This window comes from Hahella ganghwensis DSM 17046 (genome assembly GCF_000376785.1).
Classification (GTDB): Bacteria; Pseudomonadota; Gammaproteobacteria; order Pseudomonadales; family Oleiphilaceae; genus Hahella; species Hahella ganghwensis.
In genome coordinates this window covers 1-57,671 of record NZ_AQXX01000124.1, presented here as the reverse complement: position 1 = coordinate 57,671, position 57,671 = coordinate 1, and the positions used below count along the sequence as shown (strand labels likewise).

Annotated in this window: 58 protein-coding genes (1 of these 58 running past the window's edge); 31 read left to right on the top strand and 27 right to left on the bottom strand. The window is 50.8% G+C overall.

All coding sequences use genetic code 11. The features are described 5' to 3' along the window. On the bottom strand, positions 1-1,312 hold the 5' portion of the coding sequence (locus tag F566_RS0117795) for an FMN-binding glutamate synthase family protein (protein WP_026180107.1). It extends 299 nt beyond the left edge of the window; only the first 1,312 of its 1,611 coding nucleotides appear in the window; the start codon lies at positions 1,310-1,312; the stop codon falls past the left edge of the window. Between the two features lie 247 nt (positions 1,313-1,559). Between F566_RS0117795 and F566_RS37380 the strand changes: the two genes are divergently transcribed. Genes F566_RS37380 through F566_RS0117780 form a run of 4 tightly spaced genes read left to right on the top strand, consistent with a single transcriptional unit; the run spans position 1,560 to position 3,520 of the window. Further along, a complete protein-coding gene (locus F566_RS37380) occupies positions 1,560-1,823 on the top strand; it encodes an AraC family ligand binding domain-containing protein (RefSeq protein WP_020408374.1) in 264 nt (87 codons plus the stop codon). Positions 1,824-1,829: 6 nt separating this feature from the next. Beyond that, the gene (locus tag F566_RS34930; protein ID WP_020408373.1) at positions 1,830-2,423 is read left to right on the top strand and encodes a helix-turn-helix domain-containing protein; all 594 of its coding nucleotides are present in this window, start codon (positions 1,830-1,832) and stop codon (positions 2,421-2,423) included. 33 nt (positions 2,424-2,456) lie between these two features. Next, the gene (locus F566_RS0117785) at positions 2,457-3,197 is read left to right on the top strand and encodes an AzlC family ABC transporter permease (RefSeq protein ID WP_020408372.1); all 741 of its coding nucleotides are present in this window, start codon (positions 2,457-2,459) and stop codon (positions 3,195-3,197) included. Next, positions 3,194-3,520 carry an AzlD domain-containing protein gene (locus F566_RS0117780; protein WP_020408371.1) on the top strand — a complete coding sequence of 109 codons (327 nt, stop codon included), beginning with the start codon at positions 3,194-3,196 and terminating at the stop codon, positions 3,518-3,520. The genes F566_RS0117785 and F566_RS0117780 overlap by 4 nt, the downstream gene beginning before the upstream one ends. Before the next feature lie 151 nt (positions 3,521-3,671). Here the strand turns inward: F566_RS0117780 and F566_RS0117775 are convergent, their stop codons facing one another. The 6 genes from F566_RS0117775 to bamI form a co-directional block, all read right to left on the bottom strand. Beyond that, positions 3,672-4,991, bottom strand: a complete 1,320-nt coding sequence (locus tag F566_RS0117775; RefSeq protein ID WP_020408370.1) for a cytochrome-c peroxidase — start codon at positions 4,989-4,991, stop codon at positions 3,672-3,674. Positions 4,992-5,029: 38 nt separating this feature from the next. Then, positions 5,030-6,088 (bottom strand): FixH family protein, encoded by a 1,059-nt coding sequence (locus F566_RS35580; protein ID WP_157496859.1) that lies wholly within the window; start codon positions 6,086-6,088, stop codon positions 5,030-5,032. A gap of 108 nt (positions 6,089-6,196) precedes the next feature. Further along, the gene (locus F566_RS35575; RefSeq protein ID WP_020408368.1) at positions 6,197-8,146 is read right to left on the bottom strand and encodes a choice-of-anchor B family protein; all 1,950 of its coding nucleotides are present in this window, start codon (positions 8,144-8,146) and stop codon (positions 6,197-6,199) included. Positions 8,147-8,700: 554 nt separating this feature from the next. Then, positions 8,701-8,928 carry a hypothetical protein gene (locus F566_RS0117760; RefSeq protein ID WP_020408367.1) on the bottom strand — a complete coding sequence of 76 codons (228 nt, stop codon included), beginning with the start codon at positions 8,926-8,928 and terminating at the stop codon, positions 8,701-8,703. A gap of 163 nt (positions 8,929-9,091) precedes the next feature. Further along, complete coding sequence (mep72, locus tag F566_RS0117755; protein ID WP_245555271.1) at positions 9,092-10,831, bottom strand: biofilm-associated metzincin protease Mep72; 1,740 nt, start codon at positions 10,829-10,831, stop codon at positions 9,092-9,094. 81 nt (positions 10,832-10,912) lie between these two features. Then, positions 10,913-11,665, bottom strand: coding sequence for a biofilm-associated metzincin protease inhibitor BamI (bamI, locus tag F566_RS35570; protein ID WP_020408365.1), 753 nt, complete (start codon positions 11,663-11,665; stop codon positions 10,913-10,915). 281 nt (positions 11,666-11,946) lie between these two features. Here bamI and F566_RS0117745 point away from each other — a divergent pair, with 281 nt between their 5' ends. Continuing rightward, a complete protein-coding gene (locus F566_RS0117745; RefSeq protein WP_020408364.1) occupies positions 11,947-12,642 on the top strand; it encodes a zinc metallopeptidase in 696 nt (231 codons plus the stop codon). A 166-nt stretch (positions 12,643-12,808) separates the two neighbouring features. On the opposite strand, the gene F566_RS0117740 is transcribed toward F566_RS0117745, so the two are convergent. The 3 genes from F566_RS0117740 to F566_RS0117730 all read right to left on the bottom strand — a co-directional run bounded on the left by F566_RS0117740 (position 12,809) and on the right by F566_RS0117730 (position 19,131). Further along, positions 12,809-13,198, bottom strand: a complete 390-nt coding sequence (locus tag F566_RS0117740; protein ID WP_020408363.1) for a hypothetical protein — start codon at positions 13,196-13,198, stop codon at positions 12,809-12,811. A 29-nt stretch (positions 13,199-13,227) separates the two neighbouring features. Continuing rightward, positions 13,228-16,650 carry a FecR domain-containing protein gene (locus F566_RS0117735; RefSeq protein WP_169334449.1) on the bottom strand — a complete coding sequence of 1,141 codons (3,423 nt, stop codon included), beginning with the start codon at positions 16,648-16,650 and terminating at the stop codon, positions 13,228-13,230. 438 nt (positions 16,651-17,088) lie between these two features. Continuing rightward, positions 17,089-19,131: a CHASE2 domain-containing protein gene (locus F566_RS0117730; protein ID WP_020408361.1), complete on the bottom strand. Its 2,043-nt coding sequence runs from the start codon at positions 19,129-19,131 to the stop codon at positions 17,089-17,091. Positions 19,132-19,368: 237 nt separating this feature from the next. Here F566_RS0117730 and F566_RS0117725 point away from each other — a divergent pair, with 237 nt between their 5' ends. Next, the gene (locus tag F566_RS0117725; protein ID WP_020408360.1) at positions 19,369-20,019 is read left to right on the top strand and encodes a Crp/Fnr family transcriptional regulator; all 651 of its coding nucleotides are present in this window, start codon (positions 19,369-19,371) and stop codon (positions 20,017-20,019) included. Between the two features lies 1 nt (position 20,020). Here the strand turns inward: F566_RS0117725 and F566_RS0117720 are convergent, their stop codons facing one another. Beyond that, positions 20,021-20,287: a hypothetical protein gene (locus F566_RS0117720; protein WP_020408359.1), complete on the bottom strand. Its 267-nt coding sequence runs from the start codon at positions 20,285-20,287 to the stop codon at positions 20,021-20,023. A 176-nt stretch (positions 20,288-20,463) separates the two neighbouring features. Next, on the bottom strand, positions 20,464-20,976 hold the full coding sequence (locus tag F566_RS0117715; protein ID WP_020408358.1) for a MerR family transcriptional regulator: 513 nt from the start codon (positions 20,974-20,976) through the stop codon (positions 20,464-20,466). A 281-nt stretch (positions 20,977-21,257) separates the two neighbouring features. Here F566_RS0117715 and F566_RS0117710 point away from each other — a divergent pair, with 281 nt between their 5' ends. The 8 genes from F566_RS0117710 to F566_RS0117675 all read left to right on the top strand — a co-directional run bounded on the left by F566_RS0117710 (position 21,258) and on the right by F566_RS0117675 (position 29,762). Beyond that, entirely contained in the window at positions 21,258-23,051 is a 1,794-nt protein-coding gene (locus F566_RS0117710; protein WP_020408357.1) for an NINE protein, read from the top strand. Positions 23,052-23,063: 12 nt separating this feature from the next. Then, entirely contained in the window at positions 23,064-23,279 is a 216-nt protein-coding gene (locus F566_RS33290; protein WP_020408356.1) for a TfoX/Sxy family protein, read from the top strand. Positions 23,280-23,428: 149 nt separating this feature from the next. Further along, positions 23,429-23,911, top strand: coding sequence for a GNAT family N-acetyltransferase (locus F566_RS0117700; RefSeq protein ID WP_245555270.1), 483 nt, complete (start codon positions 23,429-23,431; stop codon positions 23,909-23,911). Between the two features lie 224 nt (positions 23,912-24,135). Continuing rightward, entirely contained in the window at positions 24,136-24,906 is a 771-nt protein-coding gene (gene blaOXA / locus F566_RS0117695) for a class D beta-lactamase (protein WP_026180104.1), read from the top strand. A 24-nt stretch (positions 24,907-24,930) separates the two neighbouring features. Further along, entirely contained in the window at positions 24,931-25,869 is a 939-nt protein-coding gene (locus F566_RS33285) for a glycerophosphodiester phosphodiesterase family protein (protein ID WP_020408353.1), read from the top strand. Positions 25,870-25,980: 111 nt separating this feature from the next. Then, on the top strand, positions 25,981-26,310 hold the full coding sequence (locus F566_RS0117685; protein ID WP_020408352.1) for a hypothetical protein: 330 nt from the start codon (positions 25,981-25,983) through the stop codon (positions 26,308-26,310). Positions 26,311-26,916: 606 nt separating this feature from the next. Next, on the top strand, positions 26,917-28,380 hold the full coding sequence (locus tag F566_RS0117680) for a carbohydrate-binding protein (RefSeq protein WP_020408351.1): 1,464 nt from the start codon (positions 26,917-26,919) through the stop codon (positions 28,378-28,380). A gap of 140 nt (positions 28,381-28,520) precedes the next feature. Next, entirely contained in the window at positions 28,521-29,762 is a 1,242-nt protein-coding gene (locus F566_RS0117675; protein WP_157496857.1) for a family 16 glycosylhydrolase, read from the top strand. Positions 29,763-29,841: 79 nt separating this feature from the next. Here F566_RS0117675 and F566_RS0117670 read toward each other — a convergent pair whose 3' ends face one another. Both F566_RS0117670 and F566_RS0117665 read right to left on the bottom strand, forming a co-directional pair. Beyond that, entirely contained in the window at positions 29,842-30,183 is a 342-nt protein-coding gene (locus tag F566_RS0117670; protein ID WP_020408349.1) for a hypothetical protein, read from the bottom strand. 150 nt (positions 30,184-30,333) lie between these two features. Further along, the gene (locus F566_RS0117665; protein WP_026180103.1) at positions 30,334-31,236 is read right to left on the bottom strand and encodes a LysR family transcriptional regulator; all 903 of its coding nucleotides are present in this window, start codon (positions 31,234-31,236) and stop codon (positions 30,334-30,336) included. A 112-nt stretch (positions 31,237-31,348) separates the two neighbouring features. On the opposite strand from F566_RS0117665, the gene F566_RS0117660 reads away from it, so the two are divergent. From F566_RS0117660 to F566_RS0117645, 3 genes are all read left to right on the top strand, one after another. After that, positions 31,349-31,732, top strand: coding sequence for a YybH family protein (locus tag F566_RS0117660; RefSeq protein ID WP_020408347.1), 384 nt, complete (start codon positions 31,349-31,351; stop codon positions 31,730-31,732). 58 nt (positions 31,733-31,790) lie between these two features. Then, a complete protein-coding gene (locus tag F566_RS0117655; protein ID WP_020408346.1) occupies positions 31,791-32,528 on the top strand; it encodes an alpha/beta fold hydrolase in 738 nt (245 codons plus the stop codon). Positions 32,529-32,941: 413 nt separating this feature from the next. Further along, the gene (locus F566_RS0117645) at positions 32,942-33,547 is read left to right on the top strand and encodes a hypothetical protein (RefSeq protein ID WP_020408344.1); all 606 of its coding nucleotides are present in this window, start codon (positions 32,942-32,944) and stop codon (positions 33,545-33,547) included. 40 nt (positions 33,548-33,587) lie between these two features. Here the strand turns inward: F566_RS0117645 and groL are convergent, their stop codons facing one another. Continuing rightward, the gene (gene groL, locus F566_RS0117640; protein WP_020408343.1) at positions 33,588-35,216 is read right to left on the bottom strand and encodes a chaperonin GroEL; all 1,629 of its coding nucleotides are present in this window, start codon (positions 35,214-35,216) and stop codon (positions 33,588-33,590) included. Further along, entirely contained in the window at positions 35,213-35,527 is a 315-nt protein-coding gene (gene groES / locus F566_RS0117635) for a co-chaperone GroES (protein WP_020408342.1), read from the bottom strand. The genes groL and groES overlap by 4 nt, the downstream gene beginning before the upstream one ends. Positions 35,528-35,767: 240 nt before the next feature. Here groES and F566_RS0117630 point away from each other — a divergent pair, with 240 nt between their 5' ends. From F566_RS0117630 to F566_RS0117610, 5 genes are all read left to right on the top strand, one after another. After that, positions 35,768-36,364 carry a hypothetical protein gene (locus F566_RS0117630; RefSeq protein WP_020408341.1) on the top strand — a complete coding sequence of 199 codons (597 nt, stop codon included), beginning with the start codon at positions 35,768-35,770 and terminating at the stop codon, positions 36,362-36,364. Between the two features lie 142 nt (positions 36,365-36,506). Further along, positions 36,507-37,580, top strand: coding sequence for a PfkB family carbohydrate kinase (locus F566_RS0117625; protein ID WP_020408340.1), 1,074 nt, complete (start codon positions 36,507-36,509; stop codon positions 37,578-37,580). After that, positions 37,577-38,494 (top strand): pseudouridine-5'-phosphate glycosidase, encoded by a 918-nt coding sequence (locus F566_RS0117620; protein WP_020408339.1) that lies wholly within the window; start codon positions 37,577-37,579, stop codon positions 38,492-38,494. Before F566_RS0117625 ends, F566_RS0117620 begins: the two co-directional genes overlap by 4 nt. A gap of 160 nt (positions 38,495-38,654) precedes the next feature. Beyond that, entirely contained in the window at positions 38,655-39,074 is a 420-nt protein-coding gene (locus F566_RS0117615; RefSeq protein ID WP_020408338.1) for a DUF805 domain-containing protein, read from the top strand. Between the two features lie 183 nt (positions 39,075-39,257). Then, complete coding sequence (locus F566_RS0117610) at positions 39,258-39,629, top strand: hypothetical protein (protein WP_020408337.1); 372 nt, start codon at positions 39,258-39,260, stop codon at positions 39,627-39,629. A gap of 215 nt (positions 39,630-39,844) precedes the next feature. On the opposite strand, the gene F566_RS0117605 is transcribed toward F566_RS0117610, so the two are convergent. The 10 genes from F566_RS0117605 to F566_RS0117560 all read right to left on the bottom strand — a co-directional run bounded on the left by F566_RS0117605 (position 39,845) and on the right by F566_RS0117560 (position 48,658). Continuing rightward, a complete protein-coding gene (locus tag F566_RS0117605) occupies positions 39,845-41,401 on the bottom strand; it encodes a cytochrome D1 domain-containing protein (protein ID WP_020408336.1) in 1,557 nt (518 codons plus the stop codon). 16 nt (positions 41,402-41,417) lie between these two features. After that, on the bottom strand, positions 41,418-42,575 hold the full coding sequence (gene nirJ / locus F566_RS0117600; protein WP_020408335.1) for a heme d1 biosynthesis radical SAM protein NirJ: 1,158 nt from the start codon (positions 42,573-42,575) through the stop codon (positions 41,418-41,420). Then, a complete protein-coding gene (ahbB, locus tag F566_RS37190; protein WP_020408334.1) occupies positions 42,575-43,153 on the bottom strand; it encodes a siroheme decarboxylase subunit beta in 579 nt (192 codons plus the stop codon). Before ahbB (F566_RS37190) ends, nirJ begins: the two co-directional genes overlap by 1 nt. Beyond that, positions 43,128-43,640 carry an Lrp/AsnC family transcriptional regulator gene (locus tag F566_RS37185; RefSeq protein WP_020408333.1) on the bottom strand — a complete coding sequence of 171 codons (513 nt, stop codon included), beginning with the start codon at positions 43,638-43,640 and terminating at the stop codon, positions 43,128-43,130. The genes ahbB (F566_RS37190) and F566_RS37185 overlap by 26 nt, the downstream gene beginning before the upstream one ends. Beyond that, positions 43,628-44,212 carry a siroheme decarboxylase subunit beta gene (gene ahbB, locus F566_RS33280; protein WP_020408332.1) on the bottom strand — a complete coding sequence of 195 codons (585 nt, stop codon included), beginning with the start codon at positions 44,210-44,212 and terminating at the stop codon, positions 43,628-43,630. The genes F566_RS37185 and ahbB (F566_RS33280) overlap by 13 nt, the downstream gene beginning before the upstream one ends. Before the next feature lie 44 nt (positions 44,213-44,256). Then, positions 44,257-44,721: an Lrp/AsnC family transcriptional regulator gene (locus tag F566_RS0117580; RefSeq protein WP_020408331.1), complete on the bottom strand. Its 465-nt coding sequence runs from the start codon at positions 44,719-44,721 to the stop codon at positions 44,257-44,259. Positions 44,722-44,743: 22 nt separating this feature from the next. After that, a complete protein-coding gene (locus tag F566_RS0117575) occupies positions 44,744-46,075 on the bottom strand; it encodes a cytochrome D1 domain-containing protein (RefSeq protein ID WP_020408330.1) in 1,332 nt (443 codons plus the stop codon). Continuing rightward, complete coding sequence (locus F566_RS0117570; protein ID WP_020408329.1) at positions 46,072-46,443, bottom strand: c-type cytochrome; 372 nt, start codon at positions 46,441-46,443, stop codon at positions 46,072-46,074. Before F566_RS0117570 ends, F566_RS0117575 begins: the two co-directional genes overlap by 4 nt. Positions 46,444-46,494: 51 nt before the next feature. Beyond that, complete coding sequence (locus tag F566_RS0117565) at positions 46,495-48,222, bottom strand: cytochrome D1 domain-containing protein (protein ID WP_020408328.1); 1,728 nt, start codon at positions 48,220-48,222, stop codon at positions 46,495-46,497. Positions 48,223-48,346: 124 nt separating this feature from the next. Then, positions 48,347-48,658: a c-type cytochrome gene (locus tag F566_RS0117560; RefSeq protein ID WP_020408327.1), complete on the bottom strand. Its 312-nt coding sequence runs from the start codon at positions 48,656-48,658 to the stop codon at positions 48,347-48,349. A 192-nt stretch (positions 48,659-48,850) separates the two neighbouring features. Here F566_RS0117560 and F566_RS0117555 point away from each other — a divergent pair, with 192 nt between their 5' ends. The 9 genes from F566_RS0117555 to F566_RS0117510 all read left to right on the top strand — a co-directional run bounded on the left by F566_RS0117555 (position 48,851) and on the right by F566_RS0117510 (position 57,359). Beyond that, entirely contained in the window at positions 48,851-49,645 is a 795-nt protein-coding gene (locus tag F566_RS0117555; protein WP_020408326.1) for a CbbQ/NirQ/NorQ/GpvN family protein, read from the top strand. 207 nt (positions 49,646-49,852) lie between these two features. Continuing rightward, positions 49,853-50,293: a c-type cytochrome gene (locus F566_RS0117545; protein ID WP_020408324.1), complete on the top strand. Its 441-nt coding sequence runs from the start codon at positions 49,853-49,855 to the stop codon at positions 50,291-50,293. 29 nt (positions 50,294-50,322) lie between these two features. Continuing rightward, positions 50,323-51,726 (top strand): cbb3-type cytochrome c oxidase subunit I, encoded by a 1,404-nt coding sequence (locus tag F566_RS0117540; protein ID WP_020408323.1) that lies wholly within the window; start codon positions 50,323-50,325, stop codon positions 51,724-51,726. 2 nt (positions 51,727-51,728) lie between these two features. Next, positions 51,729-53,567: a nitric oxide reductase activation protein NorD gene (locus F566_RS0117535; protein ID WP_020408322.1), complete on the top strand. Its 1,839-nt coding sequence runs from the start codon at positions 51,729-51,731 to the stop codon at positions 53,565-53,567. Positions 53,568-53,685: 118 nt separating this feature from the next. Continuing rightward, the gene (locus tag F566_RS0117530) at positions 53,686-54,240 is read left to right on the top strand and encodes a hypothetical protein (protein ID WP_020408321.1); all 555 of its coding nucleotides are present in this window, start codon (positions 53,686-53,688) and stop codon (positions 54,238-54,240) included. Between the two features lie 15 nt (positions 54,241-54,255). Then, the gene (locus tag F566_RS0117525; RefSeq protein ID WP_020408320.1) at positions 54,256-54,504 is read left to right on the top strand and encodes a hypothetical protein; all 249 of its coding nucleotides are present in this window, start codon (positions 54,256-54,258) and stop codon (positions 54,502-54,504) included. A gap of 50 nt (positions 54,505-54,554) precedes the next feature. After that, on the top strand, positions 54,555-55,505 hold the full coding sequence (locus F566_RS33275; RefSeq protein ID WP_020408319.1) for a hypothetical protein: 951 nt from the start codon (positions 54,555-54,557) through the stop codon (positions 55,503-55,505). A gap of 15 nt (positions 55,506-55,520) precedes the next feature. After that, positions 55,521-56,615 carry a PilT/PilU family type 4a pilus ATPase gene (locus F566_RS0117515; protein ID WP_020408318.1) on the top strand — a complete coding sequence of 365 codons (1,095 nt, stop codon included), beginning with the start codon at positions 55,521-55,523 and terminating at the stop codon, positions 56,613-56,615. 132 nt (positions 56,616-56,747) lie between these two features. Further along, positions 56,748-57,359 (top strand): AAA family ATPase, encoded by a 612-nt coding sequence (locus F566_RS0117510; protein WP_020408317.1) that lies wholly within the window; start codon positions 56,748-56,750, stop codon positions 57,357-57,359. 47 nt (positions 57,360-57,406) lie between these two features. Here F566_RS0117510 and F566_RS33270 read toward each other — a convergent pair. After that, positions 57,407-57,671, bottom strand: a 265-nt coding sequence (locus tag F566_RS33270; protein ID WP_020406643.1) for an IS3 family transposase, incomplete at its 5' end; no start/stop codon positions are given.

Here is a 57,671-nt window from a genome sequence, read left to right as displayed (position 1 = left end):
TCAGTTCAGGGTCCTGTGTGGCGATGCCAGTAGGGCAATGATTGGTGTTGCAGACCAAAGACTGCACGCAACCCAGCGCCAGCATCATGCCTCTGGCGCTGTTGCACATATCAGCACCCAGAGCCAGGCATCGGATCAGATGAAAAGCTGTAAAGACCTTGCCTGATGCGATGACCTTAATGTCCTGTTTCAATCCGTACCCGGTCAGGCAGTCCGCGACAAAGGCGATAGCATCCCTCAACGGCATACCGACCGAATTGCTGTATTCCAGTGGTGCGGCACCGGTACCACCTTCACCTCCGTCGACCGTAATGAAGTCCGGTTTGATATTGGTTTCCAGCATGGCCTGACAGATGGCAATGAACTCACTCTGGCGTCCGATGCAGAGTTTGAAGCCGACGGGTTTGCCTCCAGAGAGCTCTCGGAGTTTTCGGATAAACTGAAGTAGTTCGATCGGTGTTGAAAAGGCTCTGTGGAAAGAAGGGGAAATTACGTCCGTATGGGGTTCGACCAGCCGGATAGCGGCGATTTCCGAAGAATTTTTATCCGCTGGCAATATCCCTCCATGGCCGGGTTTGGCCCCTTGGGACAGTTTGATTTCAATCATCTTAACGGCATCATGAGTGGCTTTTTTCCGAAAGTTTTCTTCACAAAAGGTACCGTCTTTTTTACGGCAACCGAAGTAACCTGTGCCGATTTGCCAGATAATGTCACCGCCATGTTTCAGGTGATAATCGGAGAGCCCTCCTTCACCTGTATTGTGTGCGAAGCCTCCAATACTGGCCCCTTTGTTCAGGGCGAGGATGGCGTTTTTACTCAAGGCTCCAAAGCTCATGGCAGAGATGTTCAACAGGCTGGCATTATAGGGTTGTGTACAGTCAGGGCCGCCCACCAACACTCTCGGATCAGTATTGATGTCTTCAATGTTCAATGCGCAGATCGAGTGGCTGATCCATTCATATCCGGAATCATAGATGTGTACCTTGGTGCCGTAAGGGGTACTGGAGATGTCACCTTTGGCCCGTTGGTAGACAATGGAGCGGAACATGCGACTGACTGGACGTCCATTGACCTCAGATTCGATAAAGTATTGTTGGATGAAAGGCCGGGCCAGTTCCATCAGCCAACGTCCGCGGCCGATGAACGGAAAATTTCTCCGCAGACTGTGCCGGGTTTGGCTGGCATCATAAAGGCCGATACAGATTACGGCGCCGATCGGGACCAGCAACCACCAGAATCCGGGCCAGATAAACCCGAGCAGGAGAATGGTGATGCCGGCAATAATCGTGGTTTTGAAAAAGCGCGTTCTCATATTTTTCCTTTCGTCACTTGGAAGGATGAACTCATTCTGGGAACCCAGGTCCTCGTACACACTACAGGTCCTCCTACACACTACAGGGTCTGCAGAAAAGTATAGGCAATGGAAGTATGCATATAAATCTGATAAAACATTGCGATGCCTTCCGGCGATCATACGCCTGTAACGATGCGCAATTTTATACAAGATATTCCTGATGGGAAAAAGCATGCTGACTGAATCATGCTGACGGATGTGAATCATGGCGGATAAACGCACTTCTGAAATTGCTGATTTCGGCACTCTGGATGTTCTGGAGGGGCTGGAATTTGTGCGTGCTCAGTATCATAAACAGAATTTCTCACGACATGTGCATGAGGGTTATACCATCGGTGTAATAGACCGCGGTGCGCAGCGTTTCTTTCGCACAGGAGGGAATCATGTCGCAGGGGAGGACAGCATCATACTGGTCAACGCCGATGATGTTCACACTGGACAGTCCGCGTCGACTGACGGTTGGGCATAGCGTGCCATGTATCCGTTACCGGAACAATTCGAACGGGTGTGTCGAGATCTGTTCAGTGGCAGCAACGGGATCCCCTACTTTCCCAATGCTGTCGTGAATGATCCGCATCTGGCTGCTCAGTTAAGAATGTTGTTTTCCCATACCGATGCCGGCTGCAGCAAGTTACTGACGGAAACCATCCTGTTTGCCGTGATGACCGGACTGGTATTGCGCCACTCCCGAACCCGCCCAAGCCCAAAAGAAATTCCGCAGGCGAAAAAAGCACTTCTCCTGGTGAAGGATTTTATCGACAGTCAGCCAGCATTGGATGTGTCACTCACTGAACTGGCAGGCCTGGCAGGATTAAGCCCTTATAATTTTGTCCGTCAGTTCAAGAAAGCTTTTGGCCTGGCGCCTCATGGTTATCAGATTCAGGCCCGCCTGAAAATGGCGAAAGGCATGCTCCGCGGTGGATTTAAACCGGCTCAGGTGGCCGTGGAATGTGGGTTTCATGATCAGAGTCATTTCACCCTTCATTTCAAACGCGCATTGGGTACAACACCCGGCCGGTATCAGCAGCAGAGCAAGAATTTACAATCTCAATTTATACTGACGCAGTAATCTGGCCAGCTCTTAACTGATAAGGTGTAAGTTGTGTCTGATACCAGCACGTCTGATGAGCAGACGTTTTATTCCTCCTATCCTGATAGTGATATACGGCTCGTATTCCAGGCGGTGATCGATATCCTCCCACTGGCGCTGGCGGTAGTGCCTTGGGGAGTATTGTGTGGTTCATTGGCGATTGAGGCGGGGCTTACGCCTCTTCAGGCCCAGTGTATGTCACTCCTGGTGTTCGCCGGGGCGGTTCAACTGGCAAGCCTTTCCATCATCGGGGCGGGAGGACCGTTATCGTCGATCCTGACGTCATCGGCGGTGATCAGCTCCCGGCATTTATTGTATTCCGCTGTGCTGAGGGAGGATATCAAACCTCTTTCGCTGGCGTGGCGCTGCCTACTGGCTTTTTTTCTGACTGACGAAATGTTTGCCATCACAGTGGCCTTCAAAGCTCGTTATAACATCTTCAGTCCATTGTATTCACTTGCTGTCGGTTTTATGTTTTATCTGGTCTGGAATCTGGCAACTCTTGCTGGAATTCTGGCGGGCAAGCTGTTACCGAGCCTACAGGAGTATGGGCTTGAGTTTGCGATAGCTGCCACCTTTATCGCCATTGTCATTCCTGGGGTTCGTTCATGGTCGGTTTTAGGTGCGGTGTTAGCCAGTGGTCTCACTGCATTGATCTGTGAATGGTTCAAGGTCAGTCAGGGGCTGATTATTGCCACCGTGGTCGGCATGGCGTGTGGTTTCCTGTTGTCTTTCAGGGAGGAAAAAGTATGACGACCAGTTGGTGGACAATTTTCCTGATGGCGGCCATCACGTTCTACTGTCGGTATCTTTTTTTCACCACCGCCATATCGTTCAGCCTCAAAGGCCCAATCAAGCGAATGCTTCAATATACTGCGCCGTCAGTTCTGACTGCGATGTGGGTACCGATTATCTTTATCCATGATGGCAATCTGACTTCCGGTCTGGATGATCCTTTTCTGCTGGCGGGAATCGTGACCGTCGTAATGTCGGTGGTGACCCGGCATACGCTGCTGGTGGTTGGCGTTGGTATTGGTTCTTTTGTGCTGGCACGAATGCTTTTGGGGCAAGGGTAAAATATAAGGGTAAGGTTGGGTAAAGATAAGGATGAAAGCGGGTGGAAACAGGTCCCAGTGATTCTGATTGGAAAAAATCCAATAAGAATTCAGGAGAATAAAAAAGGTAGCCGGACAAATATCCGGCTACCAAACCGGCTAACTTAAGGGGTTAGGGGTGGTTCTGAGTGACCTGTTTGTCCTCTACCGGCCACCAAGGGTCATCCTTGGGTAGCGGTGAGGTCAGGGAATGAAGAAAGGCTTCAATATCCTGCAGATCTGATTCCTGCAGGTTCAACGGCAGCACGTCAAAATGAGGACGACTGGGATGTTGTTTGCGGTCATAAAACGGTGGAGAAGGTTTATTATAATGATTCAATACCTGTTGCAGGGTATCGAACTGACCGGCCTGCATATATGGGGACGTAGCCGCAATATTACGCAGTGTGGGGGTTTTGATCGCTCCGACCAGCTCTGGTCCCTGAGTCTTCAGGAAGCGCATTTCCTTACACTCATTCTTGCTGGCATCACTGAAAGGAGACAGACAGGTAAATTCATCCTCCCGTAACAGATTAACGCCTTCATACCTTCCCAGATCCACATGTTCGGTATTTGCTTCTGGTACTCCGATATTGTGGAATTCATGGTTGGTGAAAAGTGGTCCATTATGGCAGCTGGCGCAGTTGGCTTTCCCCATGAACAGGCGTAATCCACGAATCTGGCTGGGAGACATTAGCTCTTTGGCCTTTTCCATTTGGTTGTCTTTCAGAGCTGCGATAAAGCCATCAAATGGTGCTGGTGGAAGAGTGAGCATTCTCTGGTAAGCCATCAGCGATTTTCCCATATTGGTGAAAATACGATTGATCGCTTTCTGATCCTCTTGGTCCAGATCTTCCCAGTTTTCCAAGGCGGTTTCAGAGCCGTTAGGGGAGGCGGGAAAGTCCACATCATCCCAGTCGGGTTGTTCTGACTCCGTTTTGCCGAATAGTTTGCTGTACTGTTGCGGGTAGTATTCCAGAACTTTCTTTGCCAGTTCTGCGCGGGATAACCCGTGTTCATCCGGATGTTCCATCGGAGCCAGAGCCTGGGCCCACAAGCTGTCTTTTCGACCATCCCAGAACAGCCAGGGGCTGTAGGCTATGCCGAGAATGGTTGGAGCACTGCGACGGGTCTGGCCGATTCCCTGGGAATGCGCCAGACCATCGGTAAAGTACTGCTCAGGTTGATGGCAATGGCTGCATGAGACCTGCTGGTTTTTGCTCAGGCGTCGGTCAAAAAACAACGCCTTGCCGAATTCGGCAGCCTCTTCATTATCCGCCCATTGATTGTCTGGAGCTTCCGGGGGCGTTCCCAGGTTGCCGATATTGAATTGCGACAGAAACTCAATGTCTGCCGGTGTGAACTGATACAGATCGTCCTCAGCCCAGGCGTAAGTACCCGGGAGAAGTATCGTAAGTATCAAGGTGCATACTGATACAGCGCGGCGCAACATGATTCTCCTTATATGCTGAAGTTTCAAGCCTGGATGGTTTACAGAACCAGGTTGAAGGTGATCGAATCTTCTTCGTCCTGGTGATTGACCAGGAACTGCATGACCCACCAGCCGGACATTTGGAACTTGATCCCGTCGACTCTGTAGACACCCGGTGACACCTCTTCGACAATTTCTGGCTGGGTCGGAAGTCCGTGCACATGACCGGGCATATGGCCTTCCACTCTGACTTTGGCGTCGTGGATCGGCTGGCCGTCAGTATCACTGAGAATCAGGTACCACTGGTGTATTTCATTCAGTGGCAATTCTCCGGGTTTGGTATTGTCGTCCGGAATAGCCTCGATATGACCGAAGATATCCTGGTTTCTGGACACTTTAAATGAACTGGTTTCCAGACCTGGCGGGATGCTCTGGCCTGACATGGCCATGCGGTTAATGCTCATTGACTCACCGTCGTCCTGCTTCATTTTCTCCATGGTCGGATTGGGCACGCTGGGACTCATACTGCGAACCTGAACATTGTGTGCCATGGCCATGGTTTCGCCGGACATGGAAGAAAGCGCCAACTTGCCTTCATGTTTGATCCAGGGTTGCCAGATAGAGATAAACCCCTGTTTCATGATTTGCTGGCTCTCTCCCTTGAGCTTGTCCGCCTCGGCGCGCAGGTTTCCTGCCAGGGCCTGCCATGGTGTGACCTGGGATGCCAGCTGAGTGATGGTTTCCTGCAGCAGCTTTTCCATGTCCCCGGTGTTTTTGGAGGCTTTCAATTTTCTGACTTTGCTGCGCAGGTTGCTGACTTCCTTGCGCAACATGGTGGCATGTTTGATTGCTTCACCGGATTGATCTTCCAATGCCACGGCTTGCTGCCAGACATTGCTGGCATTCTGCATCAGAAGGCTGCCTTTGGTTGGCGGCGGCGGGGTTTTATCCGAATGATGATGGTGGTCCTCTCCAGAGGCGGTGGGGGCGGCTAATACGGTTGCCGGTGCTGAGATTGTGGCCAGTACCAGACTGGCCAGTAGCCACAGACGAGACAGATTTCCTCGCCGGTTGGATAGTCTTGAAATTGAGTTAATAGCGATGAGACCGTAATTCACAACGGAATGTCCTTTGTTCGTTATTATTTCCAACATGATTCGCAATTAAAACACCGGGCCACCGATGTTCCGTTTGGATAGGGTGGCCCGGCCAATTACAGCAGTTTGTTATTTATAAGTTACTTTCAGATGATAATCCGAAGCCGCGCCGCTATAACCCCTGACCATGACAAATGCTTCTGTCTGGCCGTTGGGAACGGTTTGCTCGCAGGTTTCATTGCTGCCATTTTTGTATGGACGGCAATCCCATGAGCTCGTCGTAGGTGCTGCGCCAAAACGAACGTACAGGTCTGCATCGTTGCTACCGGTCATCTCTGCTTTGAAAGGCTCTCCAGCAGTGACTTTGAAGGGACCGTAGTTATCTTCAGCGTTGCGGGATACGCTACCGTCAAACTCTTCAACGGTTTCACCGGGAGGGTTCGGATCATCGCCATCTTTGACGTAAGTGACTGTCAGCGTAAAGTCAGAATCGTTTCTGCTGTAGCCACGAACCATGACATAAACCTCGTTCTGATCTGCAGCCACGTTAATGGTGCACTCTTCAGAAGAACCGTTTTTATATGGACGGCAGTCCCAGTCAGAAGTGGTGGCAGGCGCGCCGACTTTAACATACAGGTCTGCGTCGTTGGTGCCGGTGATGCTGGCTTTGAAGGTGCTGCCAGGCTTCACTTTGAACGGACCATAGGCTTCTTCCTGATTACGTCCAACGCTGCCGTTGAAGGTCTCAGTCACATCGCCGCCGCCTGGATCAGGATTCTCAATGGCATCCCAGTCAGGAGTGACAACGAAAAGGCCGTTACCGATATCGCTCAGAACGATGTTGCCGCTCTCGAAGTATGGGTAGTTACTCCAGGTGCCTGAGAACTGAGCAGAGTTTGAGCCTGGAATAGTATCGAAGTAGGCCACTTCAGAAAGCTGACCCTGTTCAATATTTTCAGTGCTCAGAATACGCAGGCCGGCACGGTAGTTGGTTTCGAACACAAAACCGTCACGAGTGTAAAGGTTATGGTCGATCGCCTGGGTCGGGCCGACATAACGTCCCAGTTCAACGGGCGCTTCCAGGTTGCTGACATCGTAGATGTAGGACGTGGTATTAATCCCGTTCCGTTGCTCATCCAGCTCGTCATTCATAATCAGGATGGAATGATTCTCGTCCAGGAACCAGCCCTGGTGAGTATATTGTGAACCCTGATAAGGCGTGCGGGAGATTTGCTGGGGATTGGCTTTGTTGGAAACATCCACAATGGTGATGGTGTCTTCGTTGTAGCCAACACAGATTTCGTTACCGAAGTAACGGCTGTCTGGACCGTTGTAGACAACACACTGCGCATCGTGAGTGTAGCCGTCAGCGGAGAAACAACCTTCATAGCTGGGTTGCAGAGGGTTGGATATGTCCACCATATACAAACCACCACTGCAGCGGTTGCTACCGACGGAGTAGGCAAAGCCGGTATCTTCGTTGATCACGATGTTGTGGGCGTTACCAAAACCGTTGAGGTGAGCGGATTCTGAGAACGTCATTGGCGGATTGGTCACGTTTCTCAACTCGGTCAGATCAAAGACCTGAAGACCGTGGGTATTGTTACCTGAGCCGTCTGCGACGATAAAGACATAGTCGCCATAGACCTTCAAATCCCGCCAGCTGTCTTCACCATTGTCATGGGAGGGAAGAAAGCCGAGCACAACCGGATTGTCAGGGTCGGTGATATCGACAAAGGAGGTTCCGTTGGTCTTACCAACCAGGGCAATTTCTTTTCCTGTCAGTGGGTCTGTGTAGCCCCAGATATCGTTGAGGTCAGATGATCCTCCACCCAGGTCTGCCTTGGGTATAAAGGCACGGAAGTCCACGTTGTTGCATGGATATCCATTAGCACTGCCGTTAGTACAAGTGGTTGTGCTTGCACTATCGGAAAGCATGGACATTGCGACCGGGATTTCATTTTCATTGGAAGAATCGTACTTGAACGAATCAGGGAACATAGCACTATGGCCCCATGACAATGTTGAGCAGAACAAAGTTCCTGCCATTGCCAGGCTCGTTGATATATTACGTTTCATGAATGGTATTTCCTTATCGTTGTATATTTTTCTGCTTCCTATAGAAGCATCCTTGTCACAACAGCATCCACTACCAGCCTGAACAGTGTTAAGTTATCGCGTTATGCCTGTTCAGTGCCGGCTGACAGCAATGAATTCAAAGACTTCAATTAGTTAGCCCAGATTCACTCCAGTGAATTGCGATTCTGTCTTCTCTGAGTCGCGGATCGGGTTGTTGGCAAACCTCGTCAGCTTGTGGCCTTAGGGCTGCCGGCGCCTGATCGCGATGGGAGCAACTCTAAATGTCAGACAGGCCGTTGATTCTGCAATATTTATTCCTGATGTGAGGAAATGGCGGTTTTAGGGGATTTATTACATGTAAGTAATAAACTGTCATTTAGTGATGTGCCACATCAGGGTGCAAATGTTTCCTGTGGGAATACGTCGTGCTACATTATGTAATACTTTTCACCGGGTAACACAGGAAACTGTTACCTGCCATTCCTCAGCTATTTTGTTCCTTTGACCCTTATCATTTTCTAATCTGTGCTTCGTCATTCAATGATCGGGGGTCCTTATCTTCTGGCCCGAATCTCGTGATCGCGGTAATGGGGATCGGTCCAGCATTTGGGTAAAGGCTCACCGGACAGGAAAGTTAATCCTGCTTTCTCATACATTTCAGCATCCTGTAATTCTTCACCGTACTCAAGACAACCTTTCACATGTGTTTTGACTGGGTCGCAGAGATCATGGAAACGTTCAATTTCGACAATATGACCGCCACTTTTCTCTTTCAGTAACATGATGGTTCCTCCTGCTCAGATGCCAGATTCTGACTTCGTTGGCTAGGGTGTGTGCCCGTGGTACCGATAAATAATATACGCCTACCAATGAGACCTCTCAAATCAAAAAAAAGCGCTTTGGCAGAAGCCGCAGCGCTTAAGGGAACTACCTGAAGGTTGAGGGTTACTTCGTAATCTTCAGGTTGTCTAAGTAGATCCTGGTATAGGGATCCGGACCGATCACATGCAGACGCATCTGGGTAATAGAGCCTGATGCTTCAACTTTGATCTCGGCTTCCAGGTTCTGCCAGCTGGCCACCGAAATGGTGTCGCTGCTGAGCTTCTTCCAGCGTGGACCTCTGTCATCCACGGTATATAGCCAGAACTCAACATCATCGCTGCTCAGGCTGCTGCTTCTGAGGTAAACATCGGCATTGACCTTGTAGGTATTACCATTCTCAAGCAGTCCATTCACATCCAGGGCAGGGCCTGTGTACCAGTAATAGCGGTTGTAGCTTGCCAGGCTGTAGTTGCCGTCTTTAGCGATTCGCGACAATGCCAGCGAGCCTCCAAAGTAGCGACCCCAACCTTGTGCATTCTCTTCAAAGCCTGTGCTGTAAATGCTCGAAGGTTCTGGTGATGTTTTATCACCGATTTCTTCGACCTTCACTTCATCAACCAACAGATCGGTTCCGGCTTGTGGGCCATAGACCAGCAGTCCGACCGCATTCAGAGCATCATCTGCTTCCAGGGTGAAAGTCTGGTCGTAGGTTGTCATCTCAGAAGAGGTGACCGAGACCTTGGGCAGATACTGATAGTGGAAGCCTGCGCCGTCACGGATCTGTAGAGCGATTCGTGCGTTGTCACGGCTGCCATTTCTGCCCAGGCCGATTTTGGCGGTGACCCGGTATTGCTTACCTGCCTGCATTTTTCCAGTCAGAGACTGGAATGGACCGGAGTAGAACTGTGAGCGGTTGGACACGCTCAGAATGAAGTCCTGGCAATTGGTGGTCTTCTTGATTTGACCCAGTTGACCGGCACGGGAGAAGCTTTCCCAGCCGCTGATATCGGTGAAGTCACCGTTATCAACCAGATTGTTCTCCAGGCTTGGTTTGTTACAGGTTGGCAGATCGCCACCGGTATCTCCGCCATCATCTCCACCGTCGTCTCCACCATCATCACCATTATCGATGACGGTAGGAACAAAGCTGGCAATCTGGTTGCCCAGTCGGACCAGGTTGGTCGCCGCATCGGCGCCGTCGCTACGGTTCATGTCAACACCGCAAGCCTGGCCTTCACATTTGACCTGACGCGGGTTGGAGAATTGTTGCAGCTGATTGTAAGTACCATAGGAATGCGGATAAGCCATGATGGTACTGAAGCTGCCGTAAACACCGTGGCCACGACCCCAGGGCCAGGTGCCGCCTTCGGTATTCTGTCTGTATGAATGACCGAGACTCATGTTGTGTCCCAGTTCGTGGGTAAAGGTGTTCAGGCCACAATCCACACCCACCAGGCTGAAGCCAAGGGAAGAGGCGTTGCTGTAGAGAGAACCGGTCGAGCTGTTTCCGGAAGGAACATAGCCGATACCGCAGACATAACCGCCTTGCATCGGCTGACGGAGGTTCAGCAGGGTGACCAGGTCGGCGCCATAACGTTGACGCAGGCTGGCTACCTGACGGTTATTTCGCAGGCCATCCAGGTTGCCACCATTGACATAGGTATAGCCCGAGTCCAGGTTTTCGAGTCCGACCAGACGCAGTTTCATGTCAATGTTGCTGTTGGCGTAAGCTTGGTTACTAAATTCAATATAGGCGGCGGCACGTGCGGCGATATCCCGACCATTCTGGGTCTGCTGGGCATCATCAGTATAGAGAACCAGCACATCGACCACGTTCTCAGCGTGGGCAAGGCCGGCACTCATGATGAGGGCGCCTAGTGCACAAGAAAGTTTTTTCTTCATTGTAGGGATCCCTTCAAATGGGGTTGTTATATGCAAGCCCGATCAGCTTGCGTTTGCATTTGGTGGTGTCAGCTCAATGGGCGGAACGGTGCGCGAATCATCGTGCGGAATCATTCCGGCATTGACATCAGCCTCATCCACCAGGGTTGCATTGCCTGTGGCATTATCGATGGTGACCGTGTAAGTACCCTGGATGGTGGATACCACCACAACCGTATTGATATCACCTTGGGTGATGATCAGGTTGTCGGTGGTATCTCCACCGCTGATAGGACCTTTCCACACTTTCACATCCCCGAACTGATTGTGGGTGCTCTCAATCTCTGCGGATAACACCTTGTTCAGCGAAGGAATAGGGAGTTCAAGTGTTTGCCCTACCTGGATACTGTCCAGAGTCCTGGTTTCAACACGCAGATTTGTGGCAGCAATTCCATCAACCTGAGCGTGTTTGTCAGCCGCATCGACTTCCCAAAGTTGAACTGGGGTCGAGGATGGGGGAGCCAGTTCGCGCGGAATGGGATCGGGAACAGGAAGTTCATCATGTGGCCGACGGGAGGTTGCGGCAGCAGATGCTCCTGGGGGAGCTCGAAACTGTCCTGCTGCGGCAGGGGAGGGTTGAGACGACCCCTGACTGTTGGCGGCGAGAGTCCCAGATTGTTTGCTGGAGGTGGTATTCTGACTGACCACTTCCACATCTGATGACTGTGCTCCTCTGGGAGATTGCCAGAGCTGGTAACCTACCAGGGCACAGGCGCCGACAACAGCGACGATGGTCGTTGTCGCGTTTATTTTCATTGGCAGTATTCCTGACGAATATGTGATAGATTGTTATTGAATATCTTTAAAAATTATGTAGTTAGATATTCTTTTTGATGGTCCGGGAGGGTAATGGAAAGATTTATCCTGCACTATCGGTCGGAAAGGTAGTCCAGGGCTCTGTTCTGCATAGGCCTTTTGGCCGGAGTTGGCTTCTGGGCCTTGATATTGGGGAATACCGACGACAAGGTTGCGGAAGGCAAGGTTCGTTATAATGTGAACCTTGTCTCATATTTAATGCTCTTAAACAGGAAGCCTGCTTGATCTACATACTTGTTTTTACAATATTATTGCTGCTTATTGCCGGTCCCCGACTATGGATCAGGCACGTATTGAAGAAATATGGTGATCCAATGCCGTCTCTGCCGGGAACCGGTGGTGAACTGGCCGACCATTTGATCAAACGGTTCCAGCTTGAGGGGGTTAAGGTTGAAAAAACTGAGTCAGGGAATGACCATTACTCTCCCTCAGAGAAACGGGTGCGTTTGAGCCCTGAATTTTATGAAGGTCGTTCGCTCACGGCTGTTGCCGTAGCGGCTCATGAAGTGGGTCATGCCATCCAGTATCACCGTCGGGAGACGATTACTCACCTGCGCGATCGGTATACCCCCATGGCAATGCGAATACAACAGATGGGAACCGTGATACTGATAGCTTCACCTCTGGTACTGGCCATTGTACATATTCCTCAGCTGGCGCTTCTTACTGTATTGGCAGGAGTCATCGCGATGCTTGCTTCCGCCTTGATGCAATTGATTATTCTGCCGATGGAATGGGACGCCAGTTTTAATAAGGCCATGCCAATACTCTTTCAGGGGGAGTACTTATCCCGTCATCACCAACCCGCTGTAAAGAAGATTCTGACGGCGGCGGCATTGACCTATTTTGCCGGAGCGTTGGTTGAGGTGTTTCAGTTATGGCGATGGTTGGCGATTCTGAAAGGTATCTTTAGATAAAGGACCCACGGAAAGATAGCACCCATAAGATATAGAGCGAATAAAACCAGGAAACGATAAAAGGGAACAGTAAAATAGAAAACGGCGGAAGCATCAGCGACATTGATTCTGCGAAAACAGTGGCAATGTCGCTGATTGAAACTGTTGTCGTTAATCGAAACTACTGTCAGTGTGTATGGGCTACCGGGATGTGATAGGTTTTTCCACCGGCTTCTACCACGTCATATTCTGGTGAGCCGCGATATCTTACAATAGTGACGCTTTCTATCGATTCAATATAGCTGGCCTTGACCTTCACCGGATAGCCGGCATTAGGTGGAATCTCTTTTCCCTGCCTATCCAATACCACAATTTCTCCCCGGCTGTTCATGGTAATCCGGTAGGGGGCTACGTGGTCTTTTGTCTTTGTGTAATGAGTATCTCCAGTATTCGGGTGGTCGCGACCGAAGTACTGATCATCCGGATCTCCGGGGCCGTAATGCTGGTTGAAGTTGGCGCATCCGGTGAGTGATAACGAGATCATGGCGATACAGCTAACGAGTTTTATGGGGTTCATGGTGCCTCCTGCTTGGGCGGTGTGTGGTATCAGAGTGATAACTGAATCCGGCTGTAGAAAAATCTTTCCGGTGAATAACGCAGATAGTTCAGCTCGCTGTTGAGAATTTCACTGTTGTCATCGAACAGGTTGTTGATTCCGAATTGGAATTCCCCCAAACGTTTGGGAAGCTTCACGCCGACCTTGAGATTCAGGTTCCAGAGATGTTCCCGAAACTCCCGTTGGTCAGAGGAGGAGAATGAAGCGTCCACGGTCTGATCCGTATAGATAATATCGGCTTGGCTATAAAGCCACGGGTTAATCGCAGCATTCAAACCAGATTGGGCAATATGGGTCTTGGTTCGGTATATCGTGCCACTGGAACTGAATTGCTTGTCCACCAGATCAATGTCCTCAAATTCATAACCGAGATTCAGTGACAGTTGGTGGGTCAGGTGTTGATAGTAATAGGCGTGGTGATAATTGAACTCCCGCTGATTCTGATCCGGTTCTGGCTGGAATGCTTGAATAGGGGTTTTTACTTTACGATAGATATTTTCGACACCAAAACGGACATCCCTGTCAGGGGCGAAATCCACGCCCAGCGCATAAACCTTGGTGTTTGAGCCGTTAATGTCATCGTAAAACTGATTGAACCCGACAATCTGCACAGGCTCTATCGTTTGATTGGCCGTAATATCCCGTTTAATGGTTTTGAATGCAGCTAATCTTAGTGTCAGTTCCGAAACTGGAGAATATTGAAGTCCGAACTTGGGCGACCATTCAATTGTTCTGTGCAGGCTCGTGTCAGGTGGAAAGGGGATAAAGTTGAAAACGATCGTCTGGCTGGCATCAGTTTCCTGGTTATCATAGGTGGTGCCAAACAACAAAAACAGACTCTCAGAGGGTTGAAGGCCAAGGTAGGTGTAAAAGTTTTTGTGGGTCAGATCTTCAGTTTCCGCCAGTTGGAAGAAATCCCCTTCGTGACCGATATCGGTCTGACCCTCTACTTCTGACTGACCAACACCACTTTGCAGGTAGAAGCTCTGCCGCTTGTAGATATGCTGAAGCTCTATGGTTTTCTGGGATCGATCCGAGGTAATGACATTGGCCTCCTGATACTCATCCCGATTCTGGTGAATTGCCGAGAATGCAACATCATGATGACTATTCAAATGGCTTCTGATACCTGCCCGGTAAGTTTCACTGTTAATTTCCTGGGGTTTCGGGGGCGGGTCAGGTGATATCGACTCGAGTGTATAAATATGTTTATCGATGTCGAGCTTTCTGGCTTCCAGTTGTACCGTGGTTGCCGGTGAAATCTGCCACTGTAATAGTCCGTTATAAATGTCGTGCTCCTGCTCGCTGTCGGCAGGCCGAAATCCATCCGTTTGATAGTGGTATTGTCCCAGGCTGAGTGCCACGGGGCCCTGTAATGCAGAAATGGCGGCATCCTCACCCCAGGTATCATTGCCTCCTGCGATAGCATTCAGTTGGCCGTAAACACCATTCTGGGTGAATAGAGAATGATATTCATTTTGGCTGGGCATTGAAGGGCCCAGACCTTCCAGAATGGACAGGTCTGATTCGCCGATTTCTGGCTGAAGGGGATGAGCCGACAGTGGTTGCCACAATTGAGCCTGGAGGAGTTCTGACACTCTTGCCGTCTCATGATTGGGCAATCCCGCATAGCGATCTGCCAATAACCGGTGCCCGTCAGCACTGGTGGGGTCTTGACGCAAAGCGTCCCAGCCCTCCAGCAGTACCGCCTGATCAAATCCGACTTGCTCATATGCCCTGGCCAGTGCGGCACTGCGGGTGGCTGAGTCGCTTTGTAAAAGCCTGTCAGAGCGGTACAGAGCACGATGGTGATTCAGCGCTTTGGCAAGTTCCAGATCTGCCACAGCCCCAGTGGGGTTATTGGCGAACAGCTTCTGTATCCCGAGGTAGAAGAGTGGGGTTGGATCATATTCGTCAAATTCACTGGCCAGCCGCCACTGGTCGACAGCGTCACTGTCCCGTTTATCTTCAAAGTAGGCTCGTCCAAGGTAGCTGCGCAGAATGCTTTGATCGGGGGATAAACTGACTGCCGTTTCCAGATAACGTATTCCTTCGTCTATTTCTCCTCGGCGCAAGGACACCAGGCCCCGACCCAGCCAGGCTTTAGGGTGGCCAGGCGATAAATCCAAAGCCTGACTGAAAAGCAGATCAGCTTGTTCCAGGTGCAATTCGAACAGAGCGACATAGCCGGCCATAATCAACGTCAGAGGGTTTTCCGGCTCCAGAAGAAGTGCATGCTCTGTCGCAGCCCGGGCATCTGGGTATTGGGCTGAGGCGAGATGCAGATCGGCCAGTCGATACCATGCCAGTATATTTTCTGGAGCTATCCTGGTGGCCTGTTCAGCACTGGCTGTCGCTTCTTCCAACATGATAGCGGCCTGTTGTGCATAGGATAGTGCCAGATAGGCTGTCGAACTGTCCGGGGCAAGGGTGACCGAGCGCCGGGCAAACTTCAGTGCAGAATCTGGTCTATTGTTTATCGTTTCAACTAGTGCATTTAACGCATAGACCAGATGTGAAACTTCTTTGACCTCCTGCAGCTGGGCCAGTAATTTCCTTGCCTCATCCAGCCGGCCAACAGACAGTAGAAGTGTGGCTTTGGCCAGTTGCAGTCCAGGTGACAGAACTGCCTGACGTTCCAGAAGCACGATCGCTTTATCCGGCAACCTGTTTTGGCTAAACCCCAAAGCCTTCTGCAACAGGGGGTGGTCGGCCCGTGAAGTCGTTTGAGACTGTATTTCCTGAAGCGTAATAACAGGGGGGAAATACAGGGTCCATTGGATGCTGTCTTCTGTATCGACAATGATGCCCTGCATTGCCTGAGAAGAGGCGTTGGCGCTTGCCTGGGTGCCCGGTGTCAGGATGGTCTGATCGCTGTCACTGGAGGCGAGAACCTGTCCCTCAAGGACGGTCATAGTACCTTCGGCATCCACCACAAACTCGGTACCTTCCACCATGGCGTTGACGTAAGGTGTCTCGACTTCAAATCGATTGACGATTCGGCTGAGAAAATGGGCAATGCCTGACTGAAGTTTAATCCAGAAGCTTTTGTCAGGTTTGTTATCGGGAAAATGTACCAGAGTATTCCGGTCAAGCCGCATGTAGGTATTGTTGCTCAGGTAAACCGATGCCCGACTGTATTCTCCGGTGCGGATGACATCGCCGGGACAGATATATTGTTCTTCTTTCAGCCTGTGCCAGGAGATGGACTCTGAAGAAATTTCGAGATTCCCGTCAACGGCAATGACTCTCCCCATCCAGTCATCGCAGGGAGGGGCGGCCATGGTTGATAAGGACAGCAGCGGGAGACTAACCCAGAGAAGGACCTGGAAACCTGCAGGTGAGAACAGTTTCTGAATTGGCTTCTGATTTAACTTTTGCTGCGGCAGATTGCAGCGCAGAAGAACGCCCACAGAGCACTCCTGAATAATATCAGGAATCTGATGATGAGCCTTCATAATACAGAAAGAAGGTCTGTCTCAACGGATTCCAGGCTTAACAGCGTTGTTATTATTTCAGGCTGATAACTTCATGAGGACAAACTGACTGTCGGAACCGAATCAATCCTGATTCCTGAATCGTCCAATACCCGCCACTTTTCGGGAAAACTCTGAATGGCCTGTCAGGCGCACTGTCTTCAGAGGTTCCGGCGCTAATTTCTCAACCTCTCGGCAGGAGCCGTCGGTTGATTGCTCTCTCACCTAATAGAATTCATCCCAGAAAAACTCATTAAGACGAACATGGCCGAGTGAAAAATGAGAGCCCTCGTTAACTGTTATTTTGGGACGAAATGAGGAATAAATCCAGTTTATTGACAGTATGTTGCGCGGTAGTGACGAAAAAGTTCATCCTCAGGTTTCTTTCGGGAGTGAAATCAGATAGTGAGCATCGGTAATGGAAGTGATAAATGGTGATTCTGTGTCACATGCCTGACGATAAAACTCACAGGCATTATCTCCAGTTTCTCTGAGCAGCTCTGCAAAAAGTGCTTTAGCCTCAGTAAAGTTTCCTGCGGTAAAGCTTGCGAGCGCTTCTCTAAACTGGCGTTCCAATTGCGGTTTCCAACCCTCGCCGGTGATGGTGTAAAGAGTGAGAGGGGTTTGCTTTCCTGACAGGAGAAAATGTCCAATCAACCTCAGATCTTTTGTGTCAGGGCCAGCGCAGGCACCGCTCAGCAGCAGGGTTTGACCCAGAAACTTGTTGGCATTCTCGATGCGGGAGGTGGTGTTGACAATATCGCCTATCGCCCGGTACTCAAAATGGTCGGATGCGCCGAAATGACCCAGGACCACTTCGCCGGCGTGTATGCCGATTCTGGTTGGCAGAGGTGTGCTGTCATGAAGCCGATTGAAATGGTCGATAGACTCCTGAAGCTCATTGATGACTGGTTTCATCTGTTCCCAGATATGCGCCTGATCGACATGAGGCCACAATGCGATGATACCATCACCGGCAACATCGGAAATCATGCCTCCCCGACGACGGATCGGGGAAATGACTGCCTTGTAGTAATCGTCCAGTAGCTCGCTGAGTTCCCCGGCTGTCAGCTTTTCTGCAATGCTGGTGAAGCCGGTGGCATCTGTTACCATGCAGACGCCGAATAATGTCTCTTGTGCCGGCAAACGATCAGGGGAAGCGGCCAGGCGCTGGATTTCCCGGGCGGGAAGGTATTGTCCGAAGACAGTCTCCAGTGCTTTGGCTCTTTGATGGACGAGGAGTAGGCGATACCGGACGCAAAAGATCGCAATGAGCGGCGTAGCGATCAGGACCGGAGTCACCCAGGGAAGCCAAAAGTGAAAATGGGTAAACAGGCCATGGCTTATTGCCAGATAAAAACCTGCGGCCACCGTCATCAGGATCAGCCCGCGTTCCGCGGAGAGCTTCATACCAACAAAGAAAAGCAATCCGATGTAAAGCAGGAATGCTACCAGCCAGATAAGGATATTATGCCGAATATAGGAGCCCTCGATAAGATTGGCATAGGCTGTCGCGGCCAGTTCAACACCGCTGATATCCAATCCGGAATCCGGTGTGAATGGCGTGTAGAAACCATCTTTTTGATCCGGCTGAAAACTGGCGGAATAACCGATAAAGACGACCGCCCCATCCAGCAATGATTGATATTGCCGGGGAGCTGATAGAAAGTCCTCTAGCGAGATTGTGGGAAAAGAGCGCGGAGGTCCGTAGAAGTTGTAGATCTGAATGCTGTTCAGTTGATCCAAGGAAGACCTGTCGGTTTCTGAACCTTCTCTAGGCTGGCTATTCAGCATGGTATATCGGTAAGCGACACCGGGCAGGGTTAAGCGAGGAGGTGAAACCTCCCAGCGCAGCCAGTATCTGGTCAATTTGGAAGAGACTTTGGGGAGGATAAATGGGGCAGTCGACAGAGCGGATGACGAAAAGAGTTCCAGGGGGGGGAGAATCCTGTCCTGCTGTATCTTTTGTCCGTTCAGCTCGACAATCTGTCGTTCACTGTAGGCAAACAGAATCCCTTTACCGCTTGCATGTAATGCATGTGAAAACAGTCTATCAGATTCAGGATCTCCGGGTTCTCTGAAAAATATATCAAAGACCATCAGCGCCGTATTTGACTGGTTTAATGTCTGCACCAGGTCAGCGTACACCGAGCGTGGCCATGCAGTGAGGAGGCGTGGGAGCTGGAGGGCTTCGGACGTGCGTTCCGTAATCGCAATAATGGCCACGTCTTCCGGCGGTGGTATAGGGCCACGGAGCCAGAAAAGGACATCCAGCCCAAAACCTTCTTCAATGGACTGGCCCCAGGGAGATATCAACCATAAAGACAGGCTCAACAACAATACCAATGGCAGTATCCGGTAGGTCCTGTTCCGCTGGGCTGTATTTTCCATGGACGATCGTTCGACTGACAGTTTCATAGACTATAGTTTCACAGCAGGGTTGCGAACAATACCCTAACCTTAATTGGCGCTTCTTGAGATCTGGTAACAGGCGTATACTGATTTTATGGTGTCAAAATTTTCCGATAGCTCCGGATAACCGATAGCTCCGGATATCCGGTGCTATTCGGGTAAATAGTGTTGTACGAAGTTAATAACAAAAACAGAGCCGGGCTCTAACTGCACTGGCTGGCAATAACATTGGAGAGTACCACTATGAGTTACCTGGCCAAAATCCCGCTGTTTTCCGGATTTGCCCCTGAACAACTCCAGCAATTGGAGAAACATGCCGCTTTCCGTACCTTTCAGAAAAACAGTATCGTCATAACTGAGGGAGACCATAGTGACTCGCTATATGTCATTGTGTCCGGACGCGTCAAGGTGTTCTGCAGTGATGAGAATGGTCGTGAGGTCACCCTTAATGATCTGAAAGCCGGTGATCATTTCGGTGAGCTGGCGCTGTTTGATGACCAGGAACGTTCAGCGTCGGTCATGACGACAGAAGCATGCCGGTTTCTGATTTTGAACAAAACCGCACTGATTGAAGCCTTCCGGCATAATCCTGAGATGGCTTATCATCTGGTGAGATATCTGTCAAAAAGGGTGCGAGCACTGACCTGTAATGTCAAGAACCTGGCGCTTATGGATGTGTATGGTCGCGTTGCCAATACGCTGCTGCAGCTATCCGAGAAACAGGGTGATCATCTGGTCACAGAAATACCTTTGACCCAGCAGGATATTGCCAATCGGGTTGGGGCAAGCCGGGAAATGGTCTCCCGGATCATGAAAGATCTTGTAGTTGGCGGTTATATCCGGATGGAGAAAAAGAAAATCGTTATCAATGATGATTTACCGGCCCACTATTGAATTACTCATTGATCCCCCACAGTTCCAACAGACGTTGATGACTGATGGATATTTCGTACTGCAATGCATCTTTCATTTGAATTGCTGGCAGGAGAGGGTTCCCTTGGCGAACTTTTTCCGGGTGACGTTCTGAGGCGGCCAAGTTTCCATTGCCCTGATCCAAAGCGGAGTGTCGGAGCTCCAGGGTGATGCTGGTGAATAGGGCAAAAGCAACGGCGATGATGACCAGGGGGGTGTCTAAACAGGTTTTCAGGGGCGCTCTTTTCACTGATACGGTTCTCCGACAAATCCGAATGGCAGGGAAGAGCATGACCTGGAGGAAGAAGTGTCGCAGTGAACTTTAGCTCAAGAAAACTGTGAAATTTTCACATTGAAAGCTTTTGGTCAAGTTCTGTTGTCTGTGAATGGAATGTAGTCTGGAACGGCTGCGTTTCGGGGCGGCATTCAGAAATTGCGAATACGCTTGATCTCATCCGCTTCTATTCCCAGCGATTCAAGAAATTTCTGATGCTCCTCAGGTTCCATCTTTTCAAACTGTCGGTGCCAGTTGTGCATATCCTCTTCATCGAAGCCCGCTGCACTCATGATGTCTACCCAACGTTGCTTGGTGACCATCGAGCCTTCCATTAATTCTGGTTGTTGTAACAGGGCCACGATGGCTTTTTGCTGTTGCCGCAACTTGCGGATTTCAGTTTCCAGTTTATGAAACTGCTCGCGCAGAATGTCGTTCTGAGCTTTGCTGCATTGCCGCTTCAGAAGGTCCTGTATCTGGGCCACCGGAACGCCATAGGAGCGATAAGCCAGTATGGCCTCAAGCCTCTGTGCTTCTTTGTCGCCATACCAGCGGTATCCATTGTCAGATCTTTGGGCAGGTGCGAGCAAGCCGGCCCGTTCATAGTAGAGTATCGTTGCACGCGAGAGTTTATACCTTCTGGCCAATTGGGTGACTGTTAGCATCGTTTTTCCTTTTGTGTGTCCCGACACTATTTTCAGCCCTTCACCTGTAGTCGGGTCAATAGTCTCTCGAAGGCCCGAACGCTACGGGTTCTCCTGATTCTGGCGGCAGAATCTGTCTTCTTTGATGCAACCGCTTATTGCAATATCAGGTGGAAATATAAAGACTTATGGATTAGAAATAACGCCCTATAAGTTGTTTAAGACAAATTTTCTAACGTTCCATAGAAAATTCAGTCCCATGTGCTTAAAAATTTGCCAAGTCATTACAAACAGGAATCAATGTGTCTGATCTGAAAGTCGATATTGTACTGCTGGGACAGTGCCAACCCGGAATGGAAGCAGAGCAGGTGGTCCCCAGGCTCGCCAAGCTGTTTAAACAGGACAGCGCCAACGTTCGCAAGATGCTGGCGAAGGGACGTCTGGTGATCAAGAAAAATGTCGACCGGAACATGGCGGAGAAGTACAAACTCGCCATTGAAAAAGTCGGAGGAACCTGTGAGCTGAGAGAGGCGCTGATAGAGAGCCAGCCCAAGGCGGTTGCTCCCCCAATTGATTCTGGCAATGACAAAACGGTCATTGCGCCTCCTGGAACAATGTCTCCAAAAGTTGCCGCTCCGGCGGCAGAAAAAACTGTCACGAAGACGCTGGAAGACGATGCGCCAAAAGCAGGAGCTTCCGGTGCAAAATCCGCCAGCATCGCTCACCCGGATGTCGATTCTGTGGGCTCAAACGCAGAAAGCCCAGTAGCGGCAGACGAGCAGGCAGATTCCATTTACCAGTCACCTGCTGCTGAAGTTAGCCAGGAACCGGAAGTATATTGTCGCCATTGTGGATCAAGTATCTCGGCCTCCGCCATTCGCTGCCCGAAATGCAACACCCAACAGGTGCTGACAAAATCAAAAGACAAAACGGTTGCCGGCCTGCTGGCATTGTTTTTAGGGGGCTTTGGTGTTCATCGGTTCTACCTGGGGCAATGGTGGGGAATATTCTACCTGCTGTTATGGGGGACGATGATTCCCAGTCTGGTGTCACTGGTAGAGGCCATCGTGTTCTTCGTTTCCTCGAAGGAAAGCTGGGAGCGTAAGTACAGTAGCGTGCCTTCGAGCAGTGGTGTGATTGTCGCCGCTGTCATCGGTATCTTTATCATGGTGATGCAGGTGGGAGTGTTGGCTGCAGTCGCCATACCGGCCTATCAGGATTATACGATTCGTGCCAGGGTCTCCAGTGGTATGCCTTTGGTGCGTGATACCCAGGCCAGAGTGGCTGATGTGATCACATCTACCGGTAACTATCCAAGCCGCAATCAGGAACTGGGGTTGCCTGATTCTCTGGGCAACGATGCCGTGAATATCGCTTTGGCATCCAATGCCACCATTGTGGCCAGCTTCAAGATTAAAGAGCTGGGGATTGATAATACGATTGAGTGGGCTCCCAGGATTCGAAATGGGCAAGTGGAATGGACCTGTTACGGTGGGCTGATGCCGGACAGATACAGAATGAGTGAGTGCCGGGGCGGTCCGCAAGTTTCAGTGACTGATCGGGCGACTCCTTCATTGCCTGGTTCTGTCAATGCGGCAGAAACTGACAGTCCTTCCACCCGGGGGCTGGAGCAAACCGTCCGCAGCAGGGACAGTCGCCTTTCTCTGCAGGTTCCTGAGAACTGGAACAAAATGGATGAGCTAAACGAAGAGGCCTCCTTGGGAGTTGGAAATCTATTCGAAGATACCTATTACCTGATTCTGGAAGAGCCTAAAGCGGATTTTGAAGACGGATACACGCTGACTGCCTACACCGATCTGATTCAGTCTCTGATGTATGAAGCGCTGAGATCGCCCACGCTGGTGTACCAGAGAAGAACGCTGACGGTTAACGGGCTTCAGGCTGAGCAAATGGCGTTTTCAGGCTCGACTGAAGGCATCAAGGTAACATATCTTCTGACGACCATTGAAGGAGAGAATCATTATTATCAGATTATCGGCTGGACACTGACCTCAAGGTTTGAGGACAAGGTGAGTCTGTTGCAGGACGTTGCGGGCAGCTTCAGGGAAAGTTCGGTTAACCGGGGTGTTAAATAGCAGGAGACTGGCATGCGATTGAGAGATCTGCAGGGGCTTGGGCCGAAATCCGAACAGCAACTGATGGCCGTCGGTATCACCAGTCCGGAGCAATTGCGAGAGATCGGTCCGATCCGTGCCTACCTGACTTTGGTTAACGAAAGTGCGACCAGGCCCAGTTTGAATTTTCTTTATGCACTGGTCGGCGCGGTAGAGGGAAGGTGCTGGACCGATATCGCCAGAACATAAAAAAAGGACGCCTGCTGATGGAATTGGAAGGATACGAAGAACTGGAAAAGCTTCTGCAGGCAGATGATGTGAAGATAAAACGATAAAAAATCAGTACGAGCGTTAGTCATGCGATAGGCCCATATACCCGGAAAGGACAAGGTAATGTGATGAACAAACGACTAACAATGAATTCGATTGAAATAAAAGTTGATGATTTAAACGGCCCTGAAGTGACTGGGCTGTTGCAGGAGCACATGCAGGAGATGATCCAACGCTCTCCGCCGGAAAGCATTCATGCGCTTGATCTGGAGGGGCTCAGGAAGCCTGAGATTACTTTCTGGACAGCATGGCGGGATCAGCAACTGATTGGCTGTGGTGCCTTGAGGGAGCTTAATGCTGATCATGGCGAAATTAAATCCATGCGTACCGCCACGGCTTTTCAGGAGCAGGGAATTGGCAAGAAAATGTTGAAACATCTGCTGGAGGAGGCCAGGAGACGTGAGTATGCTCGGGTAAGTCTTGAGACCGGGTCACAAGACTCCTTTAATCCGGCACGTCAGCTTTATGCCGGTTTCGGCTTTCAGTATTGTGAACCCTTTGCCGACTATCGGGAAGATCCTAACAGTGTTTTCATGACGCTAGACCTCTAAGATCCCTGAAAAACGAATTGCGCTACCATTGCAGCGCCAAAAGTTGGCTTAAAGTGTTTGTTTATTCACCTACACTCTGAAAAAGATCGCCGCTACTGGCGGTCTTTTTTTGCGCCACATTTCGCCATATTTCCCCTTGGTTGCGACATCATTTGCCCCGACGGCGCCTGATGTATGCCGTTAAATGGCCATTTCTTGTCAAACCTCTTTTAGAAATGGACCTTATGAAACATATTCTGATTTTTTTCCTCGTACTTATGTCCCTGAATGTCTCCGCTGATGATTGGGAAGAGAACGCCGATATCGGCAAACTATTCAAAGCGGCGAGTGTGAATGGGACATTCGTTCTATTTGACGTCAAACAACAACAATACACTGGATATAACCGGGAACGTGCCGTCACTCCCTTTATCCCGGCTTCCACATTCAAGATTCCCAATACACTGATCGGGCTTTCTATTGGCTCGGTTGAGAATGTGGACGAAATTCTGCCCTACGGTGGACAGCCTCAACCTATGGATATCTGGGAAAAAGATATGAGCCTGCGAGATGCGATCCCCATTTCCAATGTACCGATTTATCAGGAGCTGGCACGTCGTACCGGGCTTGAGAGGATGCAGGCCAACGTGAGGAAGCTTGATTATGGGAATGCCGACATAGGCGAGGTTGTTGATCGTTTTTGGCTGGACGGACCTTTACGGATCAGTGCTTTGGAGCAAACGTCTTTTCTTGCACGACTGGCACAGGGCGAACTGCCATTTCCTGTTCAGGCACAGGCGGATACGCGGGAGATTGTGCAGCTGGAGCAAGATCTGGACTGGACCTTATATGCTAAAACCGGTTGGGGCAATGATATCGGCTGGTGGGTCGGCTGGGTAACCAAGGGCGATCGGGTTTACAGCTTTGCCTTGAATATCGATATGTATTCCGCGGCTGAAGCCAATAAGCGAATTGTGCTTGGCAAAGCCAGTTTACAGGGTTTGGGCATTCTTTAATTGGTTTGAATGGCGGGCAGTCCAATGCATAAAACCATGACGCTAAAGACAACAGTTGCCGTGTTACTCATGATGATTTCATCGCTCAGCTATTCACTGGGCCCGGTCATTGCCCACCGAGGTGTTCACCATCTCTATGACTGTACTGAACTGACCAATGCAACCTGTACGGCAGACCGAATATACCCTCCCGTTCACGAACTGTTTGAAAATACGCTGGCCTCAATGGAGGCTGCGTTTTCTGCCGGTGCCGATTGGGTGGAGCTGGATATTCATCCGACAGTGGACGGCCATTTTGCGGTATTCCATGACTGGGCCCTCGAATGTCGCACGGACGGGCAGGGGGTTACCAGGGAACAGACCATGACCTGCTTGAAAACCCTGGACATTGGTTACGGCTATACCGCTGATAGCGGAGAATCCACTCCTTTGCGCGGGAAAGGTGTGGGATTAATGCCAAGCCTGACGGAAGTGTTTCAGTACTTTCCCGATGGCAAGTTTCTGATCGATATCAAAAGCAAAGATATGGAAGAAGCCAGAATCCTGGGGGAATTCCTCGGGCAGTTTCCTCCCAGGCAGCGACAGCACCTGATGGTATACGGCGGAACGGATGACATGCTGGAGTATGTCGCGGGTGTCAGCGGAATCAAAGCCTGGCCATCCAAGCCGAGGATCGCGCAGTGTTACAGAACGCTCCTCAGCAGCGAAGGTCAGGATCTGGGCGAGTGTGCTGGACAGATTTTTGGAGGACCATTGTCACTGGCAGAAAAAGTGCCGGGTTGGCCAGATGACTTTATCTCTATGGTTCACGAAACCGGCGGTGAGTTTTATGTCATGGAGATTGATGCTCCTGAAGACATCGATCGACTGGGGCCGGATTACAAGGGAGGAATCTGGACAGACAGGATTGAGGTGCTCAGTCCAATGCTGAAGGAACAGCCCCCATTGGCACACAGGGAATAGCCCTGGGTTCGTGATTTTTCGGCAGGAGAAGTACAATAGCGGCAATGGACGTTGCTGTTTTTGCAGGTTCTATTTGCAGATCTTATTTGCAGGTCCTACTAGGAGATTTTGATGGCCCTGGAGCTCACGTTGTTAACTATGATCAGTATTGTGGCAATTGGTGTTGCTCTCGTATCGCTTCCCATATTTATGGTTAATCTGATTCTGCTGATCAACTACCGAAAAAGTGATGGTAGCCGAGTCGGTGTTAACCAGGCTTGGTGGATGGTCTTCAGCGGCATCAAAAACAGCGAAGACTGGCCCGAACGGATTCGTAAAAGGGTCGGTTATGTCAGACGCATGCTGATATATGTCGTGCTGGGACTTGTCATCAGCGTAACTGCCGGGGATTATCAGCAGGAGCGATTTGATCAGCCGGAAGCAGCATTGAGGCAAGGATAAACTTACCCGTAACAACTACGTAGAACTTTTCAAGGTGTCTGACTCTGCGAGTCTGACACCGGTCAGCGCTCCACTTTCTCTCTTCACTACCGGTGCCTAACTCCGGCTTTGATTCGTTTAGAATACAATCAATTGTTCCCTTAAAGGTTTTGCAAGAAAGTTTTAAGAATTTGTTACAAAAATCTATCTCTATGAATTAATTACTAGTTTTCTAAGATCTTTCTCTCCTAGTGTATGTTTTTTATCCGGTTTGCGTTGACAGTCGAACATTTTTTCATGATTTTATGAAAGCGCTTTCATAAGACAGTGTAAGGTCTACAACATAAAAAATAACAAGGTAACACCTTATGTCTGACGTTATACCTATACGACATTCCATGTGGCACTTCCTACGACTTCACTTGCTGGTTGCGGTTACTCGCTACCTGTCAGTGAGAAAACTGATTGACGCTTAATTGGCTTTGAATCCTGACGTCTGAACGAACCAGGAAATCGACGGATAAATCGCACAGGTTATCCGGGCGAGCTTGGGAGTAGAGATGAAGTTAGCAGGATTGCATTCGTCAGAAACCTTGACGAAAACACACCAAAGGAGGGTTCGTAAATATGACACCACACTCAAAAAGCTTCTTCAGAAGCTGTTTCAAATGCGCAAAGTGGCTGTTTGCCAGCAGCAGTATGGCGGTCCTGATGTCTGCCAATGTCAGTGCGACGCTGTTTCAGGCAGAGGACTATAACGTTTTTTTTGATACCACCCCGGGGAATACCGGTGGTGCTTACCGATCAGATGATGTGGATGTAGAGGCAACCGCCGATGTGGGTGGTGGGTTTAATGTTGGTTGGATCGATCGTGGCGAGTGGCTGGTCTATGAAAACCTGCAGATACCCAGCGCAGGAAGGTACATTGTCAGAGTGCGGGTGGCTAGCCAGGGAGGGGCCAGAGCATCAGTTGATCTGAACGCCGGCCAGACGGTGTTGAAGGAATTTGATATACCGGATACCGGTGGCTGGCAGAACTGGACCACCATCTCGGCAACCGTCGACATTCAGGCAGGAACCCATAACCTGGGAGTCTACGCTACCTCAGCAAACTGGAACTTCAACTGGATCGAAATCGTTCCTGAAGATGGGAATAGCGGTGAACCGGGAGATCCCAACGGAACCCACAAGCGCCTGAAAGTTGTCAACGGCTGTGATGAACCCATGTGGGTGCAATGGCTGACAGCACCAGGAGTGCAGTTTAACGGTCCGAACCGACACCGCCTGTCGAGCGGCCAATCCATTGAATATGACATTCCCGACAAAGGTTTGCCGTCAATGAGGTTCTGGCCTGGTTTTGGCTGTGACGCCAATGGTCACAATTGTGTCGTCGGAGCCAGTGGTGGACCTGCCGATTTAGGCTTTACCTGCCCTCCGGAGGGATGCGCGCCTCCTATTGATTCAAAGTTTGAAGCTACGTTTGGTTGTATTCCGGGCATCAACGACAGTGACTGTGCGAAAAATCCATCCGCTCCTGATCAGGTTTTGGGCAGGGGAGACTGGTGGAACTCCAGTATGGTGGATGGGTTTACAGTGCCGGTGAAGGTCGTCGTCAATGGGCATTGCCCTGTCGGTCCACAACCGGCTCCGGTATATGGTCCCGGCGGGCCTGAAGGTGGAGAAATCGACTGCTCCTCTTTGCGAGTTGCTGACTGTCCGATGAATGAAGATCTCAGTACGGATGGCCAGTTCCCGCATCTTTCCAATGTGGATATGAGGGTATTCAATCCCAGTTCTGGCGCGGTTGCCGGTTGTTACTCCCCGGCCGCCAAGCTGACTTTCGGCCACTGGGCCGATGGGTTTCAGACATACAGTCCTCCTGATCCCCAGGCGAAAATGTATACCTGTCCAACCCCGCCGATCAGCCCGGATGAATGCAGCTCCGGGCCGGCAGATCGTACTGACTATCGCAACATGATTCACTCCCATTGTGAAACATACGCTTATGCCTATGACGATGGGTATGGATTGTCGAGCTGTCCGGCAGCGACGGACCTAAGTTACGAAGTGACTTTCTACTGCCCTCAGTAAATCCACTCGCCCGGGGCTTAACCCGGGCGGCACTTTTAACCTGTACACATGCACATTTGTCCGTAAGCGGGCGATGAATCAATCGTCTCTTCACCATCGTTCAGTGAAGGGGTGGAGCGACGCTTAATATAAGGGATTTCATGATGATACAACGTAATTATGTACCTGCTTTGGTATCTGCACTTTTTGCCGGGTGTCTGACGGCAAGCGCTCAGGCGCAGGTGTTCCAGGCGGAAGACTATGACTACTTTTTTGATACAACACCTGGTAACAGCGGAGGGGGTTATCGTGCCGATGACGTTGATATTGAAGCGACAACTGATGCTGGAGGAGGCTTCAATCTCGGCTGGATCGAGGCGACTGAGTGGCTGGCATACAATAACTTGACGATACCCTCCACTGGAACCTATCGGGTCAAAATGCGAGTGGCCAGTATTAGTGGCGGAAATGCTTCGGTCGACCTTAATGGTGGCAATATTGTGCTGGGATCAGTGAATATTCCGGCAACAGGTGGTTGGCAGAACTGGAAAACTGTGGAGTTCACTACCCATATCAATGCCGGTAGTTACAGTTTGGGAGTCTATGCGGTCAGCTCAGGCTGGAATTTCAACTGGGTGGAAGTGGTCAAGGAAGATGATGGTGGTAACAACGATCCTGTCTGGAGCGATGAATTCGATACTCTCGATATGAGCAACTGGACCTTTAAAACCGGTGGCGGTGGCTGGGGAAATCAAGAGCTGCAGTACTACACCAATGGCCAGAACGCGTATATCACCTACGATGACCAGGCTGGCAGCAATGTACTGGTGATTGAAGCCAAGCAGGAAAATCCCGCCGGGTATAACTGCTGGTATGGGTCCTGTCGTTATACCTCAACGCGATTGATTTCGAGAGACAAGAAATCGTTCAAGTACGGGCGTATGGAGGCTCGGATCAAATTACCCCAGACCCAGGGAATCTGGCCAGCTTTCTGGATGCTGGGTGACAGCTTTGGATCTGTGGGTTGGCCGCAAGGGGGCGAGATTGACATTATGGAGCATGTGGGCTTTGAACCGACTCTGACCCATGGTGCATTACATGGACCCGGATACTCAGGTAACACGCCTATCGCAGGAACTCATGATGTGGGAGAGATCGTAGATGCCAACTACCATGTATTTGCGGTGGAATGGAATAGTGACGGCATTCGCTGGTTTGTCGATGACCATCAGTTTTACTCTGTCACCCGGGCTCAGGTCGAGCAGTATGGTCAATGGGTGTATGACCAGCCATTCTGGTTTCTGCTGAATGTGGCGGTGGGGGGCACTTGGCCGGGTAGTCCTGATGGAGGCAGCCAGTTTCCACAAAAAATGTATGTGGATTATGTCAGGGTCTATCAGTAATACCCTGGGGAGGCCCTCTGCCAGGCAATTGCTGGCGGAGGGCCTCCCATACTCAGAATGGCATGTACTGTTGCCAGTACTACAGTGTGCTGATCGTCGCCTGATCCATATTAATCTCTATCCCCTCACTGGTATTTGTGACGATGGCCTTGTTCGTCATGACCTGCTGATTGTCCAGACTGATGATCACTTCTCCTGAAAACACTTGGCTGTCGCCCTGGGAATCTATTTGTTCTGAAGTGATTTCAATGTTGTTAGCAGTTTTAGTGGTGAGAATCACGTTGCCCGTGTAAACGGTGTTACTTCCGTCCTGTGAGCGCTGCACAGTATCCGACGTAATCTCCAGATCCGCCGCAGCACTGGCTGAAAAGGCGACTGTGCAAATCAGCGCCGCGATTGAATTCCTCAGTTTCATATTCATGGATCAACACTCCTGTGTGTATGCCGGACACTCGCCGGTTACTTCCGGTGATATCCCTATTGGCTAATTGAACGGTATATAAACTATGTAGGGAGGGTATTTTAGACGCGCTTTCACCTGAATAGGAAGCAGTTTGAATCAGGAGGCCTATCAATACCCCATCGCCTCCAACTGACGCTTAAGCCGCTCGGCTGTCTGTCGCAGGATAAAAGGCATACGTTTTCCAAACGTGTGTAAGGCAAATACCTCTCTCGTCTCCGCCTGCCAGCCCGGCATGGCCCGTTCCAGCTTGCCTGCCTGTACAGCATCGGCGACAAAGATAGAAGGGGCCAGCAACACTCCCAATCCGTGAATGGCATAGTTGATTGCTGCTGGAAGTGTATTCACTTTCATTATTCTGGAGGTTTGCAGAATAATCCGCTGGTCTCCGGAGTAAAGGGCTGCTTTTTCCTGCCAGGGGAGCTGTATCAGAGTGTGATGGCTCAACGTCAGCGGCTCAGGGCTTCCCTGAGACTCCAGATACTTTGGAGCTGCGACCAGATATGAGCGCAGCTCTCCCAGCTTAATGGCATGGTAGTCGCTATCTTTTTGCGGGCCCACAGAGATCGCCATATCCAGTTTGTGTTCCAACAGGTCCAAACGTTGGTCTGAGAAGGTGACATCTGCGATCAGCTTGGGGTACTGCCGACAAAGCTCTGCAATAACGGACTCGACCAGCAGGGATTCGAAGGCATGTGGCGCCGTAATGGTGATACGACCCTGGGGTTCCTGCTCAAAATCCTGCAATTCCTCAATCGCAAGCTGCAACGTTTCTGCCATTTGCTCACACCGAAGGGCAAACTGCCGGCCGGCCGGGGTCAGGCTCAAGCGTCGGGTGCTGCGGGTCATTAGTGTAGTTCCCACCAATGATTCCAGTTGGCTGATATAAGTACTGATGGCTGAGCGGGTGTGCCCCAGACGCTCAGCAGCCCCCGTAAACGAGCCTGATTTTATAACCTCATGAAACACCAGCATCCGATAGGGAAGGGTCTTTTGTTCATTATTTCTAAACATTGAGTTCTTAAAAGCTCTAATTATCTCTCAAATGAATTCGAATAATATGCTCCTCACCAACCAAACAGCAAGCCAAAACAGCAAACAATGATGAGATAAACAGGAGACCAAAATGTCCCAGAAAGTGATTGAAGAGGTGATGGCCGCCAGTCGTGAGTGGGTGGCGACATTTAATCGAGGTGATCTGGATGGATGTCTGAATGGCTATCTGCCAGGAGCCACGATGAAAGTGTCACCGGTAGGTGAGTTTACCGGGGCTGGTGCCATTGCATTGTTCTGGCGTGATTTCGCCCGGCATCAACCGGCAGAGCTCGAATATATGAACATCAAAGTCAAAGTGATTGATGAACGAAATGCCGTGCTGTCTGCTGACTGGCAGATGAATATTGCCAGCGGATTTATCAGCAAGGAATTGTGGGTGAAGCAGGATTCCGGTGAATGGAAGCTGTCTCAGGATGATTTCACTGTTCTGACACTGAATATCTCCCAGGACTGAATGCCGGCTTTTATACATCGAGCGTAATGATGACATGCACGAAAGAGGTAAAGTAATAATGAGTCAAGCTACATTTATTCTGGTTCATGGTGCCTGGTTGGGAGCCTGGGCATGGCAAGACGTCAAGCAAAGGCTGAATGACATGGGGCATACAGTGGTTACGCCTGACCTCCCGGGCCATGGTGCAGACAAAACGCCAGCGGGGGACATCCATCTGCTGGATTATGTGAACACCGTGCTCAGAGAGGTCGAAGCGTCAGCAAATCCTGTGGTCCTCGTAGGTCATAGTTTTGCGGGTGTGGTGATCAGTCAGGTGGCGGAAGCGGCTTCGCCTGGCAAAATTCGTGGTCTTGTTTATGTGGCGGCGATGCTTCTACCCAATGGCGGAAGCTTTGGTGGTGCAGTGCCGGGCATTACCGGATCACTGGCGGTGGAAAACTTCTATTTGTCCGAGGATAAGACCACAGCCCATGTGGCTGAGGACAAAATGCATGCCGCGTTCGCCCAGGATGTACCTGAGGCGGCGTTTGCTGAAGCATCCCAGTACTTTGTTGCTGAACCGGCTGCCCCGCTATTTGAGCCATTGTCTGTGAGCGATGAGAAATTTGGTGTAGTGCCCAAATATTATATTGAAGCTACTAATGACAATGCGGTTCCTTTGGATGCACAGCGCGCCATGGCCGCTCAGGGAGGTGTTCGCCAAACCTTTTCTTTGGCCAGCGGACACTGCCCGAACTTTTCTCAGCCGGTAAAACTCGCTTCCTATTTGATTCAGATCCAGGAAGATCTGGCGTAACGCCATCAAGCCGATCATTGTTTTCCAGTCTCCCGTGAAGGACTGACTAGATGCCAGGGATGGCAGCCTTCTTTCCTGCACGACCATACAGCTTTCCTGCACGACCATACTCCCTTTTCCTGCACAACCATACTCCCTGGCCACGTTGCTTTTTTCGGTTCATTAAAATCCATTTATCAGGAAGCATTTGCGGCAACTCCAGTCTACTATTATTTGGATCTACTATTAATTTGATCTACTGCTAAATAGATTCATGGAGCCTCTGACATCTGCGAGGCCACCAGAGCAAGGATGATTCTGCAGAAAGCTGTGGTTGTGGACATCAAAGCAATCCGAAACAGATTTCTACGCCGTTAAGCAACGCAGGTTGTTGTACAGAGGTTCCTCAAGTTGTCATCGACGGAGAATGATACATGTCAGCGCAAATCAAAGTCTGTAACTGGGCGAAAGGGTGGGCCAATAACAATAAAACTGTGACCTGGACCAACCACGAGCCTGCCAGCACGCTGTGTCAGTGGTATCGGGCCAATGTCACCAGTAATGATCCTCCCATGCCTGCCTCGCCGGGCAGTACAACCATGATGGTCTGTTTTGAGCTGCCGCTCTATGCTGCCGTTTGTTCCGGAGCTATTACCCCAGCAAAACTCAAGGAGCTTTATCACAGACACTGGAATGGTAACGAATCCTGGGACAGCATTTATAAAAATGACTGGGTTTGGAAAACCCATAAGGTTGGAACTCCCGGAGCGATGAGCGCAGGGGATATTGTGTTTTTCAACCGCATGGCGCATGTGGCCATGGCTACCGGCAACGGTGATGAAGTGGTCAGTGTCTGGGGTATGGATATCAGTGGGATTGCTGCCAATACACCAATTGAATTGACCACAATATCCGCGCTCTATGCGTCGGTACGGCAGCAGACCGCCCGTGTTCGTTCAACAGAAGGTATTGGTGTTGGTGCTCCCGGCGGCAACCAAGTGCAAGAGGTAAAAGTTGAGTATACCGGAGCCCCCTGGTAAGGCATAAAAAAAGGGGCCTTCTGGCCCCTGATGTAATCAATTATTCTAAGTCGTGCAAAGATGCATTGTCACTTGTATCTTCTTTAGGTTGCTCTGTGACCATGGCTTCGGTGGTAATCATCAGTCCAGCCACTGAGGCAGCGTTTTGCAACGCTGTACGTGTGACTTTGGTGGGATCGATGATGCCTAGCTCAATCATATCGCCATATTCATCCGTTTGCGCATTGTAGCCATAGGCAATGTTGTCGTTGGCCCGAACATTCTGCAGAACAACACTGGCTTCTACCCCAGCATTGGCGATGATCTGGCGGAAGGGTTCTTCCATCGCACGCAGAGCAATGTTAATTCCTACTTGTTGATCAGCATTGCTTCCTTTCATGTCGGATTTGCGTATGGCATCTGCCGCGCGAACCAGGCTGATGCCACCGCCTGGCACAATACCTTCTTCCACCGCAGCACGAGTTGCATGCAAAGCATCATCAACCAGATCTTTTTTCTCCTTCATTTCGATTTCAGTTGCAGCACCGACCTTGATGACAGCAACACCACCGGCCAATTTAGCTACACGTTCCTGCAGCTTCTCGCGGTCATAGTCTGAGGTGGAATTCTCAATTTCCACCCGAATTTGACTGATGCGGGTATCGAGGTCTGCTTTTTTGCCTCCGCCGTCCACAATGGTTGTGTTGTCTTTACCGATCACCACGCGTTTGGCGCTGCCAAGCTGTTCCAATTCCACATTTTCGAGTGACAGGCCAACCTCCTCAGAGATGACCGTGCCTCCGGTCAGAACAGCAATATCTTCCAGCATGGCTTTACGCCGATCGCCAAACCCAGGCGCTTTGACTGCCGCCGCTTTCAAAATGCCGCGCAGGTTGTTCACTACAAGTGTCGCCAGCGCTTCGCCTTCAATATCCTCGGCAATCAGTAGTAATGGGCGGCTTGCTTTGGCAACGGATTCCAGTACTGGTAGAAGGTCTCTGATATTGCTGATTTTCTTATCGAAAAGCAGGATATACGGATCTTCCAGCTCAACCAGCATTTTGTCCTGATTGCTGATGAAGTAGGGGGATAAATAACCGCGATCAAATTGCATCCCCTCAACCACTTCAAGTTCATTCTGAAGTGATTTGCCCTCTTCAACGGTGATCACACCATCCCGGCCGACTTTTTCCATCGCATCGGCCAGTATCTGTCCTATGTCGGTATTCCAGTTCGCTGACACGGTGGCCACTTGACCAATGGACTTATTGTCAGCACATGGCTTGGAAATGTGATTCAATTGCTCAAGTGCCGCTTTGACAGCGCTATCAATCCCGCGTTTCAAGTCCATGGGGTTCATGCCGGCCGCGATAGCCTTATGCCCTTCGCGGAGAATCGACTGCGCCAATACGGTCGCTGTGGTTGTGCCATCACCGGCCACATCGGCTGTTTTGGAGGCGACTTCCTTGACCATCTGCGCCCCCATGTTTTCGAACTTGTCTTTAAGTTCTATCTCCTTGGCAACGGAGACCCCGTCTTTGGTTACTCGAGGCGCCCCAAAGCTTTTGTCCAGGATGACATTTCGCCCCTTAGGGCCTAAAGTCGCTTTTACTGCATCTGCAAGAATATTCACGCCTGCCAGCATGCGCTCTCGGGCATCGCTGGAAAACTTGATAGCTTTCGCACTCATGCTGCTTCCTCCTGCTTGCTTGATGACTCAATGACTCCGAAAATGTCAGACTCTTTGATGATCAGGTAGGTTTCACCCTCTAACTTCATTTCAGTGCCGGCATATTGGCCAAACAAGACTCGGTCTCCCACTTTGACATTAAGTGGGCGCAGCTCTCCATTGGTGAGTAGAGCACCTTCACCCACTGCATAAACCTCCCCTTGTGTGGATTTTTCCTTGGCATTGTCTGGAATGACTATACCTCCTTTGCTGGTGGTCTCTGCAGCGACACGCTTAACAACCACCCGATCATAGAGCGGCTTGATACTCATTGGATTTCCTCCATAAAAAATTACGAAAACACATATGAAATATCATGTCGAATGGAATTCGGAAGCCAGGTTCAGATCGAACGATGAGATGACTTCCGAACCGTTAAATAAGATCGCCCAAACACTTTTCAAGGGGAGGATAAATTTTTTTTGCTGTCTTAAGACTTTTTAATATCTGGCGGCATTCACTAATCTCTACATATACTTACTTAAAGGAGATCATCCAAAGGAGTAGTGCATATGCCTTTATCGTCACAGCCAACCTTTGAAATGACTTTAGCCGATTATTTTCGGGAAAGACTACAGGAGTGTGGGCAGGAAATGACACCCACGCCCCATGAAGACACTCTCTGGTATCTGGGAAATATGCTTGCCCGTTTTGGGGACAGTGATCAACTCTTCAGTTATGACTGCGGACAAGTCAGTATTCGGCCCCTTGCGTTGTTATACAAGGATGCCAATGAGGCAAGGCACTCCTGGGAACGCTGCCTGATTTTAAGGCAACTGGGAGATCTGGCATTGTTCCTCGGTGCCGTATTCCCGGAAAACTATACCCGCCGCGGCATATTGAAAGACTACTTTGTTGGTATGGGAGGCGGAGCCTATGACTACCTTTCAGAAAATGCTCAGCAAAACCGCCATATATTCTCCGAACTGGCTGAAAAGTTTGTCCGTATTTTGGAGCTGATTGCCAAAGCCTGTTCAAGACAGGTGATATTTGATGCCAATGATGTGCTGATGTTGTACCAGCGTTGGCGTCAGACTCAGGATCCTCGCATTGCGGATCAACTGCGGACGCTGGGAATCCAGCTGGCAGATAAAGACACCCTTCAGTAACTCAACTCTGGTAAAGCCGCCACTTTTCACACGGCTGAAACTTATCTGGTCGTCAGTATGATTTGAAAATAACAATTGTTTGGTGTTTTAACTTTTGTTATTTTGTTGGCATTCAAGGTCAACATGGGCGCTCAGGCACAGTATGAATCCTCAAGAACAACTCGTTCTCCAGACTTTGCAGCGTCATCCAATGGCCAGTCAGCAGCAGATTGCCGATCAGCTGGGCATGTCCAGGGAATCCGTTGCCGGGCATATAATGCGACTGACCCGTAAAGGTAAGATTCTCGGCAAGGGATACATTTTTCCCGCGCAAAAAAACATCGTCGTCCTTGGCGGTGCAAATGTGGATCTGACTGGAACCTGCCTGAGTGGTTACCTTGCTGGTGACTCCAATCCAGGGGGGATATCTCAGACCGCAGGAGGCGTGGGCCGCAACATTGCTGAGAACCTGGTTCGCCTCGGAATTGTGACGCATTTATTGTCTGCTGTGGGGAATGATTCCCGAGGACAGTGGCTTCTTGATCAGATTCGGCAATGCGGCATCAGTACCGAATATTGTCTGATTAAACCCCAGCACCGTACCGGAACCTATCTGGCAATCAATAACTCCCAGGGGGAGCTGCAAGGAGCCGTTGCAGATATGGAGGTCATTGACGCACTAAGTGCACAAGATCTCATCGAGCGCCAGTCGCTGCTTCAATCTGCAACCCACATCGTTATTGAAGCCAATTGTTCAGCAGCGCTGATTAGCTGGATATCGACTCAGTCTTTCAATTGCGCACTCTCTGCAGATGCGGTTTCTGAATCCAAGGCTCCGCGTCTGGTGCCGTTACTGCATAAACTGCATCTACTCAAGGTTAATCGTGCTGAAGCGCGGGCAATTTTGGGAAGCGATGGATCGGATAGCGATATGATTCACCAACTTCTCAGTCGCGGGGTGAAGAAAGTGCTCTTCAGCCGTGGCAACCAGGGGCTGATTCTGGCAACAGCGGACGATTACATTGAACAACCCTCATATGCGACTGAATTGGTCAGCGATACCGGTGCAGGTGACGCGCTCATGGCAGGGTGTGTATACGCGGAACTGGAGCAGATGCCAGTGCGCGAACAGGCGGTATTGGGATTGGCTTGTGCGGCGATGACACTGTCTTCAAAACATGCAGTTAACCCGGAACTCAATTTAGAACAGGCTTTACGTTGGACGGAGAAATTATGACGTACAAATTGGACATCAGTGCTGAAGTCAGCGAAGCGTTGAAAAATTACCAACCGGTTGTGGCTTTGGAAAGTACCATTATCTCCCATGGCATGCCCTGGCCGGAAAATGCTGAAACGGCGAAAAGAGTGGAGCAGGTGGTTAGAGATAACGGGGCTGTGCCTGCGACCATTGCCGTTATTGACGGCCGACTGAAAGCTGGATTGAGTCCTGATGAAATCGACGTACTGGCCCGGGCCGGTTTATCTGTGACCAAATGCTCCCGGCGTGACCTGCCGTACGTTGTCGCCACAGGACAGCACGGTGCCACCACGGTTGCGGCGACGATGATCATTGCGGCCATGGCGGGAATTCGGATTTTCGCCACCGGAGGCATTGGCGGGGTACATCGCGGAGCTCAGCAGACGTTTGATATATCTGCTGATCTTCAGGAACTGGCCCACACCAGTGTGGCGGTGGTCTGCGCCGGCGCCAAGTCCATTCTGGATCTGGGACTCACTCGAGAATATCTGGAAACCCAAGGAGTTCCCGTATTGGGGTATCAGACCGATAAATTACCGGCGTTTTACACCCGTGAGAGTGATCAGAGTGTGGATTACCGGATTGATGATCCAAAGAAAATCGCCGCATTTTTATCTGCCAAGTGGCAAATGGGGTTGCAGGGCGGTGCCGTCATCGCGAACCCGATTCCTGAACAGTATGCAATGGAAAAATCGGTTATCGATCAGGCGATTCAACAGGCACTGCAGGAAGCTGAGCAGCAACAGATCAGTGGTAAAGAATCGACGCCTTTTCTATTGAAAAGGGTTGCTGAGCTCACAGGCGGTTCCAGCCTGGAGAGTAACATTCAACTGGTGCTGAATAATGCCCGTTTGGCCTCACAGATTGCGAGCGAGCTGGAACAAGCCAGATAGCTCAGGTGATTGATTTTTTGAGAATTTCCTGTTTGCCCAAAAAATGACAAATAGTTACAAATACTATCTTTTATAAAAATTAAGATTCTCGGAGAATAGCTTCGCCGGTTTAATCTTTCATTAGGCAAAACGAAAAAATTGAAAAAAATGGAGTTAAGTAATGGAAAATGTATATAAGGCGCCTGACGCCAACCTGGACAGTGGCAATATCACCTACGCAAAGCTCACGATCATGCAGATTCTGTTTTCCTTCACAGGAAGAATTGGACGCAAGACTTATTGGCTGACCGCTCTCGGAATGACGGTGGGCATGATGGTCATTGCTTTTATTCTCGGTTTTATCCTTGCTGTCATGGGTGTGGATGAGCAAGCGATGAATATACTGTTCCTGGTGCTGTACATCCCCATTATATGGATCTCTCTGGCTCTTCAGGTCAAACGTTGGCATGACAGAGATAAATCTGGCTGGTGGTTTTTGATTAACTTTATTCCTGTGATCGGTTTTATCTGGGCATTGGTGGAAAATGGATTCCTACCGGGAGATACTGGCGCAAACCGCTTCGGCATGCCGAGTGCCTAATAGATTGATTGCTTAGAAAAGCGTCAAGTATTAAAAAGGGCGACCAATGGTCGCCTTTTTTTATCTTTGTTCCGAATGACTGGAGAAGTGGCAGAAAACTCATAAAGTGTACGGATATCACCTGTCGTCGCTATTTCTTGAATGAGCTGAATGGTTTGAACGAGCTGAACGGAGAAAATACAGATGAAATTCGTACTGAAATTGCTGCTGTCGCTATTGATGATTTCTCTCAGTCTCTATTGCATTCGGTTGTTCGGCGGAGGGTTGTGGTCCTCTATGTTGTTGATCGTCAGTGCGTTCACATTAGCCTCGATGTTTGTGAAAGTGTTTGATGTACTGGCAATCCTTATTGCCCGACTTACGGCTTTTATCGCTTTACTCTGCGCGATACTGGGCACATTGGCAGGATTTATCGGAGGATCATATCATTTGTCGGAAAGCAGTCAGATGATTCTGATGGGACTTTATGGAATTGCGGTGCTGGGAGGTTGTTTTTTCTTCTTCAGCGTCGATTCCGCCGAACCCACTCCTTCTGCTGATCAGCAGGAGGACTGAGCAAAGATTTCTGATTTCTAGTATCTAGGGAATCTCTGAAAAACTATTTGCGTTGCCATTGCGGCGTCAAAAGTCGGCTCAAATGCTCATTTATTCACGATAAACTGCGCTTTTTCCGACGACTTTTTCCTTGCACTGGCGGCCTCGCTAACGTTTTCAGAGGTTCCCTAGTTCCCCGAAACTTTACTGAATTCGGGAGATGTGATTCAACAAGCCTAATGGCTGGTGCCGCTCACATAGTGCGTTTTATTGTACACGTTGTACTTGCCAGACGGTTTCGACATGGGGATTCGGGTCACTTCCTTCAGACTTTTGGCGTCATACACTATCAATGCGCCTTCCATTTCCCACAGGCTGACCAGGGCGTATCTGCCATCTTTGGTGAACTCAACATGAGCGGCGGTTTTTCCTGGCTCCGGGGTGATGGTTGAAATGATCTCCAGGGTGTTCTTATCAATGACGTGCAGCTTGTCCTTGTGTGGCCCGAAAAATACATCAACCCAGGCATAAGGCGATCCGTCATGGCTGCGTGCGAAGAAGCCAGGGCCAAATGTGGAGATTGTTTTAACCGGCCGCCAATCTGTCATGTTGATCACTGACACTGCGCCTTCCCTTAAATGGGGAGTGAGCAGTAATGGTCCATGCTGACTTTCCAAACTGATTCCTGACCCCAGATGAGGCATACCGGGAAGGTCCAGCGTGGCAATTGTGGAACCGCTGTCGAGCTCAATGACCTGACCGGTTTCGCCGCTGCGTGAGGTACCGATTAAATGACGGTATTGCTGGTCAAAGAAAAAGTCATCCAGATAATCCTCGGTCGCCATTTTCCGGATCGGAAACCCCGGGGTGTCATATTGGATTTCCCAGACTTCCCGAAAATCTTTTAGAGCGGCAATGAAGCTGTGTCTTTGCGGGGCAGTGTAGACGGCACTGACTCGGGAAGTGGCATCGCCGGCCTTCACGGGGATCGTTTTAATGACCTCTAATCTGTCTGCATCCAGAATGGTCAGGGTGTGAGGCAGGTAATTGGCTACCATCACCCAGCGACCATCGGCTGACAGAGCCAGATTGCGTGTATTGATGCCTGCCCGGATTTCGGCCACGGTTTTCAGATTGTAGATGTCAAACTGACTGATCCACCCGTCCCGTGAGGCGAAATAGACATAGCGGCCGTCAGGTGAGAACTTTGGACCTCCGTGAAGGGCGTAGCGGGTTTTAAACCGATGTATCGGGGTAAAAGTATCGCCGTCCAGCAGAGTAGCGTGATGGTCACCGCTTTCCACAACAATGAAAAGATTCATCAGGTCGGCCTCGAACAGTGGACGATGACCCAGACTCTCCGCTGGGAAATAAACCTGATGACTGTCGCGGATATCTGCTTCGTCCCAGGTAACGGGGGCAGGGGACGGCTGGTACAGAAATTCGGCGAGTTTTGCTGCCTGCTCCTGGCTAAGATGCTCACTGAATGCGGGCATCTGAGTGGCGGGGCGTCCCTGCAGTATGGTCTCGATGGCATGCTGTGGTTTGAGACGACTCAGGTTCTCCGGCAGCAGTGCCGGTCCCAGACCTCCCAGCCGTTGGGGATGGTGGCAGCTGGCACAATGGGTCTGGTAAAGGGCGGCTGTAGTGTCTGGTTGGGTAAGCTGGTCAACTGGCGCTTGAGCGAACCCCTCTACTGAGAGTCCAATCAAACAGAGTCCGACGATTGCACTTCCACGGAAACGGGTAAAGAACCTTTGGGTTGTGTGTTTGTTGGTGGTCACTCTGGTCACGACGATTTCCTTCGGGTCAATTGATAAAGGCGGGCTGGCGGATTTCCTCCTCAGTGAGATAGCACCCCGGATCCTCTGCCCAGAAATCGCCTTCACTGTGCGTAAACCCTCGTACTCGGGTATTCCCATTGCACATATTTCTGACGGCACAGGTTCGGCATCGACCACGGAGGGGCCGTGGCTGGCTTCGCAGCCCTGTCATAAAAGGATCCTGGGTGTTGCGCCAGATTTCCGAGAAGGGCCGATCTTTGACGTTGCCCAGATTGTGGTTCCACCAAAACGTGTCCGGGTGGACCTCACCCGTGTTATCAATATTGGCGATGCCCATGCCAGAGGCATTGCCGCCCCAGTGGATTAAGCGTGCTTTCAGTTCCTCCAGACGATGTGGATAACGCTGAGCGGCCCAGGCCAACAAGAATGGTCCATCAGCATCGTTGTTGCCGGTGACATATTCGGTTTGTCTGCCATCGAGCGCATCTTCGTGAGCCCGCTCGAACAATTGTTCCATCGCTTTGCGGGTCGTGAGATGCATTGCATCACGCTTGCGATTTCGTCGACCCCGGCCGGCGTAATTCAGGTGGGACAGATAAAACTTGTCGATATCCCGCTCCCGCATCAGGTCGAGCATGGCCGGAAACTCATTGGCATTGTTTTCGGTCAGAGTGAAGCGAAGACCGACTTTTACCCCGGCCTGTTTACAGTGTTCAATCCCGTTGAGGGCGTCTCTGAAACTGCCTTTTTTCTGACGGAACTCATCATGGGTCTGTTCCAGGCCGTCTACACTGACGCCGACATAGTTGAATCCGGTCCGGCCGATCTCTCTCGCGATATCCGGACTCATCAGTGTACCGTTGCTGGATAGCCCCACGTACAGTCCCAGATGTTTGGCGTATGCCCCGATCAGGAAAATATCCGGCCGCAGCAAAGGCTCTCCGCCCGAGAGAATCACGGCGGGGACATCCATGTTCTTCAGGTCCAGCAGAACGTCGTAAACCTGCTCGGTGGTGAGCTCACCGGGGAAATCAATATCTGCCGAAGTGGTATAGCAATGACGACAGGTCAGGTTGCAGCGGCGGATGAGGTTCCAGATGACCACCGGTGCCTGCGGCTTGGGGCGGCAGACAAAAGGTGTCTCCTGCACTAGCGGTTTGATGAATTGGCTGATTCTGAACATTATCGACCCCCCGCAATTCTCAGTCCGGTCTTCTTCAGAATGCGGGTGCTGAAGAGCACATCATGGCTGCGACAGGCAGCACCCAGTATATCTTTCATCTCGGCTAGATAGCTCGCCAGGTCGGACTTCTGCCGGCCGTGGATCATGGCGAACAGGTTGTATGGCCATTCAGGCTGTATCCGCGGACGTTGATAACAATGGCTGACGTAGGGAAGTGCACCGATCTTTTCCCCCATTTTTTCAATGCAGTGATCGGGAATATCCCAGACCGTCATGGCGTTGGCCCGATAACCCAGTTTGTAGTGATTGGGGACGGCCCCAATTCGGCGGATCTGACCGCTGGACAGCATTCTCTCAAACCTGGCCTTGATTTCGTCTGCAGTGGTTCCGAGTTGCTCTGCGAGTTCATCAAAAGGGCGTGGAACCAGCGGCAGTCCTTTTTGAGTGAGCTGTACCAATGTTCGGTCGAGCTGTGACAACTCGCCGCAGACATCGAATGTTTCTGAAGCTGGCTGTGCTGGCATTGGGGCCGCAGGCCCTGTAACAGTCTGGTCAGGCGTGAAAGTAGAGTCCCACATAGAATTCCCTCTGCTTGGGTAGGTTAAACACCGGGTATCCTGATTCCGTGGCGATTGCCGTCGTGACTTCCTCAATCTGATGAGGATGCTCGGTAGCGATGACAAACCAGAGATTAAACTCATGATCCCTTTCATAGTTATGGGCCACTTCCGGATGGCTGTTGATGATGTCCGCGACGGTGGCAACGGCCGATGGCGGCACCTTCATGGCGGCCAGAGTGAGTGCACCTCCGAGTCTTTCCGCGTGGTACATGGGACCAAAACGGGTGAGGTAACCGGTGTTGATCAGTGTATTCAGTCGTTCCAGTAGCGTGGTTTCAGTGATGTTCAGTGCCTCAGCCGCCTTGGCATAAGGGGTATCACAGACCGGAAGACCTTTCTGCAGGTGATTGATGATCTGCCGGTCGAGCTCGTCCAGAGAAGGCTGGACGTCAGGTGCCCGACATGCGTTCTGCTTATTCCCTGAATTTGATGTCATTGTCTGCATGGTCGCTCCTGTCTGATGGAATCGATTGAGCCGTTGTACCTGCCTCCGCATTGCTTAAACTGGCGGGTACTGAACAGCACGGCGTGAGGGGTATCCTCCAGGTGGCAGGAAGTCTGTAGCTTTTTCAGACGTTGCAGGACTTCCTGACGATGCTTACCGTGAAGCATGCAGTACAGGTTGTAAGGCCACTGCGAGCCGCCGCTTTGACGCTGGTAGCATAGGGACACCAGGCCGGTTGCGCTGATATCTGAACCCACCTGGTCGATCTTCGATTTAGGGATCTGCCAAACCACCATGGCATTGCTGGTATAACCGATCCGGTGATGATTGATCACAATGCCAAACCGGCGAATGAGGTTATCTGCGCACCAGTGATCGAGTTGCCTGATGACCTCAGCTTCGGTCAGACCGGTTTGCTCGGCCAGGTGTTGGTAAGGTTGGGCAACCAGAGGCAATCCTTCCTGTAGCAGCAACTTCAGGTGATGAATAGCGGAAGGTCGGTCGACCGGTAAATTGCAGGACAGTGAAGGCATTAGATCCGGCACTGGATGGCGACCTTTTTGATTCAGCATCACGAACCTCCTTTCTCTCTATATCCGGGCGTTTTTACACGCCACTAATCAAAATCCGGTTTGAATCCCAGGTCGATGTGGTAGGGTTTCACCATGGGAAGCCTCAGCACCGGGTGTCCGGTCTTCTTTTCAATGTCCTGAATAACCTCGTCCAGCAGGGACACATCTGGCGCCGTTATCACAAACCAGAGATTGAAAGTGTGTTCGCGCTGGTAGTTATGATTAACCTCCGGATAACTGTTGATGAGCGCGGCCACATTCTCGAGCTCACGGTCAGGAACTGAGATGGCGGCAAGTGTGCTGGTGCCTGCTTTACGATGATTGAATACCGGTCCCAGCCGGGAAATGACGCCAGCCTCCTGTAATCGCCTGAAACTGTTCAGAACGTCGTCTTCGCTGCACGAGAGTTCCCTGGCAATGGTACGGAACGGCCGGGAAGTGCGCGGGAATCCTCGCTGGTAATGGGTGAGAAGTTGCTTTTCCCGCTCAGTGAGGGCGATCTGGTTCATTGAGTCGTCTCCTTCCGATGTCTCACAGCCCCAGGCGATGCGCTCTGGAAGTAAAAAAGATGCCACTTGGTGCCTGCGCTGCCACACTGGCAATGGGCAACATACGGTAGGGATCAAATATCACGATCCGGTTTTCATCACGAAGAGATACCCAGAGCTGATCTCCCCGGGGCGTGAACTCCATGTGCAGGACGGTTTTCCCGGCATCAATGGTGTTGATGATTTGCAACTCTTTGGTATCAATGACCTGCAGAATGTTGTTATGAGGATGAGCAAAGTTAACCCAGATCCGTCTTGCGTCCGGCTGAGCCATCACGAATACGGGCTGGCTGTGGGTCGGGATACGTTTGATGATCTCCCACGAGCGGGTATCGATCACGATCACTTCATGATGACCAACCCCCGGTGCGAACAGGTAAGGGCCAGCCTGGGTCCAGCCTTCCAGGTGAGGCATTTTGTAAACCGGCAGACGTTTTTCCTTGAGGCCGTAGGTCGGCATGATTCTCTGTATTCCCCGTTCCGGTTCCCAGAGATCCAGTTTTGCCATGCCCTGATCGCCAAACAGTCCGGCGATGTAGTATCGGCCTTCAGGAGTGACCAGTGCATCGTAGGGCTGACGTCCCACCCCAGTGTATTTGGTAACCTGTGGTTGTATTCCCTGGGTCTGCGGATCTGTGTCGGTCATTTCAATGAGCCATATTTCATGGCTGTCAAACAGACTCACAGCAAAGCGATTGCTCGGAAGATCCACCAGCCCAACCGTTTTTGAGTGTCTGCGCACAGGTTGATTGTTTGTGGATATTGTTGTCTCCGGTAGCTCAGTGGCCGGGATATCCGCGACCAGGGACAGATCGTCACTCCGGAATATCCTGACACCTCCGGGTTCATAATTCGAAACTGCCACATAACGCCCGTCCTGACTGATCGCGCCTCCGATACTATTGCCTGCCTGAATGATTCTTGAGGCAATTTCGCCCTGCAGCAGGTCAACCTTGGTTAATCCTCCATCGCGTCCGAATACAAAACCATAGCGCTGATCCCGTGAATACACGACGGAGGCGTGGGATAGATCTCCAAGCCCCTCAATGCGCCGGATGGCCTGCTGACTGGACGTGTTTACAATCAGTACGCTGCCCCTTGTGCGCTCAATGACCAATCCCAGATCACCGGTTCCACCCATATAAGGGAAAGAAGTATCGGACTGAAACGTGATATCGGAGTGAAAAGAGGTGTCGTCGGAGGACGCCGAGTCGGGTGTCTGATCCGGTAGGCGGTTCAGTTGGCCGCAGGCGGTAAGTAGCGTGATAGAGAGCAGTATCAACCCGCAGGATATCTGTTGCTGGAATCGGCTCATGGGGAGTCCTCTTCAATAAAAAGTCCATCTTTCAGGCCCTGACTGATCCGATTGATGTTGGTATCGTCCAGCAGGTTTTTCCAGGGGGGCATGGCCGTGCCTGGTTTTCCGTATTTAATGATGTTGCTGAGCGCTTCTGTACTGAACTGCGCTATTTGTTGAGGGCGCAGGGAAGGGCCAAGACCGCCGTTCAGGTGGTAACCATGGCAGGAGCCGCAGTCCTGCCTGACCAGATTTACCAGCGCAGCCGCCTCGGAAGCGAGGGCGGTTCCGTGGAAACAGATCATCAGTACGGCCATTGGGCATGCCAGAACCACCCTGCCACGCAGGCTGTTCCGGTTAACTCTGATCCCGTTTTGCTTGAGCATAAGGTCTCCGGCCGTTGAGGTGCTCCGGAGGTTGCCCTCCGGAGTGGTCGGCTAGTAAATGTCGTACTGTGTGTTAAACACGTTGAACTTCCCGGTGGGCGTGACCAGACGGGGGTCTTTGATGACGGTTTTCAGAGCCAGGGTCTTGTCATCGACGACCACAATGGCGGACTCTTGTTCCTTGCCGTTCCAGACCGAGAACCAGACTTCGTCACCCGCTTCATTGAACTCCGGTTGTACAACCCGCTTAGGTCCGTCACCAAGATCCGCCCATTCAGCGATCGGCAGGATTTTGTATTTTTCGTCAATGCGGTTGAGATCAAAAACCGCGACAGACTGACTAATACCGGTGTCAGGATTCAAGGGGGTATCAACATAGAGATGCTGGGAACGGGGGTGGGTTTTGATAAACAGGGAGCCGCCCCCTTGAGCATCGAGGGAGCGCACGACTTTCCAGGCGTTATCCGGATGCTTGTCAGGGTCTGTCCCGATCACGGCGATACTGCCGTCGCCAAGGTGACTGGTCGCCCATACGGGGCCAAACTTCTTGTCGGTAAAATTCGCCCCCCGGCCAGGGTGCGGGATGGCTCCAACTTCCACCAGGGCTTCAAGTGATCCTTCCTTGGAATCGATAACGGCGACTTTGTTGGACTTGTTGGCCGCGGTCAGGAAGTAGCGGTGCGTACTGTCCCAGCCGCCGTCATGAAGAAAGCGTGCAGCATCGATGGTTGTCACTTTGAGAGCGTCAATATTCTCATAATTGACGAGGAGAATTTTACCGGTCTCTTTCACATTGATAATGAATTCCGGTTTTTCGTGGGAGGCAACGATGGCTGCCACACGAGGCTCAGGATGGTACTCCTGGGTATCGACCGTCATTCCCCGGGTCGAAACAACCTTCAATGGCTCCATGGTCTGACCGTTCATGATCACATACTGCGGCGGCCAGTAGGATCCTGCCACTGCATAGGTGTCCTCAAAACCTTTGTATTTGGAAGTTTCCACTGAGCGAGCTTCCAGGCCCACTTTAATCTCAGCGACCGTAGCCGGCTCTTTCATCCACAGGTCAATCATGTTGACCTTGGCGTCGCGGCCGATAACGAACAGGTAACGACCGGAAGACGAAATACGGGAAATATGTACGGCGTATCCGGTATTGATCACAGAAACAATCTCTTTGCTGTCACCATCGATCAGCGCAATCTGGCCTGCATCCCGGAGCGTGACGGAGAAGAGATTCTTAAGGTTAAGGTCATTGAGTTGCTTGTCTGGACGGTCTTCAGGTTTGATCAGCACTTTCCACGTGTTGCGCATTTCCTCCAGGCCCCACTCAGGAGGTTGCGGTGGTTCATGTTGCAGAAAATTGGCCATCAGCGTGACTTCTTCCTTGCTGAGTTCGCCTGACGTTTCCCAGCTTGGCATACCGGCGGGAGAGCCATAACTGATCAATGCTTCCAGGTAGGCTGATCCTTTGGCCTGGGTGATATCGGGAGTGAGTGGTTTACCCGTTGCACCTTTTCGCAGCACACCATGGCAACCGGCACAGCGTTCGAAATAGATACGGGTGGCTTTCTGGAATTCCTGCTCTGTCAGGTCTGGTGCTCCGGGTGACTTGACGATTTTGACGTCCTCACCTGTCATGGCGGTTGCAGAGCTTTCGTATTGTCCCGGTGATTTGTGTGCGTGTTCGGCTTCTGTTTCCGCCTGTGCGATAGAGCAGGAGCCTGCTATCGCCAGACTGATCAAGGAAATGGCTAAATGGTGTTTGGTTCGTCGCATAACATATTCCCTCTCATCATGAGTGTTTCGTTATGTCAAATGGTGAGACCTCCCCAAAAATAACGAAGCGGTCCCTCTTTTATGGCGCGAGTATTCAGTGAAGTTCTTCCTCTTTGCAGCAAGGTCACTTAATTTGGCTGTAGTAGATGGCAAGATTGGCGATATCTTCATCCGACAGAGATTTGGTCATGCTGGTCATCATCGGATCATTCCGGGTGCCGTCGCGGAAAGCCTTCAATTGTTTTTCCAGATAACCTTTTTTCTGCCCGGCCAGATTGGGCCATAAGTCATTTCCGCTGATGCCTTCCTGGCCATGACAGCCTGCACAGGTCGCCGCTTTGGCTTTTCCTGCCGCGGCATCAGCTGCCATTAACGGAGTTGAAAGTAGAGTGGAAAGGAGAATTGAAGTAACTACGGATATCTTGATCAATTTCATGAGGTGTGCCCCTTATTTCGGACGGTATTTAAGATTCGTAGGCACGATGAGGTTAGGTGAGTGATGCTTGTGTAAAGTTGATTCGGATCAATTAATTTCCCACTACAGGCCCGTATACCCCATTGGAGGTACAGGCTGATCTCAGGCGGATGAGGTAGGGTGTGTCACTGAAAATCAAGGAGGTAAACACTGATGAAAAACATTGGTGAGGGACCCTATTATCTTGCGCAGGGTGGTGAGGTGGCGCTGTTCGAACATGCCGCCAGGCATTGCCTGCCAGTACTGGTAAAGGGACCTACCGGTTGTGGAAAAACCCGGTTTATTCAATACATGGCTCATCGTCTTAGTCGCGAGCTGTACACGGTCGCCTGCCATGATGACCTGACTGCCGCTGACTTGGTCGGGCGTCATCTGATCAGTGGCGATGGCACCTTCTGGCAGGACGGCCCGCTAACCAGGTCGGTCAGAGAAGGGGCGATTTGCTATCTGGATGAAGTCATTGAAGCCCGTAAAGATACCACTGTCGTTCTTCACCCACTTGCTGATGATCGTCGAATTCTCCCCCTGGAACGTACCGGTGAAATGCTTGAGGCCGGCGAGAACTTTATGTTGGTGGTGTCATACAACCCGGGTTACCAGAATATTCTCAAAGGGATGAAGCCCAGCACCAGACAACGGTTTGTGGGGATCAGCCTGGATTATCCTGCGCCGGACATTGAAGCCCAGGTCGTAGAGACCGAGGGGCAGGTGGATAAGCTTCTTGCCAGACGCATTGTAGATCTTGGGCAGGCACTGCGAAGACTGGAGCAACATGATCTGGAAGAGGCAGCATCGACACGGTTGCTGATTTATGCCGCGAGATTGATTTCCAGTGGTCTGGATCCGATGCAGGCATGTCAGGCCTGCATGGTAGAGCCACTAACAGATGACGTTAAAACTGCGGACGCTCTGAGGCAGATCATTGATATCCATTTCGGCCATACCTAGAGCTAATACAAATAGGGGGCTGATATCAATAAGAACGCTGATACCTCTAAGGAGGTAGTCGGACGAAAGATGCCGGACCAATTGATTTCAGTCAATTTTATCGCCCTTGTGGTCATTAGTATGTTGGTCGGCAAGCAATTTTCAGTACTAAAAAAGGCAGTAAAAAAATCCTCAGTATCCATTTGAGTCTACTCCAGGGAGAAGGTCATGCCGGATAAATTCAGTAAGAGTGCCGCTCGAAATATCTATTATGGTGGCAGTGTTTTCTTCATTCTTCTGTTCCTTGCATTAACGTTTCAAACCGTTAACGCCCTACCTGAGAGGGATAACCGAGAGCTTCTTACCGAAGCTGTTGCCCGGGGTAAGGATGTATGGGAACGCAACAATTGTATAGGTTGCCATACCCTGATGGGGGAGGGCGCATACTATGCCCCGGAACTTGCCAATGTCTTTGACCGCCGTGGCGGTGAACAGGCCTTTACCCAGTTCCTGAAAAGCTGGATGGCGGCGCAACCTCTGGAGGTCCCCAACCGACGGAAAATACCCCAGTTTCATCTGACTGAGCAGGAAGTGGAGGACCTCGCAGAGTTTCTAAAATGGACCTCGAAAATCGATGACAACGATTGGCCGCCCAATATCGAAGGCTGACAGGGCAGACAGATAAAGGAGAATACTGCATGAAATATCAATCACAGGCGGTAGCCAGACCCTATTTCATATTTGCTCTGGTGTTATTCGCCGGTCAGGTATTGTTCGGACTGGTGCTGGGACTTCAGTACGTCATGGGGGACTTCCTGTTCCCGGAGATTCCATTCAACGTGGCGCGGATGGTCCACACCAATCTGCTGATAGTCTGGTTGCTCTTTGGTTTTATGGGGGCGACTTATTTTCTGGTGCCGGAAGAGTGTGACACTGAGCTGCACAGTCCCAAGCTGGCGTGGATATTGTTCTGGGTGTTTGCTATCGCCGGTACGTTAACCATTCTTGGCTACCTGCTGGTGCCTTATGCGACGCTGGCGAAAATGACCGGGAATGAGTTTCTGCCAACCATGGGGCGGGAGTTCCTGGAACAACCCACGATTACCAAGATCGGCATTGTCATTGTTTGTCTGGGATTTCTTTATAACGTGGGAATGACGATTCTGAAAGGCCGAAAAACGGTCATCAATATGGTACTGATGACGGGACTGATCGGTCTGGCGGTGATGTTCCTGTTCAGTTTCTACAACCCAAGCAATCTGGCACTGGATAAATATTTCTGGTGGTGGGTGGTTCATCTCTGGGTTGAGGGTGTGTGGGAGTTGATTCTCGGTGCCATCCTGGCCTTTGTGCTGATCCGGGTCACCGGGGTGGATCGGGAAGTGGTCGAAAAATGGCTGTATGTGATCATTGCCATGGCCCTGATCACCGGCATTATCGGTACCGGTCACCACTATTACTGGATCGGACCGGAACCCTACTGGCATTGGCTGGGAGGCATATTTTCCGCACTTGAACCCTTACCTTTCTTCGCCATGACCATCTTTGCTTTCAATATGGTGAATCGCCGTCGCCGCGTGCATCCGAACAAAGCCGCCACTCTGTGGGCGATGGGCACGGCGGTGATGGCGTTTCTGGGAGCGGGGGTCTGGGGATTCCTGCATACGCTGGCACCGGTTAACTACTACACCCATGGTTCTCAGATTACAGCTGCCCATGGACATATGGCCTTCTATGGCGCCTATGCGATGATTGTGCTGACCATTATCTCCTACGCCATGCCGGTATTGAACGGTCGGACTGAAGGTAACTGTAACCGGTCTCAGGTGGTGGAGATGTGGGGATTCTGGCTGATGACAGTGGCCATGGTGTTCATCACGCTGTTTTTGACTGGCGCAGGTATTCTGCAAGTCTGGCTGCAGCGACTGCCGGATTCTTCTACAGCACTGCCTTTCATGGCGACGCAAGATAAAATTGCCATCTTCTACTGGCTGCGTGAAGTCGCTGGTGTCGTCTTCCTGATCGGATTGCTGTGTTACTTCGCAAGCTTCTTTGTCAAAGAGAAGCAAGCGCAGATGAGTGGCATACCCGAAAGTGTCTGACCGTGTTTGAAGTCGAAGAGTGGGTGGGTAACCTGTGGCATAAGGTGGCCACCCGCTATACTGATCAGCAATTTCGGCATGCCGAAGTGGCATTGGAGGATCTCACAAAGGAACTCGGTATTGTTTTCCGGGCCATGGGAGGAGACAGGGGCGTTCGTCTCGAAGCGGCCGTCGAACGGCCGGTAAAGCTGCCAAGAACTTTGATGCAGCGGGTTGCGGGCAGTCAACTGAAAATGTCGCTCCCGTCCCTCGATTCTGAAGTCCTGGCGTTACCTGCGACCATTGCCGTGTATCCGGACCGGGATCTCAACCGGGAGCTGTATCTGTTATTGGCCGCAGTGGCGGCACAGCCGCCTCAGGCGGAGGACTGGGTAACAGATGCCTGCGCCCGTATTGGGCGGTTAATAAGGAGCTATCCCGTGATGGCGGGTCGCTACCGGAGGCTGCTCCAGGCCTATCTTCCTCTCAGGCTTGCGAAAGAGCATCTACCCGCACCGCTGCAGCCTTTGGAAGCCTTACTTCTCAAGACTTTGCATGACCCGACACAACCCTGCATAACCGCCAGTGATCTGGCTGGGCTGCTACCGGTGCCTTTCTGGCTTTATCCCTCTTTACGGCAGTGGGGGGAGGCGCCGCCACGTCAGGGAACTGATTCCGCGCCGGATGTCGAACCCGGAGAAGATCAGGTACAGCAAAGCGCGGGTAAAGCGGCAGGCCGTTATGTGGATGAGCATGATGGTGATAAAGGATTGCTCGTGTTTCGTCTGGAAAACCTGTTTAGTTGGTCGGAATATCTGCAGATGGATCGTACGGCTGACGACGGTCCTGATGAGGATGTGGAACGAATCGCCAGGGACCTGGATCATTTAAGTCTTTCTCGGCAGGAGTATGGCGGTAAAAAGCGTATCCGTATTGATCTCGATCTACCGTCCGCAGCGGAGGACGACACACCTCTCGGTCCGGGAATCTGGTTGCCCGAATGGGACTATCGTCAGCAAGAGCTGCTGAAAGACCATTGCTGCCTGCAGCCCATGTTGGTTCAGGCTACCGAAGGTGGTGCGATTCCCGACAATCTAAGAACAAAGGTGCAGGGTGTTCGCGCGCAGTTCGAGCAGCTCAGACCCTTGAGATACTGGCAGCGCAACCAGTCGGACGGAGATGAGGTCGAGCTGGATCGCTGGCAGGAGTTCTGTGCCGACCGAAAAACAGGGAGTACAACAGACCGTCCCATGTATCGCCGTTTTACCGGTAAATTGCGGGATCTGGATTGCCTGTTGCTGGCAGACCTTTCCATGTCGACGGACGCCTATGTGGATAATCATCGTAGAGTCATTGATGTTATCAGTGATGCGATGCTGTTGTTTGCCGAAGCACTGGACAGTGTGGGGGACCGGTTTTCGCTTTATGGTTTTTCCTCCCGGCGGCGTCAGCATATCAGATTCAATATGATCAAGAATTTTTCGGAGCCTTACACCGATGTGGTCAGAGGGCGAATCAGGGCGCTGAAACCTGGGTATTACACGCGCATCGGAGCCGCAATAAGGCAGTCCACCACGATTTTGCAAGATCAGCACGCCTCACGTCGGCTGTTACTGATACTGACAGACGGAAAGCCAAATGATCTTGATCTGTATGAAGGACGGTATGGCCTGGAAGATACCCGGCAGGCAATTTTTGAAGCCCGTCGGCAGGGATTAGTGCCATTCTGTATCACGGTTGATAATGAAGCGAATGAATACTTGCCCTATCTCTTTGGCAGAAAAGGTTACGCCCTGGTCAGTAATATCGAACAACTCCCCGCAGAGCTTCCCAGGTTGTACGCATTATTGGCTGGCATGTAGCAGTCGTACTGCGGCGCGATCTTGCGGATTTCTCGAGATGAGCTAGCTTTAGCAATGAAGCAGTCCGGAATAATCGACACTGTGCGTCGCGCAGTCACCAATACCCGGGAATACGGTGATGAACAGGGAAATAGCCTTCAAGGTTCTGGTTGGTCTGGTTGTTTGTTTTGTGTTGGGAGTTAACGTTGGCTGCGTGAGCGTGCCTCAGGCGGCGATAGACGTAAACCGTCAGGTGTCCAAGGGGATCACGACGATTGGCGACAATGGTCTGGCGATGGTGGAGGCCTGGGAAGAATCTGCCTACAACATGCTGGATGAGCGATGGTCCAATGTCTATGCCAAAGCGGATGCCACCTATCGAAGCAAAAAAGGCCTGTCCTCAACGGCTGCGCTGAGTTATAGCCAGCAAGAAGATGTGGCCGGCCTGGCGGTGCTGATTCGCTCTGAAGTCCGCAAGAAAATCAAGACCGAAGCGGACAGCATGCGCAAGATCATTTCCCAAAACGTCAAGAATACCCTGGAAGCCAATGAAAGCCTCACTGACCTGCTGGCCAGTGCGAGTGCCGTATCCTCCCTGCAGAAGTCAGCCCTGAAAGAAGTTGGCAGTCTGGTTCCCATTCCCCCCGGTGTCACCACCTTTATTGCAAGTTCCCTTAAAAGCGCAGGATTCTAACGGAGGAGAGCCGCCATGAGCCTGAACGATCTGAGAGATGAATTTGGTTCTGAGATTTCAGATATCGCCAACGATGTCAGTAACTCCCTGCCCATGTCCAAGCCCCAGTTGCGCAGTGCATTCAATGACGATGAACTCAAAGAGCTGCACAGCATGATCAAGGACGTCAATGACGCCACTGATGAAAACCAGAAAGTGGTCAAAGTGGCCAATCATGCCAAATCGGCATTGAACCTTATGAAGAAGCTTGGCGTCGGACTTTAAACCTGGGCTCTTCCAGACCTCACGCCGACATATTGAAGGGAGAGGATGGGATGATGGACGAGGACAAGCTGGAGCTCCTCGAACGTCAGTTATCTGACAAGGTGACTGCACGGGTCAGGCCGGCGTTATTTCGGGTGTATGCCACCATTGGCACCACTGTCATCGCAACCCTCGGCTTTGTCAGCTGGGATATCGTGTCGGATATCAAGGCCGAAATTAAAGCGGAAATCCGAGCCGAAATCGATGAATCCATCGTGGCGGATATCAAAGAGAAGCGTAAAGAAATCGAAGGCCTGATTGTGGAATCGCGGATTCTGGCTAAACAGGCGAACGAGGTAGTGCTGGATCTGGACAAGAAGATCAAGGATTTTGAGCCCCAGGCCTCCCAGTTGGACGAAACCATTCTCAAAGTGAACTCCTTGAATGTGGATGCGCGTAATCTGGTGGCGTTGTATTCCACGGAAGTCAAACCGCTGGTGGAAAATTTTGGAAAGCTCTCCGGCCAGTTGCAATCGCTGGCTCAGCAGGTTGACCAGTTGAACTCCATCGCCGGTACAGAAACCACCAGTTCCGAGATGAATGTTGATAGCTCTGAAACCCGTGGGAATGCGATTTCTTCAGTGATCACAGAAACCACTCAGGTCAACAAACAGTTCAGGGAGCGGAATAAAACAACTGTCTTCTTCCAGTTTTCCAGCGCTACCAAAGGCCAGGCGGAAGAACTCTCCCAGGTGCTGAAAGAGAAGGGATATATTGTCCCTGCGGAAGATCGTGAAACCTCGGCTGTAGGTAAGCACGAGGTACGATTCTTCCACAGTGAAGATGAAGCAGAAGCCAAAGCGCTTGCAGGGGACATTACCGATGCGCTTAAGGGGCTCGGATATCCTGAATCTGACAACACTAAAATTATCACCCGTTCCTACGTCAACTATTCCGCCAAGAAACCTCGGGTTGGGGTGATTGAACTCTGGCTGGACCTGCCTTTTCTGAAGTCAGGATGAAATCAGGATAGTGTTATGGAGCTTTTACCCTATCTGAAAGCCATGGTGGAGAAGCGGGCTTCAGACCTCTACTTCTCCACTGGCGCACCGGTAGCTTTGAAGGTGGAAGGGGTGACGTCCCAAATCACCCAGCACGCGCTGAACCCCGGCGTCACCAAGAAACTGGCGTACTCCGTGATGAACGATCGACAGCGAGCCGAGTTCGAAAAAGAACTTGAACTTGATCTGGCCGTCACCGTTGATCAGCTTGGACGCTTCCGCCTGAATGTCTTTATGCAGCGCAATGAAGTGGCGCTGGTCATCCGCTATATCACCTCAGACATCCCCACCATTGAAACGTTGAACCTGCCGCCAATGCTTAATCAATTGGTGATGGAGCCCCGTGGATTGATTCTGGTGGTTGGTACCACCGGCTCTGGCAAATCGACAACGCTGGCGTCGATGATTGAATACCGCAATCTGCACAAGACCGGGCACATACTGACCATTGAAGACCCAATCGAATACCTCCACCAGCACCGACGCTCCATCGTTAATCAGCGTGAGGTGGGGGTCGATACCCACTCGTTCAGCCATGCCCTACGCCGCGCCATGCGCGAATCACCGGACGTTATCATGCTGGGAGAAATCCGCGACCAGGAGACCATGCAACAGGCCATTACCTATGCCGAAACCGGCCACCTATGCCTGTCCACACTCCACGCCAGTAACGCAGATAAAGCCCTGCGAAGAATCGTCAATTTCTTCCCCGAGTCAGCTCATGCGGAACTACTAATGGACCTGTCCCTACACCTGCGCGCCATCATTTCCCAACGACTACTGACCGGAAAAGACGGCAAACGCATCCCTGCCGTCGAGATGCTACTGGCCAGTCCCTATATCAAAGACCTCATTGACAAAGGCGACATCGACAGCATCCACGAAGTCATGGAAAAAAGCACCGACCAGGGCATGAAGACCTTCGATCAGTCCCTGCTGGAACTGATTCACCAGGGCAAAATCACCCGGGAAGTCGGACTGGATAATGCGGATTCCAGGAATAACCTGGCGATCAAGATGCGGTTGGAGGGGGCGCCGGTGGAGAGTCATATTGGGTTGAGTGATGGGTGAGAGAGAGGGGATTTTGAAAGGCTGTTTTCGACCCAAAGCGGACACTCAGTATGGTGATAGAGCACCCTAAAGCGGACACTCATTTAGAACTTCAAATCATAGGCAGCTTAATTTTGATCGGAAACAAATTTAATGAAAATTAGCAGCATAGAAATTAAGAATTTTAAAGGCCTAAAAGGCGAGAAGTTCGAACCAAAATCATTTTCTTGCTTGGTAGGCGAAAATAATGCCGGGAAATCAACTGTGCTTCAGGCGCTGGTGCATTCGCTTAATAGACCTAAATATATACCATCAGCAGTATTTTACGATGAGACACAGCCTATATCTTTTATCGTGAAGTATAGCGATGTAAGGAATGGAGATTTAAATCGACTGAAATCAGAACATAGAACAAAACTTATGCCTCTGATTTACGGAGGGGAATTAACTTTAACTGCAAACTATACCAAGTCTGATGGACTTGAGCTTCTAGTATCTAAATTAGCACCAATTGAAGAGAAGTATAGAGAGGAAGGTATAAACGAAAACTTTCGGAGCATGAGAACTGCGGCTCAAGCTAGAAATATTGTTGAGAACGAATATCCAGAATTCTTAGAAGATCTACCAGACAACGCTACAACCGCTCAAGCGAAAAACTATTTAACGGCTTGCGTCAACGCCTTAGCTCCCGACCAATTCCATTGTATGGATACAACATTACCTTCAGGTATCCCATCATCTATTTCAGCTCTTTTACCGGAATGACGTGGCCTAATAGAACTGACGTGGTCAACTGATTTGTGACAACCCAGTTAAGCAACTTCTCGTAATTCTTTCCAGGCCGTTTCATATTGATTCGGGCTTTGGTAATCCAAATATGAATGTAGCCGAAAGCTGTTGTAGAACATCGTGATGTAATGCAACACATCTTGCTGTGCTTCTCGTCGAGTCTGGTAGTGGTGCCATTGAATCCGTTCTTGCTTCAGGCTACCGAAGAAGCTCTCCACTACCGCGTTATCCCAGCAGTTCCCCTTTCGACTCATGCTGCCAACAAAGCCATGGGCTTTTATCAACTGA

Coding starts and splice junctions, on each gene's coding strand:
- F566_RS37380 (WP_020408374.1), top strand. CDS start 1,560: ATGGCGGATAAACGCACTTCTGAAATTGCTGATTTCGGCACTCTGGAT.
- F566_RS34930 (WP_020408373.1), top strand. CDS start 1,830: ATGTATCCGTTACCGGAACAATTCGAACGGGTGTGTCGAGATCTGTTC.
- F566_RS0117780 (WP_020408371.1), top strand. CDS start 3,194: ATGACGACCAGTTGGTGGACAATTTTCCTGATGGCGGCCATCACGTTC.
- F566_RS0117775 (WP_020408370.1), bottom strand. CDS start 4,991: ATGTTGCGCCGCGCTGTATCAGTATGCACCTTGATACTTACGATACTT.
- F566_RS35575 (WP_020408368.1), bottom strand. CDS start 8,146: ATGAAACGTAATATATCAACGAGCCTGGCAATGGCAGGAACTTTGTTC.
- F566_RS0117760 (WP_020408367.1), bottom strand. CDS start 8,928: ATGTTACTGAAAGAGAAAAGTGGCGGTCATATTGTCGAAATTGAACGT.
- mep72 (WP_245555271.1), bottom strand. CDS start 10,831: ATGAGTGCCGGCCTTGCCCACGCTGAGAACGTGGTCGATGTGCTGGTT.
- bamI (WP_020408365.1), bottom strand. CDS start 11,665: ATGAAAATAAACGCGACAACGACCATCGTCGCTGTTGTCGGCGCCTGT.
- F566_RS0117740 (WP_020408363.1), bottom strand. CDS start 13,198: ATGAACCCCATAAAACTCGTTAGCTGTATCGCCATGATCTCGTTATCA.
- F566_RS0117730 (WP_020408361.1), bottom strand. CDS start 19,131: ATGAAACTGTCAGTCGAACGATCGTCCATGGAAAATACAGCCCAGCGG.
- F566_RS0117725 (WP_020408360.1), top strand. CDS start 19,369: ATGAGTTACCTGGCCAAAATCCCGCTGTTTTCCGGATTTGCCCCTGAA.
- F566_RS0117715 (WP_020408358.1), bottom strand. CDS start 20,976: ATGCTAACAGTCACCCAATTGGCCAGAAGGTATAAACTCTCGCGTGCA.
- F566_RS33290 (WP_020408356.1), top strand. CDS start 23,064: ATGCGATTGAGAGATCTGCAGGGGCTTGGGCCGAAATCCGAACAGCAA.
- F566_RS0117700 (WP_245555270.1), top strand. CDS start 23,429: ATGAACAAACGACTAACAATGAATTCGATTGAAATAAAAGTTGATGAT.
- blaOXA (WP_026180104.1), top strand. CDS start 24,136: ATGAAACATATTCTGATTTTTTTCCTCGTACTTATGTCCCTGAATGTC.
- F566_RS33285 (WP_020408353.1), top strand. CDS start 24,931: ATGCATAAAACCATGACGCTAAAGACAACAGTTGCCGTGTTACTCATG.
- F566_RS0117685 (WP_020408352.1), top strand. CDS start 25,981: ATGGCCCTGGAGCTCACGTTGTTAACTATGATCAGTATTGTGGCAATT.
- F566_RS0117680 (WP_020408351.1), top strand. CDS start 26,917: ATGACACCACACTCAAAAAGCTTCTTCAGAAGCTGTTTCAAATGCGCA.
- F566_RS0117675 (WP_157496857.1), top strand. CDS start 28,521: ATGATGATACAACGTAATTATGTACCTGCTTTGGTATCTGCACTTTTT.
- F566_RS0117670 (WP_020408349.1), bottom strand. CDS start 30,183: ATGAATATGAAACTGAGGAATTCAATCGCGGCGCTGATTTGCACAGTC.
- F566_RS0117665 (WP_026180103.1), bottom strand. CDS start 31,236: ATGTTTAGAAATAATGAACAAAAGACCCTTCCCTATCGGATGCTGGTG.
- F566_RS0117660 (WP_020408347.1), top strand. CDS start 31,349: ATGTCCCAGAAAGTGATTGAAGAGGTGATGGCCGCCAGTCGTGAGTGG.
- F566_RS0117655 (WP_020408346.1), top strand. CDS start 31,791: ATGAGTCAAGCTACATTTATTCTGGTTCATGGTGCCTGGTTGGGAGCC.
- F566_RS0117645 (WP_020408344.1), top strand. CDS start 32,942: ATGTCAGCGCAAATCAAAGTCTGTAACTGGGCGAAAGGGTGGGCCAAT.
- groL (WP_020408343.1), bottom strand. CDS start 35,216: ATGAGTGCGAAAGCTATCAAGTTTTCCAGCGATGCCCGAGAGCGCATG.
- groES (WP_020408342.1), bottom strand. CDS start 35,527: ATGAGTATCAAGCCGCTCTATGATCGGGTGGTTGTTAAGCGTGTCGCT.
- F566_RS0117630 (WP_020408341.1), top strand. CDS start 35,768: ATGCCTTTATCGTCACAGCCAACCTTTGAAATGACTTTAGCCGATTAT.
- F566_RS0117625 (WP_020408340.1), top strand. CDS start 36,507: ATGAATCCTCAAGAACAACTCGTTCTCCAGACTTTGCAGCGTCATCCA.
- F566_RS0117620 (WP_020408339.1), top strand. CDS start 37,577: ATGACGTACAAATTGGACATCAGTGCTGAAGTCAGCGAAGCGTTGAAA.
- F566_RS0117615 (WP_020408338.1), top strand. CDS start 38,655: ATGGAAAATGTATATAAGGCGCCTGACGCCAACCTGGACAGTGGCAAT.
- F566_RS0117610 (WP_020408337.1), top strand. CDS start 39,258: ATGAAATTCGTACTGAAATTGCTGCTGTCGCTATTGATGATTTCTCTC.
- nirJ (WP_020408335.1), bottom strand. CDS start 42,575: ATGTTCAGAATCAGCCAATTCATCAAACCGCTAGTGCAGGAGACACCT.
- ahbB (WP_020408334.1), bottom strand. CDS start 43,153: ATGTGGGACTCTACTTTCACGCCTGACCAGACTGTTACAGGGCCTGCG.
- F566_RS37185 (WP_020408333.1), bottom strand. CDS start 43,640: ATGCAGACAATGACATCAAATTCAGGGAATAAGCAGAACGCATGTCGG.
- ahbB (WP_020408332.1), bottom strand. CDS start 44,212: ATGCTGAATCAAAAAGGTCGCCATCCAGTGCCGGATCTAATGCCTTCA.
- F566_RS0117580 (WP_020408331.1), bottom strand. CDS start 44,721: ATGAACCAGATCGCCCTCACTGAGCGGGAAAAGCAACTTCTCACCCAT.
- F566_RS0117575 (WP_020408330.1), bottom strand. CDS start 46,075: ATGAGCCGATTCCAGCAACAGATATCCTGCGGGTTGATACTGCTCTCT.
- F566_RS0117570 (WP_020408329.1), bottom strand. CDS start 46,443: ATGCTCAAGCAAAACGGGATCAGAGTTAACCGGAACAGCCTGCGTGGC.
- F566_RS0117565 (WP_020408328.1), bottom strand. CDS start 48,222: ATGCGACGAACCAAACACCATTTAGCCATTTCCTTGATCAGTCTGGCG.
- F566_RS0117560 (WP_020408327.1), bottom strand. CDS start 48,658: ATGAAATTGATCAAGATATCCGTAGTTACTTCAATTCTCCTTTCCACT.
- F566_RS0117555 (WP_020408326.1), top strand. CDS start 48,851: ATGAAAAACATTGGTGAGGGACCCTATTATCTTGCGCAGGGTGGTGAG.
- F566_RS0117545 (WP_020408324.1), top strand. CDS start 49,853: ATGCCGGATAAATTCAGTAAGAGTGCCGCTCGAAATATCTATTATGGT.
- F566_RS0117540 (WP_020408323.1), top strand. CDS start 50,323: ATGAAATATCAATCACAGGCGGTAGCCAGACCCTATTTCATATTTGCT.
- F566_RS0117530 (WP_020408321.1), top strand. CDS start 53,686: ATGAACAGGGAAATAGCCTTCAAGGTTCTGGTTGGTCTGGTTGTTTGT.
- F566_RS0117525 (WP_020408320.1), top strand. CDS start 54,256: ATGAGCCTGAACGATCTGAGAGATGAATTTGGTTCTGAGATTTCAGAT.
- F566_RS33275 (WP_020408319.1), top strand. CDS start 54,555: ATGATGGACGAGGACAAGCTGGAGCTCCTCGAACGTCAGTTATCTGAC.
- F566_RS0117515 (WP_020408318.1), top strand. CDS start 55,521: ATGGAGCTTTTACCCTATCTGAAAGCCATGGTGGAGAAGCGGGCTTCA.
- F566_RS0117510 (WP_020408317.1), top strand. CDS start 56,748: ATGAAAATTAGCAGCATAGAAATTAAGAATTTTAAAGGCCTAAAAGGC.